The sequence below is a fragment of the Mesorhizobium sp. WSM4820 genome, from assembly GCF_055811075.1.
Window position 1 is genome coordinate 57,672 of record NZ_JBVVQN010000022.1, and the last position, 57,057, is coordinate 114,728.

At 58.3% G+C, this 57,057-nt stretch carries 55 protein-coding genes and 3 pseudogenes (2 of these 58 running past the window's edge); 33 read left to right on the forward strand and 25 right to left on the reverse strand.

Annotated elements, in window-relative coordinates:
- The 6 genes and pseudogenes from AC0L2R_RS28010 to AC0L2R_RS28035 all read left to right on the forward strand — a co-directional run.
- On the forward strand, positions 1 to 1,739 hold the 3' portion of the coding sequence (locus AC0L2R_RS28010) for a GmrSD restriction endonuclease domain-containing protein (protein ID WP_473512763.1). It extends 58 nt beyond the left edge of the window; only the last 1,739 of its 1,797 coding nucleotides appear in the window; its start codon lies beyond the left edge, outside the window; it ends in the stop codon at positions 1,737 to 1,739.
- Positions 1,740 to 1,780: 41 nt separating this feature from the next.
- Positions 1,781 to 2,800 carry a phosphoribosyltransferase-like protein gene (locus AC0L2R_RS28015; protein WP_473512765.1) on the forward strand — a complete coding sequence of 340 codons (1,020 nt, stop codon included), beginning with the start codon at positions 1,781 to 1,783 and terminating at the stop codon, positions 2,798 to 2,800.
- A complete protein-coding gene (locus tag AC0L2R_RS28020; protein WP_473512766.1) occupies positions 2,800 to 4,887 on the forward strand; it encodes an NADAR domain-containing protein in 2,088 nt (695 codons plus the stop codon). The genes AC0L2R_RS28015 and AC0L2R_RS28020 overlap by 1 nt, the downstream gene beginning before the upstream one ends.
- Positions 4,874 to 5,065 (forward strand): annotated as a pseudogene (locus AC0L2R_RS28025) (HNH endonuclease); the annotation flags it as partial. The gene AC0L2R_RS28020 and the pseudogene AC0L2R_RS28025, both read left to right, overlap by 14 nt.
- A gap of 384 nt (positions 5,066 to 5,449) precedes the next feature.
- Positions 5,450 to 8,404, forward strand: coding sequence for a type I restriction endonuclease subunit R (locus AC0L2R_RS28030; RefSeq protein WP_473512831.1), 2,955 nt, complete (start codon positions 5,450 to 5,452; stop codon positions 8,402 to 8,404).
- Entirely contained in the window at positions 8,401 to 8,601 is a 201-nt protein-coding gene (locus AC0L2R_RS28035) for a hypothetical protein (protein ID WP_473512768.1), read from the forward strand. The genes AC0L2R_RS28030 and AC0L2R_RS28035 overlap by 4 nt, the downstream gene beginning before the upstream one ends.
- Positions 8,602 to 8,669: 68 nt before the next feature.
- On the opposite strand, the gene AC0L2R_RS28040 is transcribed toward AC0L2R_RS28035, so the two are convergent.
- The 7 genes from AC0L2R_RS28040 to AC0L2R_RS28070 all read right to left on the reverse strand — a co-directional run bounded on the left by AC0L2R_RS28040 (position 8,670) and on the right by AC0L2R_RS28070 (position 14,913).
- Positions 8,670 to 8,786, reverse strand: coding sequence for a helix-turn-helix domain-containing protein (locus tag AC0L2R_RS28040; RefSeq protein ID WP_473512769.1), 117 nt, complete (start codon positions 8,784 to 8,786; stop codon positions 8,670 to 8,672).
- A gap of 242 nt (positions 8,787 to 9,028) precedes the next feature.
- Complete coding sequence (locus tag AC0L2R_RS28045) at positions 9,029 to 9,322, reverse strand: NHLP leader peptide family RiPP precursor (protein WP_473512770.1); 294 nt, start codon at positions 9,320 to 9,322, stop codon at positions 9,029 to 9,031.
- 19 nt (positions 9,323 to 9,341) lie between these two features.
- Positions 9,342 to 10,436, reverse strand: coding sequence for a WD40 repeat domain-containing protein (locus AC0L2R_RS28050; RefSeq protein WP_473512772.1), 1,095 nt, complete (start codon positions 10,434 to 10,436; stop codon positions 9,342 to 9,344).
- Positions 10,437 to 10,921: 485 nt separating this feature from the next.
- Entirely contained in the window at positions 10,922 to 11,857 is a 936-nt protein-coding gene (locus AC0L2R_RS28055; RefSeq protein WP_473512774.1) for an aldo/keto reductase, read from the reverse strand.
- Complete coding sequence (locus AC0L2R_RS28060) at positions 11,854 to 12,585, reverse strand: 7-cyano-7-deazaguanine synthase (RefSeq protein ID WP_473512775.1); 732 nt, start codon at positions 12,583 to 12,585, stop codon at positions 11,854 to 11,856. The genes AC0L2R_RS28055 and AC0L2R_RS28060 overlap by 4 nt, the downstream gene beginning before the upstream one ends.
- 41 nt (positions 12,586 to 12,626) lie before the next feature.
- A complete protein-coding gene (locus tag AC0L2R_RS28065; RefSeq protein WP_473512776.1) occupies positions 12,627 to 13,448 on the reverse strand; it encodes a sulfotransferase family protein in 822 nt (273 codons plus the stop codon).
- Positions 13,449 to 13,785: 337 nt separating this feature from the next.
- Positions 13,786 to 14,913 carry an RHE_PE00001 family protein gene (locus tag AC0L2R_RS28070; RefSeq protein ID WP_473512778.1) on the reverse strand — a complete coding sequence of 376 codons (1,128 nt, stop codon included), beginning with the start codon at positions 14,911 to 14,913 and terminating at the stop codon, positions 13,786 to 13,788.
- Positions 14,914 to 15,187: 274 nt separating this feature from the next.
- On the opposite strand from AC0L2R_RS28070, the gene AC0L2R_RS28075 reads away from it, so the two are divergent.
- Positions 15,188 to 16,120: a recombinase family protein gene (locus AC0L2R_RS28075; protein ID WP_473512779.1), complete on the forward strand. Its 933-nt coding sequence runs from the start codon at positions 15,188 to 15,190 to the stop codon at positions 16,118 to 16,120.
- A 39-nt stretch (positions 16,121 to 16,159) separates the two neighbouring features.
- Here AC0L2R_RS28075 and AC0L2R_RS28080 read toward each other — a convergent pair whose 3' ends face one another.
- The 7 genes from AC0L2R_RS28080 to AC0L2R_RS28110 form a co-directional block, all read right to left on the reverse strand.
- A complete protein-coding gene (locus AC0L2R_RS28080; RefSeq protein ID WP_473512780.1) occupies positions 16,160 to 16,345 on the reverse strand; it encodes a hypothetical protein in 186 nt (61 codons plus the stop codon).
- 90 nt (positions 16,346 to 16,435) lie between these two features.
- A complete protein-coding gene (repC, locus tag AC0L2R_RS28085; protein ID WP_473512781.1) occupies positions 16,436 to 17,785 on the reverse strand; it encodes a plasmid replication protein RepC in 1,350 nt (449 codons plus the stop codon).
- A gap of 157 nt (positions 17,786 to 17,942) precedes the next feature.
- Positions 17,943 to 18,941, reverse strand: a complete 999-nt coding sequence (gene repB, locus AC0L2R_RS28090) for a plasmid partitioning protein RepB (RefSeq protein ID WP_473512782.1) — start codon at positions 18,939 to 18,941, stop codon at positions 17,943 to 17,945.
- A 79-nt stretch (positions 18,942 to 19,020) separates the two neighbouring features.
- Positions 19,021 to 20,199: a plasmid partitioning protein RepA gene (repA, locus tag AC0L2R_RS28095; protein ID WP_473512784.1), complete on the reverse strand. Its 1,179-nt coding sequence runs from the start codon at positions 20,197 to 20,199 to the stop codon at positions 19,021 to 19,023.
- A 382-nt stretch (positions 20,200 to 20,581) separates the two neighbouring features.
- Positions 20,582 to 21,049, reverse strand: a complete 468-nt coding sequence (locus AC0L2R_RS28100; RefSeq protein ID WP_473512785.1) for a hypothetical protein — start codon at positions 21,047 to 21,049, stop codon at positions 20,582 to 20,584.
- 231 nt (positions 21,050 to 21,280) lie between these two features.
- A complete protein-coding gene (locus tag AC0L2R_RS28105) occupies positions 21,281 to 21,610 on the reverse strand; it encodes a single-stranded DNA-binding protein (protein WP_473512786.1) in 330 nt (109 codons plus the stop codon).
- 85 nt (positions 21,611 to 21,695) lie between these two features.
- Entirely contained in the window at positions 21,696 to 22,202 is a 507-nt protein-coding gene (locus AC0L2R_RS28110; protein ID WP_473512787.1) for a hypothetical protein, read from the reverse strand.
- Positions 22,203 to 22,316: 114 nt separating this feature from the next.
- Here AC0L2R_RS28110 and AC0L2R_RS28115 point away from each other — a divergent pair, with 114 nt between their 5' ends.
- Complete coding sequence (locus tag AC0L2R_RS28115; RefSeq protein ID WP_133254834.1) at positions 22,317 to 22,820, forward strand: helix-turn-helix domain-containing protein; 504 nt, start codon at positions 22,317 to 22,319, stop codon at positions 22,818 to 22,820.
- 86 nt (positions 22,821 to 22,906) lie between these two features.
- Here AC0L2R_RS28115 and AC0L2R_RS28120 read toward each other — a convergent pair whose 3' ends face one another.
- Entirely contained in the window at positions 22,907 to 23,380 is a 474-nt protein-coding gene (locus tag AC0L2R_RS28120) for a hypothetical protein (RefSeq protein WP_473512789.1), read from the reverse strand.
- Between the two features lie 228 nt (positions 23,381 to 23,608).
- Here AC0L2R_RS28120 and AC0L2R_RS28125 point away from each other — a divergent pair, with 228 nt between their 5' ends.
- The 3 genes from AC0L2R_RS28125 (at position 23,609) to AC0L2R_RS28135 (ending at position 25,152) form a co-directional block, all read left to right on the forward strand.
- Positions 23,609 to 23,812, forward strand: coding sequence for a hypothetical protein (locus AC0L2R_RS28125; protein ID WP_473512790.1), 204 nt, complete (start codon positions 23,609 to 23,611; stop codon positions 23,810 to 23,812).
- A 657-nt stretch (positions 23,813 to 24,469) separates the two neighbouring features.
- Complete coding sequence (locus AC0L2R_RS28130) at positions 24,470 to 24,673, forward strand: hypothetical protein (protein ID WP_473512791.1); 204 nt, start codon at positions 24,470 to 24,472, stop codon at positions 24,671 to 24,673.
- Positions 24,670 to 25,152 (forward strand): hypothetical protein, encoded by a 483-nt coding sequence (locus AC0L2R_RS28135; RefSeq protein WP_473512792.1) that lies wholly within the window; start codon positions 24,670 to 24,672, stop codon positions 25,150 to 25,152. Before AC0L2R_RS28130 ends, AC0L2R_RS28135 begins: the two co-directional genes overlap by 4 nt.
- 326 nt (positions 25,153 to 25,478) lie before the next feature.
- On the opposite strand, the pseudogene AC0L2R_RS28140 reads toward AC0L2R_RS28135, so the two are convergent.
- Positions 25,479 to 25,601 (reverse strand): annotated as a pseudogene (locus AC0L2R_RS28140) (dienelactone hydrolase-related enzyme); the annotation flags it as partial.
- Positions 25,601 to 26,356: pseudogene (locus AC0L2R_RS28145) on the reverse strand (RcgA family putative transporter); the annotation flags it as partial. The pseudogenes AC0L2R_RS28145 and AC0L2R_RS28140, both read right to left, overlap by 1 nt.
- Before the next feature lie 267 nt (positions 26,357 to 26,623).
- Between AC0L2R_RS28145 and AC0L2R_RS28150 the strand changes: the two are divergent.
- From AC0L2R_RS28150 to AC0L2R_RS28175, 6 genes are all read left to right on the forward strand, one after another.
- Complete coding sequence (locus tag AC0L2R_RS28150) at positions 26,624 to 26,764, forward strand: hypothetical protein (protein ID WP_473512793.1); 141 nt, start codon at positions 26,624 to 26,626, stop codon at positions 26,762 to 26,764.
- Positions 26,765 to 26,834: 70 nt separating this feature from the next.
- On the forward strand, positions 26,835 to 27,149 hold the full coding sequence (locus tag AC0L2R_RS28155) for a tyrosine-type recombinase/integrase (protein ID WP_473512795.1): 315 nt from the start codon (positions 26,835 to 26,837) through the stop codon (positions 27,147 to 27,149).
- Between the two features lie 349 nt (positions 27,150 to 27,498).
- Positions 27,499 to 31,284, forward strand: coding sequence for a PAS domain-containing protein (locus AC0L2R_RS28160; protein WP_473512796.1), 3,786 nt, complete (start codon positions 27,499 to 27,501; stop codon positions 31,282 to 31,284).
- Positions 31,285 to 31,672: 388 nt separating this feature from the next.
- The gene (locus AC0L2R_RS28165; RefSeq protein ID WP_473512797.1) at positions 31,673 to 32,314 is read left to right on the forward strand and encodes a response regulator transcription factor; all 642 of its coding nucleotides are present in this window, start codon (positions 31,673 to 31,675) and stop codon (positions 32,312 to 32,314) included.
- A gap of 2 nt (positions 32,315 to 32,316) precedes the next feature.
- Positions 32,317 to 32,700, forward strand: a complete 384-nt coding sequence (locus tag AC0L2R_RS28170) for a response regulator (RefSeq protein ID WP_473512799.1) — start codon at positions 32,317 to 32,319, stop codon at positions 32,698 to 32,700.
- Positions 32,697 to 33,425, forward strand: coding sequence for a response regulator transcription factor (locus AC0L2R_RS28175; protein WP_473512832.1), 729 nt, complete (start codon positions 32,697 to 32,699; stop codon positions 33,423 to 33,425). Before AC0L2R_RS28170 ends, AC0L2R_RS28175 begins: the two co-directional genes overlap by 4 nt.
- Before the next feature lie 237 nt (positions 33,426 to 33,662).
- Here the strand turns inward: AC0L2R_RS28175 and AC0L2R_RS28180 are convergent, their stop codons facing one another.
- Entirely contained in the window at positions 33,663 to 34,628 is a 966-nt protein-coding gene (locus AC0L2R_RS28180; RefSeq protein WP_473512800.1) for an alpha/beta fold hydrolase, read from the reverse strand.
- A 564-nt stretch (positions 34,629 to 35,192) separates the two neighbouring features.
- Between AC0L2R_RS28180 and AC0L2R_RS28185 the strand changes: the two genes are divergently transcribed.
- Entirely contained in the window at positions 35,193 to 36,170 is a 978-nt protein-coding gene (locus AC0L2R_RS28185) for an alpha/beta fold hydrolase (RefSeq protein ID WP_473512802.1), read from the forward strand.
- A gap of 178 nt (positions 36,171 to 36,348) precedes the next feature.
- The gene (locus AC0L2R_RS28190; protein WP_473512803.1) at positions 36,349 to 37,098 is read left to right on the forward strand and encodes a glucose 1-dehydrogenase; all 750 of its coding nucleotides are present in this window, start codon (positions 36,349 to 36,351) and stop codon (positions 37,096 to 37,098) included.
- Positions 37,099 to 37,290: 192 nt separating this feature from the next.
- On the opposite strand, the gene AC0L2R_RS28195 is transcribed toward AC0L2R_RS28190, so the two are convergent.
- Positions 37,291 to 37,518: a DUF680 domain-containing protein gene (locus AC0L2R_RS28195; protein WP_473512804.1), complete on the reverse strand. Its 228-nt coding sequence runs from the start codon at positions 37,516 to 37,518 to the stop codon at positions 37,291 to 37,293.
- Positions 37,519 to 37,919: 401 nt separating this feature from the next.
- Between AC0L2R_RS28195 and AC0L2R_RS28200 the strand changes: the two genes are divergently transcribed.
- From AC0L2R_RS28200 to AC0L2R_RS28240, 9 genes are all read left to right on the forward strand, one after another.
- Complete coding sequence (locus AC0L2R_RS28200; protein ID WP_473512805.1) at positions 37,920 to 38,708, forward strand: alpha/beta fold hydrolase; 789 nt, start codon at positions 37,920 to 37,922, stop codon at positions 38,706 to 38,708.
- A 64-nt stretch (positions 38,709 to 38,772) separates the two neighbouring features.
- The gene (locus tag AC0L2R_RS28205; RefSeq protein ID WP_473512806.1) at positions 38,773 to 39,531 is read left to right on the forward strand and encodes an SDR family oxidoreductase; all 759 of its coding nucleotides are present in this window, start codon (positions 38,773 to 38,775) and stop codon (positions 39,529 to 39,531) included.
- Between the two features lie 74 nt (positions 39,532 to 39,605).
- Positions 39,606 to 40,007, forward strand: coding sequence for a cupin domain-containing protein (locus AC0L2R_RS28210; protein WP_473512808.1), 402 nt, complete (start codon positions 39,606 to 39,608; stop codon positions 40,005 to 40,007).
- A 51-nt stretch (positions 40,008 to 40,058) separates the two neighbouring features.
- Positions 40,059 to 40,706 carry an HD domain-containing protein gene (locus tag AC0L2R_RS28215; RefSeq protein WP_473512809.1) on the forward strand — a complete coding sequence of 216 codons (648 nt, stop codon included), beginning with the start codon at positions 40,059 to 40,061 and terminating at the stop codon, positions 40,704 to 40,706.
- Positions 40,707 to 40,981: 275 nt separating this feature from the next.
- On the forward strand, positions 40,982 to 41,509 hold the full coding sequence (locus AC0L2R_RS28220) for a carboxymuconolactone decarboxylase family protein (protein WP_473512811.1): 528 nt from the start codon (positions 40,982 to 40,984) through the stop codon (positions 41,507 to 41,509).
- Positions 41,510 to 41,613: 104 nt separating this feature from the next.
- On the forward strand, positions 41,614 to 42,051 hold the full coding sequence (locus tag AC0L2R_RS28225; protein WP_473512812.1) for a CBS domain-containing protein: 438 nt from the start codon (positions 41,614 to 41,616) through the stop codon (positions 42,049 to 42,051).
- Positions 42,052 to 42,242: 191 nt separating this feature from the next.
- Positions 42,243 to 42,977, forward strand: coding sequence for a sensor histidine kinase (locus AC0L2R_RS28230; RefSeq protein ID WP_473512813.1), 735 nt, complete (start codon positions 42,243 to 42,245; stop codon positions 42,975 to 42,977).
- Between the two features lie 50 nt (positions 42,978 to 43,027).
- Positions 43,028 to 43,309 (forward strand): GNAT family N-acetyltransferase, encoded by a 282-nt coding sequence (locus AC0L2R_RS28235; protein ID WP_473512814.1) that lies wholly within the window; start codon positions 43,028 to 43,030, stop codon positions 43,307 to 43,309.
- A gap of 40 nt (positions 43,310 to 43,349) precedes the next feature.
- Complete coding sequence (locus tag AC0L2R_RS28240) at positions 43,350 to 43,781, forward strand: DUF1810 domain-containing protein (RefSeq protein ID WP_473512816.1); 432 nt, start codon at positions 43,350 to 43,352, stop codon at positions 43,779 to 43,781.
- Between the two features lie 43 nt (positions 43,782 to 43,824).
- On the opposite strand, the gene AC0L2R_RS28245 is transcribed toward AC0L2R_RS28240, so the two are convergent.
- Genes AC0L2R_RS28245 through petA form a run of 4 tightly spaced genes read right to left on the reverse strand, consistent with a single transcriptional unit; the run spans position 43,825 to position 48,164 of the window.
- Positions 43,825 to 44,736 (reverse strand): pirin family protein, encoded by a 912-nt coding sequence (locus tag AC0L2R_RS28245; RefSeq protein ID WP_473512817.1) that lies wholly within the window; start codon positions 44,734 to 44,736, stop codon positions 43,825 to 43,827.
- The gene (locus AC0L2R_RS28250) at positions 44,733 to 46,301 is read right to left on the reverse strand and encodes a mechanosensitive ion channel family protein (protein WP_473512818.1); all 1,569 of its coding nucleotides are present in this window, start codon (positions 46,299 to 46,301) and stop codon (positions 44,733 to 44,735) included. Before AC0L2R_RS28250 ends, AC0L2R_RS28245 begins: the two co-directional genes overlap by 4 nt.
- Before the next feature lie 56 nt (positions 46,302 to 46,357).
- Positions 46,358 to 47,668 (reverse strand): cytochrome b, encoded by a 1,311-nt coding sequence (locus AC0L2R_RS28255; protein WP_473512820.1) that lies wholly within the window; start codon positions 47,666 to 47,668, stop codon positions 46,358 to 46,360.
- Positions 47,669 to 47,687: 19 nt separating this feature from the next.
- Complete coding sequence (petA, locus tag AC0L2R_RS28260) at positions 47,688 to 48,164, reverse strand: ubiquinol-cytochrome c reductase iron-sulfur subunit (RefSeq protein WP_473512821.1); 477 nt, start codon at positions 48,162 to 48,164, stop codon at positions 47,688 to 47,690.
- 444 nt (positions 48,165 to 48,608) lie between these two features.
- On the opposite strand from petA, the gene AC0L2R_RS28265 reads away from it, so the two are divergent.
- From AC0L2R_RS28265 to AC0L2R_RS28285, 5 genes are all read left to right on the forward strand, one after another.
- Positions 48,609 to 49,193: a glutathione binding-like protein gene (locus AC0L2R_RS28265; RefSeq protein ID WP_473512822.1), complete on the forward strand. Its 585-nt coding sequence runs from the start codon at positions 48,609 to 48,611 to the stop codon at positions 49,191 to 49,193.
- A 59-nt stretch (positions 49,194 to 49,252) separates the two neighbouring features.
- The gene (locus AC0L2R_RS28270) at positions 49,253 to 49,489 is read left to right on the forward strand and encodes a hypothetical protein (protein WP_473512823.1); all 237 of its coding nucleotides are present in this window, start codon (positions 49,253 to 49,255) and stop codon (positions 49,487 to 49,489) included.
- 68 nt (positions 49,490 to 49,557) lie between these two features.
- Positions 49,558 to 50,616, forward strand: coding sequence for an alpha/beta fold hydrolase (locus tag AC0L2R_RS28275; RefSeq protein ID WP_473512833.1), 1,059 nt, complete (start codon positions 49,558 to 49,560; stop codon positions 50,614 to 50,616).
- 133 nt (positions 50,617 to 50,749) lie between these two features.
- Positions 50,750 to 51,751, forward strand: a complete 1,002-nt coding sequence (locus AC0L2R_RS28280) for a Dyp-type peroxidase (RefSeq protein WP_473512834.1) — start codon at positions 50,750 to 50,752, stop codon at positions 51,749 to 51,751.
- A gap of 277 nt (positions 51,752 to 52,028) precedes the next feature.
- Positions 52,029 to 54,329 (forward strand): mechanosensitive ion channel family protein, encoded by a 2,301-nt coding sequence (locus AC0L2R_RS28285; protein ID WP_473512824.1) that lies wholly within the window; start codon positions 52,029 to 52,031, stop codon positions 54,327 to 54,329.
- A gap of 889 nt (positions 54,330 to 55,218) precedes the next feature.
- Here AC0L2R_RS28285 and AC0L2R_RS28290 read toward each other — a convergent pair.
- Positions 55,219 to 56,226, reverse strand: a complete 1,008-nt coding sequence (locus AC0L2R_RS28290) for an RcgR family putative quorum lactone hydrolase (protein WP_473512826.1) — start codon at positions 56,224 to 56,226, stop codon at positions 55,219 to 55,221.
- On the reverse strand, positions 56,216 to 57,057 hold the 3' portion of the coding sequence (locus tag AC0L2R_RS28295; protein WP_473512827.1) for an RcgA family putative transporter. 772 nt of this gene lie beyond the right edge of the window; 842 of the gene's 1,614 nt are visible here — the last part of the coding sequence; its start codon lies beyond the right edge, outside the window; the stop codon is at positions 56,216 to 56,218. The genes AC0L2R_RS28290 and AC0L2R_RS28295 overlap by 11 nt, the downstream gene beginning before the upstream one ends.

Below are 57,057 nucleotides of genomic sequence, written 5' to 3' on the forward strand. Positions count from 1 at the left end.
TAAAGTCGGGCGAAATCGCCATTCCTGAAATCCAGCGACCCTTCGTGTGGGATGCGACCAAGGTTCGCAATCTGCTCGACTCGCTCTACCAAGGTTATCCGGTTGGCTATCTGATTGCGTGGCGCAATCCTTCAGTGCGCCTAAAGGATGGCTCTACCTCTTCGGGCAAGCGTATCCTGATCGACGGCCAGCAGCGTGTCACCGCCCTGATGGCGGCGCTGCTCGGACGGGAAGTCCTGACCAAGGACTATAACACTGTCCGTATCCGCATCGCCTTTCATCCCGTGGACGAGAAGTTCGAGGTCTCGAATCCTGCAATCCAGAAGGATGTCGCATGGATTCCCGATCTTGCCGAGGTATTCGCGCCGGACGCCAGTCTAACAAAACTGACGCGCGATTATGCGGCCCGAAACCCGGATGTGGATCAGGACGAGGTGTCGCTCGTCCTCGAACGGGTGCGGAAGATCATCAACAACCACGTAGGCTTTATCGAACTGGCTGAGGATCTCGACATCGAGACGGTGACGGAGATCTTCATCCGTGTGAACTCAGCTGGCGCGTCGCTCAGTCAGGCCGATTTTGCCATGTCGAAGATTGCGGCGAACGAATCCTACGGCGGAAACATCCTGCGCAAGGCCATCGACTACTTCTGCCACCTCGCCGTTGCCCCCGAGTTCCTGTCGCGCATTGAAAAAGGCGACAGGGCTTTCGCCGCCTCCGAATTCCTGCCGAAGATGCGCTGGCTGAAAGATGTCAACGACGATCTATACGACCCGTCTTACACCGACATGCTGCGGGTGGCCTTCACCTCGGAGTTTCGCCGCGGCAAACTCCAGGACCTAGTTGCGCTGCTGTCAGGCCGAAATTTCGAAACCAAGCAGTATGAGGAATCGGTCGCCGAGGAATCCTTTGCGCGACTGAAGTCGGGCGTCCTGAACTTCATCAATAAGACGCACTTCGACCGGCTGACGATGATCCTGCGCTCGGCAGGCTTCGTGACCTCCGGCCTTATTCGTAGCCAGAACGCCATCAACTTCGCGTACATTCTCTATTTGCGCGGTCGCGCGGAAGGCATGCCTGCCGCCGAAATCGAGCGTCTCGTGCGGCGCTGGTATGTCATGTCCCTGTTGCGTGGGCGATATTCGGGCAGTCCGGAAACCGCCTTCGACTTCGATATCCGCCAGATAGAGTCCCGTGGCCTTGCCGTTTACACCGACGCCGTGATCGAAGCCGAACTGCCGGATAGCTTCTGGACTACATTGTTGCCCCAGGAAATGGATACGTCGTCCGCTTCGAGCCCGTATTTCCTCACCTACCAGGCAGCGCAAGTAAAGCTTGGCGATCTCGGGTTCCTGTCGCGCGACATCACGGTTCGTGACCTGCTGCTGAACCGGAGCGACGTTCATCACGTCTATCCGCGCAATCTCCTGAAGGGGCAGGGCTTGGCGCGCGGCCGCTACAACCAGATCGCCAACTTCGTACTGGCGCAGAGCGAGATCAATATCGGGATCGGCGACCGCGATCCGAACGTCTATTTCTCCGAACTGTCCGAACAATGCAACGGCGGGCCGAGGAAGTACGGCGGCATCACTTCGATCGAGGAGATGCGTTCGAACCTGCGAATGAGCTGCCTGCCCGAATACTTGCTTGAGGGCGAAATCCCGACCTTCGATGACTTCCTAGAACGGCGCCGCAAGCTAATGGCGGAGAAGATCAAGATCTATTTCGGGGGGCTTTGAAATGCAGTTGGGGACGCGAAAGGGAAGCTGAGGGGTGATAAATGGCTGAACGGGATGACCTGCTGGCCGCGATAGCGGCGACAACGGCCGACTATAGGAATGGTGAGTTGGATCCTCCGACTACCGATCACGTGAACAGGTGGATCAGCCAGTTTGAACAAGGAGTACAATTACCCATTTTGCGGGAAATGACGCATGTGGCTGACACAAGTTATTTTAAGAAATCCGAAGTCCAAACATTCTTGAAAGCTTTAGTTAGAAACCAAAAGATTGTCGGCGGTGACCCAAAGGAATTCTGGAATTCAGTAAACTTCCTAGACATACAAAAGGGGGGATCTAGTCAACATGACATGATACTCGCCTTTAATCAGATAATATATGATGAAATAGGCTGTAAAGTAAATGAGCGCGGAGACTCTTCGACATTTATATATTTGGATGACATTATTTTTACGGGAGGGCGCATAAAAAGCGATCTGGTTGAGTGGATAAAATCGGATGCGCCTGCGAAGGCGAAATTACATGTTATTGTCATAGCAATGCATGAGGGGTTCTATTACAACAGGGATATAATTACAAAGACGCGCAAGGATTTGAAGAAAGAAATAGAAATAACCTGGTGGAATGCTGGGGTATTTGAGAATAGGAAGTATTATAGAAATACCTCAGACGTTCTTTGGCCAGTGGAAATTCCTGAAGACGCCCCAACCAAGGCATATGTTGAGAGCTTAAGGTACCCCCCGACCCTACGGACGGCTGGAAGCGTGGGATCGTTGAAAATTTTCTCCAGTGACGCTGGTCGGCAGCTACTCGAAAATGAGTTCCTTAAGGCGGGAGTCCGAATTCGAGAGATTTGCCGAAATCTACCGTCTGTGGAGCGTCCACTAGGTCATTCGACTTTGGAAACGATCGGCTTTGGATCCACGGTTGTCACTTACAGAAACTGCCCGAACAACGCGCCGCTAGTGTTCTGGGTCGGCCATCCTTGGTATCCTCTTTTTCCCCGGAAAACGAACTCGGATAGCCGAGTCGAGCGGCTATTTCGCAACGTAAGATTCTAATGTCCCAAGCCAGCCAGGTTCGCACGTATGACCCCACCGTCAGTGTCGTCTTCCTGAAGACGAACGAGCGGTTCGGCGGTCTGTCGAACATGGCGCCGGGCTTCCCGCTGCGGGTGAACGGGGTTCGCATACGCACGTCAGAGGCTCTCTATCAGGCGTGCCGCTTCCCTCACCTGCCGGACGTGCAGCGTAAGATCATCGACGAGCACAGCCCGATGACGGCAAAGATGCGCAGCAAGCCGTTCCGCAAGGACTCACGGCCGGACTGGGACGCGGTGCGCGTAAAGATCATGCGCTGGTGCTTGCGGGTGAAGCTGGCGCAGAACTGGCGTGAGTTCGGCAGTCTGCTGCTTGCAACAGGGGTCCGCCCCATTGTCGAGCAATCCCGCAAGGATGATTTCTGGGGCGCGAAAGTTGCCGAGGACGGGTCGCTCGTCGGCATGAACGTGCTGGGCCGCTTGCTGATGGAGCTTCGCGAGCAGCTGAAAAGCGATGAGGCAGAAAGCCTTCGGTCCATTGAGCCGCTTGCGATCCCCGATTTCCTTCTGTTCCAGGGGCCGATCGAGATGATTTGCGCCGCGCACTCCACCTCGCGGCCAGCCGAGGCGGAGCCGCGCCAATCATGGCCCGTCGCCCCGCCACCGCCGCGCGACCTGCCGCAACCCTCGTTTTTCGACGAGCCGATGATCGCCAAGGGGGAAATGGATACTCAGCAGAACCACCGCCCAGCCGAGGCGGACAGTAAGAGGATTCCAATACCCTATTCCGGGTACCGCGACAGCGGGCATGAGTGGCTTGGAGCCAAGCCGGAACATTGGAAGGTCGTACGGAGCAAGTATCTGTTCCGCGAAGTCGATGACCGCACGGATACGGGCACCGAAACTCTGCTTTCGATGCGACAAGCGCATGGGCTGATCCCCCACGCCAAGGTCTCGACCAAGCCGGTAAAGCCTGAGGATTTGAAGGGTTACAAGCGAGTTCAGGCTGGGCAGATGGTGCTTAACCGAATGCAGGCCTCGAATGGCATGTTCGCTATCGCTCGCGAGCACGGTCTCGTAAGCCCCGATTATGCCGTCTTTCGCCTATTGCAGCCCATCGAGCCGGATTACTTCGTCGACCTGTTCAAGACAAACATCTATCGGGCGAAGTTTCGCCAGGAATCCAAAGGGCTCGGCACCGGCATGTCCGGCTTTCTGAGGCTCTATACGGATCGCTTTGGCACGATTCCAGTGCCCCAACCGCCAGCGGATGAGCAACGCAAAATCGTCGATTTCATCCGCAGCTACGATATGCGTGTCCGCCGCCTGATCGGCAACAAGCGGCGGCTGATTGGACTGCTAAACGAGCAGAAGCAGGCGATCATCAATCAGGCGGTCACGCGCGGCCTTAACCCCAATGCGCCGATGAAGCCGACCGGCATCGACTGGATGCCCAAGATTCCCGCACATTGGGACGTTGTTTCACTAAAGCGCGTCTGCGTCCTTCACAGAGGCTATGATCTACCAGACGATAAACGGATCGAGGGCCCTTACCCCGTAGTATCTTCGGCCGGAGTAATTGGGAGCCATGATAAATTCATGGCTAGGGGACCGGGTGTAGCCACTGGCAGGTACGGATCAACAGGAAAGCTATTTTACATCGAGGAAGATTTTTGGCCGCACAACACGGCTCTATTCGTCTCGAGTTTTCAAGGAAATCTTCCGCGATACGTTTTTTACCTTCTCCAGACTCTCAGGTATGAAGAGCATTCGGACAAATCTGCAGTGCCCGGAATAGATCGAAAAGACCTGCACGACATCCGCGTTGCAAGAGCGCCGCAGGCGGAACAGCAGGCGCTGGCCGACAAGATTGATGAGGACTTGGCGGAGCGAGACCAAGCGATTGAGAAGATCATTTCGGAAATTCGCCTGATCCGAGAGTTCAGAGATCGCCTGATTGCCGATGTCGTTACCGGCAAGCTGGACGTGCGCCATATCGAGAATTCTGTCCCAGCCGACGAACTCGTGCTCGACGATGCAGAAGAGCTCGAAGAAGAGCTGGAGACCGACAATGCCGACGTGACGGAGGGGGCCGATGCCGACGAGTAGGCCGGCAATCCCCATCGATATCAAGCGTGACGTCCTCTTTGAGGCCCGTCACCATTGCGCAGTCTGCTGCACAGCGCTGCCGCTCGAATACGCGCACGTTATCCCTTGGAGCAAATCGCAGGATCATTCGCTCGAGAACTTGATCGCCCTTTGCGCGAACTGCCATGAGCGCGCGGACAACGAGAAATGGGGTGCAAGTTACCTTCAACGCTACAAGAAATCGCCTTGCATAATTGCCCGAGCTGTACCGCCGCCGATGACCGTGGAACAGAAGGCGCTGGTTGATCTGATCGTCGCGCGCGATCCGGATTCAATGAACGACAAAGAGCGGCAACGCCTCGTCTCGATGGTGGCGGCCTATGTGGGGGCCCCATTCGGGGAGATATCGGTCGTATCAGTGGCCCAGGCCAACAGCTCTCGTGTCCGACTGGAGATGCCGCCGGAAGCAGCGAGACGCATAGTTGAAGGATTCGAAACGCACGACCCGATGCTGCGAGCATTCCTGGACGATGTAGGACTTGTCCGGGTCGAGCGCGGCCCCTCGGTCCAAGGAGGCAGCCGAATGCGGCAGTACACCGACACCAGCGAGAAGGGGCTCGAATCCCTCATCGTCCGGTCCCTGATCGACGAGGCGGGCTATGCCGCGGGCGACCCCAAGGATTTCGATCGCGACCACGCCATCGACCTGGCCAAGCTGTTCGCCTTCTTGAATGCCACCCAGCCCGACGCGGTCGAGGCATTGGGGATCAACTACGACGGACCGAAGCGGTTGCAATTTCTCCATCGCCTGCAGGGCGAGATCGCAAAGCGGGGGATCATCGACGTACTGCGCAACGGCGTGAAGCATGGCCCCGGCTCGGTGGAGGTGTTCTTCGGCACCCCGACACCCGGCAACATCAAGGCCGAGGAACTGTTCGCGGCGAATATCTTCAGTGTCACGCGCCAGCTACATTATTCAAAGGACGCGACCAAGCTATCGCTTGATGCGGCCCTGTTCATCAACGGCCTGCCGATCGCCACGTTCGAGCTGAAGAACAGCCTGACCAAGCAGACCGTCGAGGACGCGATCGAGCAGTACAAGCGCGACCGCGATCCGAAGGAGTTGATGTTCCAGTTCGGCCGCTGCGTCGTCCACTTCGCGGTGGACGATCACGAGGTGCGGATGTGCACACACCTGAAAGGCAAAGCGTCCTGGTTCCTGCCGTTCAACAAGGGCTGGAACGATGGCGCGGGCAATCCGCCGAACCCCTATGGCCTGAAGACCGACTATCTGTGGAAGGAGGTTCTGACGAAACGGAACCTCACCGATATCCTCGAAAACTATGCGCAGGTGGTCGAAGAGACGGACGAGCGGGGCAAGAAGAAGCCGCCGAAGCAGGTCTTCCCGCGCTTCCATCAGCTCGATGTGGTGCGCAAGTTGCTGGCCGACGCAGAGGCTTCCGGCGCCGGGCGGCGGTACCTGATCCAGCACTCGGCGGGTTCGGGCAAGAGCAACTCGATTGCCTGGCTCGGCCACCAGCTTGTCGGGCTGGAGACTGGCGGCAAGCCGACCTTCGATACAGCTATCGTAGTCACCGACCGGCGCGTGCTCGACAAGCAGATTCGCGACACCATCAAGCAATTCGCGCAGGTGTCCTCAATCGTCGGCGCAGTTACCGAAGGGTCGCAGCAGCTGCGATCCTTTCTGCAGCAGGGCAAGAAAATCATCATCACCACGGTGCAAAAATTTCCGTTCATTCTGGATGAGATAGGGGATGGGCATCGCGGGCGTACCTTCGCCATCATCATCGACGAGGCGCATTCCAGCCAGGGCGGCCGCACGTCGGCGAAGATGAACATCGCGCTCGCCGCCAATGGGGCGGAGGAAGACGAGGAAACGGTCGAGGACACCATCAACCGTCTGATGGAAGCCCGCAAGGTTCTGCCAAACGCGAGCTACTTCGCCTTCACCGCTACGCCGAAGAACAAGACGCTTGAGATTTTCGGCACGGCGGTTCCGGAGGGGAACAAGGTCAAGCACGTCCCCTTTCATAACTACTCAATGAAGCAGGCCATCGAGGAGGGGTTCATCCTCGACGTTCTGAAGTACTACACTCCAGTCGAGAGCTATTACCGCCTAATGAAGACTGTGGAAGACGATCCGCAGTTTGACACCAAGCGGGCGCAGAAGAAACTCCGGCGCTACGTCGAATCCCATGACCACGCCATCCGCAAGAAGGCGGAGATCATGGTCGACCATTTCCACGATCAGGTGATTGGCCACAGTAAAATCGGCAGTGCCGCGCGCTCCATGGTGGTGACCAGTGGGATTCATCGCGCCATCCAGTACTTTCATGCCTTTGGCGCATATCTGAAGGAACGCAAAAGTCCCTACCAGGCTGTCGTCGCCTTCTCGGGCGAGCATGAATATGGCGACCACAAGGTGACTGAGGCGTCGCTCAACGGCTTCCCTAGCAACAGGATCGAGGAGACGATCCAGAAGGATCCGTACCGCTTCCTGATCGTCGCCGACAAATTCCAGACCGGCTACGACGAGCCGCTGCTGCACACGATGTACGTGGATAAGACGCTGTCCGGCATCAAGGCCGTGCAGACGCTGTCGCGTCTCAACCGAGCGCATCCGCAGAAGCACGATACCTTCGTGCTGGACTTCATGAACGATGTGGATGGCATTAAGGCCTCGTTCGAAGACTATTATCGCACGACGATCCTCAGCGAGGAGACCGACCCGAACAAGCTGCACGACCTGAAAGCAACACTCGACGGCTATCAGGTCTATTCGTGGGAGCAGGTCGAAGTCCTCGTAGCGCTGTATCTTGGCGGCGCCGATCGGGACAAGCTCGATCCCATCCTCGACGCGTGTGTCGCCGCCTACACAGCTGACCTCGATGAGGACGGCCAGGTGGATTTCAAGGGCAAGGCAAAGGCGTTCGCGCGAACCTATGGCTTCCTCGCGGCGATCCTGCCTTACTCGAGCGCCGAATGGGAAAAACTCTCGATCTTTCTGAACTTCCTGACGCCGAAATTGCCCGCGCCAGAGGAACAGGACCTCTCGAAGGGAATCCTTGAAGCCATCGACATGGATAGCTACCGGGTCGAGGCGCAGGCCACGATGTCGATAGCGCTGCCCGACGCAGATGCAGAGATCGGCCCTGTGCCTCTTGGGGGTAGCGGCGGCAAGCCGGAGCCAGAACTCGATTTGCTGAGCAACATCCTAAAGACGTTCAACGAGATGTTCGGCAATATCGACTGGAAGGATGCTGACAAGATCGGGAAGGTGATCGCCGAAGAGCTTCCGGCAAAGGTTTCCGCCGACAAGGCATACCAGAATGCCATGAAGAACTCGGATAAGCAGAACGCCCGCATCGAGCACGATAAAGCGCTTCAACGGGCCGTGATCGAGCTGCTGTCGGATCACACAGAGTTATTCAAGCAGTTCAGCGACAACCCATCGTTCAAGAAGTGGCTTTCGGAGACGATCTTCGCTGCGACCTATGAGCAAGGAGGAGCGGCGTGACCGTTCATGCCCAACCGTCTCGCTCGCCCGTGACACTCAGTTATCAGGCCGCCCTCTGCGGAAACATCGAGCAGGCGCTGAAGGCGCTCCAAGGTTACGGGATCACGGCGGTGGAGCTTATCCAGAATGCCGATGACGCACATGCCGCGACTCTGACATTGGATGTCCGCAAGAACGGCCTCTTGGTAAGATGCTAGTCCGCACGGCGACGTGACTCAGGAAGAACTCTCGGGAATCCTTGAGTTGGCTCTTGTTCCGACGCCGCTTACGCTAAACTACCCCACGCTTGGAACCGCTTTCTTCCGGTCATCTCGCGCAGGCCGAGTTCGCCGACGAGGTTGAGCGCGCCCTGCTTCGTCAGCTTGAGCTCGGCCTGGATCATCGCCGTTGACGCCAGCGGCCGCGCCACACGCCAGCACCAGCTCGACAAGTTTTGGCAGTTTTGAGTTCGTCCGCCGCGACCGCAAAAGGCAGACCTTCGCGGTCAATATCAGGTCATCTTGAACAGGCGCCATAGCGTGACCCCACCGCCACTGAGATTGCAATATGGCTGATCATGCCAATCGGCGCGGAAACCACGCCGATTGACAATATGCCCGTCTTGATAGTGGCGGATTTTGAGGGTTAGCAGCAGTTCACGTCGTATAGAACATGCACCAATACTTTATAATCACTGGCCTCTGACTTCGCTCGGACCTCATCAACCGATAGTTGCGCGTCCGGCGACGGAGGCAGTACAAAATACCGTTGCTTTGGGCCGCTCTCAATGATTTCAACGTCGCAGTCAGTCGGCGTTGAGATCCCCCATTCAGTCAGTACCTTGGCCGGATTAGCTTTCAAGAGCGATTTAAAATCAGGATCGCTCCAAGCTTTTTCGATTACCTTGCGGAACTTCTGATCATCTTTTAATTCAGCCATTATTTCCTCCATGTTGTGACTAATTGACTTTAAACAGGCGCAACGAATAGGTCGCCGCTGCAATGAGGTCACCGTTCGGTGAAAGGTCCAAGACCGATCCACCTTCAGGCGAAGACTTTGTAACGCCCGTTATGATGAGCTGGCCGTCTTCGATCCGCCCCATCCAAACAACGCCTTCCTCGGTGCTGCTAAAGAAGACGACCCCGTCAGCGCCCTTAGCAAGGTCGGCGTCGAAGTTGAACACCTGGGCGCGTGCTGTGTCGACGACCAAATTCTCGGCATCGCTCAGGACCGGCGTTCTCCCTGATAGGTCGTAGAGCCAAATATTCTTGTCGCTCGATCCTACCGCGCAATTGACCACCACTAGCCACTTGCCGAGAACGGAGATATTGTTGATGCCGCGTTGGGCGGTCGAATTGTAACGAATCCGGAACAATTCACGCCCGTCAGGAACGGTTAATCCGACCAGGTCACCGTCTTCCGACCCCGTGATGATGTCCGTCCCGTGCCACAAGGCAAGGCCGCGTATATTGTGCAAGCCCCACGGATTCGCCGGAGATTTTGGGGATTGAGCAGCAACGGTTTTAACTAACTCGAATTGCCCATCTGGCTTTGCGGCCCAGATTAATACCGACCCATCCTCATGGCCTGTCACCAAGTAGTGTTGCGGCCCGTCCACGATCGCCAGGCCGCTATTGGCGGGTCCATGTGCGGTGTCGTAGCTAAGGCTCTCAGCGAGCACAAATCCTTGGCCTGGATCGCCCGAGGTCCCTGAGGACCGCCTCCATACGGCCAACGCGGCTCGGCCGTCCGAGCTCACGATCGTCCCAGAGTCATAACCGGTGATCATTTCTACGCCGGCGCCTGAAGGCACCGCCATTGCCTGGGTGATGATAGGGCCATACTCACCCGGTTTAGGCGCGCGGAACAAGGAAATGGTGCCGTCCCAGCGACCTACCGCAAAGTGCGTCTCGTCAAACCAATCCAAGGTCTGGGCGAATAACACTGTTGTCCCGGCAGGTTGGATAGTTTGGGCTGGCTTATCTGCTGCCATGGCGACCGATGATGACAGGCAGGAAACCGCAAGCATGAAGCAAGCAATCCGACGTCCCATGGCATTCCCCCTCCTTGGTCGCTAACTTATTAGCATATCGAATAAGATAGTTCGATGGAGTATTCTCAATACATGTTGAGATCAAATGGAGGATAAAACCAACTTTCTGCGAAGGCAGCCGACGCATCCATTGAGAGGTGATCACTGACTTGGTCCGATGAGGGCTGATCACAGGCGAGGCGCCCGCCTCGAAACTCCTTTCGTCTATTCATCCGCCAATCGAAACCTTTAATCTAATCTCGTCCGGCGCCCTACCAGCCAAGCGACGGGTTTGGCCATCACAAAGTTTTCGAGGACACTATGCCTGCCGTGGAATTCTCTTACCATCGACTTCCCCGTGCTCAATGAGAGCGCTGATGTAGATCAGACGGAACAAACCTCTCACGAGAGCAAGCTCGCGTGGCTTCTGTGAACACAGTGATTTCCCCACGAAGTGGCGGCCACGTGCCCTCCAAACAATGGACAGCCTCTCTCGTGCACCCACATTAGCGAAACATCTCTTCTACTTCACCAAGAACGCCGCCACCAGGAGACATGCCGGATGCAGTGCTTGCTTCGCGCAATTGATCGATTGTCGTTGCACCGACGATGGCCGAGCAGACGTCCGGCCGGGCCAGAATCCAGGCCAGAGCGAGTTGAACTGGGGTTGCCCCATTGTCGCGCGCATACGCGGCAAAGTTCTCGACTTTCCTCATCGACTGCAACGTCCGGAAGTTTCGGGGAATGAAGCCACTCGTAAAGCGATCAGCACCGCGGCTGCCGGATGGGGGCCGGGCACTGGGCCGGTATTTACCGGACAACAGGCCTTGCGCCAGAGGGGACCATACGGCCTGTGATATTCCGTACTGTCTGCAGACCTCAAACACGCTGCTTTCAGGCGATCGCCACAGCAGCGAATACTGGGGAGAGCTGCAGTCAAACCTGGTTGACAGTCCTTGAGCGTGCGCCTGCCTGATTTGATCAGGTGTCCACTCGCTGAATCCGGCTGCCCTTGCCTTACCGGACTTGATAACCTCTTCTAACGCCGACATCGTTTCAGCCAGTGGAGTCTTGGGGTCATACCGATGGCACATAAGAATATCGACATACTCGATCCCGAGACGCTTCAGCGAAAGGTCGATCTGCCGCAAAATCGAACGCCTTGACAGACCGCCTGGCTCGGAGCCGTAAGGAAAGTACATCTTCGTGTTTATGACGTAACGGTCGCGGCCTATGCCCGCGAGGCTTTCGCCCAGAATGTGTTCGGCTAAACCATCGCCGTAGGAGCCGGCTGTATCGAAAAAGTTTATCCCAAGGTCGAGCGCTGACCGGATGCGGCATTCAAGGGCACTCCGATCAGCTTCATTCTCGAACGTAAGCCAGGTCCCGAGCGCGATCTCCGATACGAGGATGCCGCTTCGACCTACTTGCCTATATTTCACTGCACGGCTGAGCTCTTATCAGAAGCATTGGGCGACCGCTCAAAAGCATGCTCCGAAACATCGTTTCTCGGCGGCACGGCATAAGATGTGCCATCTTTGATGCCGTTTTTCAGCAACGCATGATGGCGGGCGAGACAGGCCCCGCACGTCCCACAGTGAAGAGCCTTGCCTTCTATGCAGCTCCAGGTGCTGGAGAAATCGACGCCTAGTGATGCACCAAGAGCAAAAACCTCTGGCTTTGTCATGTCTGCGAACGGCATCTCAATGTCGGGTGCGAATGCATCGACACTGCGAGTTAGTGCCCGGAGGCCGTCTATATAGTCCTTGCTATACTCGTAGTTGTTTTGCGAATCGTCTTTGTGGAGGCCTACCGCAAGCGATTGGTAGTGGTTTGCTGCTGCAAAACTCAGTGTGATACTCAAGATCATCGTGTTCCCGAATGTCGCTATCTGGGCGCCGGCATGCATCGTCGGTCTGGACCCGCCGAGGCGCTTGACAACATCGGATATATCCACGATCTCAAATTTGCCGCCGATCTGCTCGATCAGCTTCTTAGCTGACTCCATTTCCTTCTTGTCAGACGGAAACCCGCTGCGCAAATAGAGCGCGTTGATAACACCACCTCCGGCGGCTGCCCTCTTGTTCTCAATGACCTTCAGAAGAGTCGCAGAATCCGGACCGCCAGAAAGTAGTACGATCGTGGCGGGCCCTGAAGCCTGTTTAGCCATTTCCACCTCCCATTTTAACGACAATGAACAATAGACACGAATTACTGTTCCGCCAAGCTGCCTTCTGGGCGTGGTTGCTCGTATAAGTCACCATAGAGATAGCAGAGTGCCCTGTTCACTGCTTCGACGATAGGAGCTGCCTGCGAAGCATCATCGACAGTCCAGTTGGTCACGTCAAAACTCGGAATTGATTGAAATACTACTGCCCCGCCCTTACCCTTGACGCCAACCGTGCGGCGCTCACCAGAACGGGGTGAGACAGCATGACTCGTGTTTAAGATCGAATAATCCGGCCAGCCTAGTGCGATCCGCAGTTTTCGGAGTCCGCCAAAAAAGTTCTTTAGGGTGACCTCAGGTGCCCTGCACAGCGCATCGTAGCTTACAGTCACCGTTCTTTCCGGCGGGAGGTGGGCGGCATGAGCGTAATGACTCGCCCACACGACAGCTCGCTCCCCCACTGACGCGCCCGCCCATTCGTAGCCTCCTTCGAAAGAGCGTCTTAGACTCTGGATAACGCCAGTGAAGTGGCGCAGAACGAGAACAAACACGGCATCAGGATATGATGCTGCCAAGGATTGCGCTGCAAGGATGTTCGAAGGCGTTGAATCACAGAAACAGGTTGCGCCTTCCGCCAATGCGGTGTGAACCGCGAATTCGAAGGTGCAAGCTTGAAGCGATTGTAAGTAGGCCGTGCGATATTTGGATGGCATTCGACGCAGGAAGCTTTCTTCGACCAGCAGATGGGAGAGATAGAAGCCGCCATACTCTTCCAGGTCGCAGACTTTTTCACATGACCCTATAAGCCTGCCAATGAGAGTCGTCCCGGACCGCGGCGATCCCAAAACAAAAAGAGGCGTCACCACTGGTTGTGTTCCCCGCTAGCTAGGACTCTATGTACGACGACAGCGTGCCATTCGCTTCATGTAATACTTTCAAGGCCCGCTCACTAACGGCCTGCGGCCGCCGGTAAACGGAAGACCATCAGATGGTGGACGACGTCAGGTGCTTTCGCATGACGTCGATTGCCTATTATTTGCCCTCCCAGCTTTGAAGCGACCCACTTGCTCGGGCCGTTTTCGCATCGTCGCGGTCGGCCGCAACCAACGTCCCGTGCCGGCCTACGCGGTGCATGTATCGATCGAGGAAGCGACCAACGGATGCACAACGACATCTACCAAGCTCCGCACGTTGGCTATGCTCTCAAATCACCCCCCATGCCCGAAACCTCCCCCTCCCCGTCATCTCGCGAAGGCCGAGCTCGCCGATAAGATTGAGCGCGCCCTGCTTCGAGACTTTTAGCACCTCTTGGATCATGCCGGTCGAGACGATCGGCCGCGAGAGTACGAATTCGACCAGGTCGGACAGTTTCGAGCTGGTGCGCCGTTGTTTGAGCCGCCGTTCCATCTGGCTTTTCGCCATCACCAGCCGATCGTGTTCCTTCAGGCCAGCCAGCGCCGCCTCATGGATTCCATCGAGAGAGGCCAGCAGCCGATCGCCGCGATTGCGCGCTCGCCGCCGCTCGCGCGGAATGTTTTTGGCGCCGAGTTGAAGGCAGGCGAGATGGTTGCCGGCAAGACCCTCCTGCCGGAGCAGCGCGGCAACGAGCTGCGGCCCTAGCCAGGCGGCATGCTGCAGTACTTCGATGTCCGACCAGGCGTCGAGCAGGATTGCCGCGCGCAACACCGCCGGCAACGTGCGCGTTTCCGCGAGGACGGCCTGCCATTCGGCCAGCCGTTCTTCTTCATTCCAGTCGAGATCGTAGATCAAGTCCGGCCGCTCGTCCGAACGCGGCGTCCTCGCCGGCACGTCGGCACCGCTGAGGATCTTTGATGAGCGTGCCAAGACAGCATCGATCTCGGCAAACTCCTCAGCCAGAAGATCGTCCTCAACATCGTCCCGAACATCGGCTTCAACTACGCTGGTTCCAGCCTCCTGCCCTTCCCAGTTTTTTTGTTCCGCCGCCGGCATGGCGCCACCCCGGCCGGTCAGGGCCAAAAACCCTTCCCGGCCGAGCGCCCAGTCCGGCCCTTGCGACAAAATTCGACGGCGGGTTCGCAGCACCGCATGCGCACGGGTGAGTTCGTGGGTTGGGGTGCGAATGTCCATGTGGGCGTCGTGTAGGACGAGGTCTTCGAGGTGGACGAGCTCGCCCTCGAGCCACAGCGCGGCGGCTGCGTCGGCGAAGTGCTGGCGCTCGACAAAACCGTCGCGGACGGGGGAACGAGCCAGCCGCTCGTCAAGCCGCGCCAAGGCTTCGGTCGTGCGGGCAACCGGCCCGATCAGGGTTTTCAGGGACAAATCGCCGATGTCGTAAGCCATTGTTTTCATGATGGCTGATTCGCGTTAGTCAAGCTATCCGGCAGTTAAGTTGACTTGCAGGGGATATTCTCTGGTGTCTTTCTCACTATCGATAATCACCCCATATCGGGACTGTACAGCACCACGCCCTAAGGCCCTCTGGAGCCTGAAAAACGGTGCTTTTCAGGCTCACCGAGGCCGTAGGGCCGATGCAAAGGGTGCCTAAAGACGTTTACAACCGATCGTTTGTTGATATCTTCGGTGTTTGTACAAGCCCCCTTTTCGAGACTGAGAGACGCCGTAAATGGCCCGTGAAGCGCAAGATCGACGCTCCGGTCGACCACAGGGCCGGCAAATCGGCTACGCGCGCGTGTCGACGGACGAACAAGCGACGGAAGCGCAGGAAATCGAGCTGCGGTCGGCCGGCTGCGACGTCGTCGTTCAGGAACATGGATCCGGTGCGTCGAGAGCCCGCCCTGCCCTATCGCGGTTGATCAACGATATCGGCGCCGGCGATGTACTGGTCGTTGTGCGTCTCGATCGCCTCGCGCGCTCGGTCAGCCATCTTCTTCAGGTGATCGAGGATCTGACTGAGAAGGGCGCGCATTTCCGATCTCTCCGAGATCCGATCGACACCTCGACGCCACAGGGCATGTTTTCGCTGCAGGTCCTCGGCGCCGTTGCCCAGCTCGAGCGTGCGCTGATTTCGGAACGGACCAAGGCCGGCATCATCGCTGCAAGATCGAAGGGGCGGCTGCCAGGCAATCCTGGGATCCGGGAGCGCAAGCCCGAAGCCCTGGCGAAGATGACCGCGGTGCAAAAGGCAGCCTACGGCCGACGGATACAATCAACGATGAACCAGTGGCTTCCGACGGTCCGCCGGATGCGACCAGACCACAACTGGGACGATATCGCTCGGGTCCTGAAGCAGCGCGGCCTCGACTGGACGCCTGAACGACTGCGGCGGGCCGTGAAGTGGCTCGTCACCGAGCACCTGGCCGAATCCACACTGCTAAAGCGGGCGTCTCCTCTGCCTCCCGAAGATCGCCTGATCACTCTTGTGGCAGGGATTTCGCAGTCTAACCCAGACCTGTCGCTCCGCGACATCGCTGGCCAGCTCGAGCGCCTGTATGAGCGAACCCCGCGAGGAAGCGCAAAATGGTCTGCCTCCTCAGTCAAGAACCTGCTCGATCGAGCCCGCCGGCTTGGACTCGTCGCCGAACTACCCCGGAGCTAACCAAGGTACAAGGACCGTCATTCCGCTGCAAAACAGTCCTCAGTTTACGGTCCGTGGCTGACGCTCAACATCCCCGAGCCGCTTGTACGCGGCCCAGGCATCAGCTGGAATAGCGCTATCAGCCCGCGCCAGCCAAGCCGCACGATCGGATTCGGCAAGTGAGTTCCACCACACCATTCCGGCGGTTTCATCGGGCGTCGGTTCCCGGTCGTGTTCGTTTTTCATGCCCTCGATGCTCTCATAAGACGCTCTTCCCGACAAGCGCTGCAGCCACCGTCCATGTTCCATAGTTCAGATCGAAACCCGCCCGGCTGATCATGATCCGCGCCCCGGCTTGTCGAGGCTGCGGCGCAACGCGTCGCTGATTTCCAGCCGGGATTCGGTGCGCACAACCTTGCCCGCCGTCTCCAAATCGACGGCAGGGGCTTCAGTTCCGGACCCGGTTCCGGTCGTCTTGGATGCGTCAAGCTTTGCCCGCAACAAAGCCATCACCATCGGCCAGACCGAGAACTTTCCGGCCTTTGCTCGCTCCGTCAGGCTGCGCAAATAGCCGCCGGCGCTGTTGATCTGGTCCTGCCGCTGGTAGATCGCGGCAATGGTGATTGCCGCCTGCTGCTCACCCATTGCCGTTCGCGCTTCCTCCCAAGCGCTCGGGCTGACGCCCATGGCCGGCCGGGCAACCTCGGCCGCGGCCAGAAATTCGCGCCAGTTGCGGATTCCGCCGCCGCCCTTCACCAGCCAAAGCATGTTCGGGCAGGCGTCCAGCACAATCCCTAAGGGCAATTCGCGCTTCGGCAGGCTCCGTACGTTGTCGGTGTCCGCAACGTTGGCGCCCGCTTCATGTTTATTTCCCAAGCCGCTTTCAGATTCAAATTTAGAGTCTGGTTTTGAATTCTGTATGTGGCATCCATTTCGGGACTCATTGGCGTCCACTTTCTGTGTTTTTACAAATGATTCCAATGCCTCACGCACTTCAGCCCAAAGGCCTTCAAGCTCCTCGGCAATCGCCTCGAGGGTTTGTCTGGGTGCGGTGCGTGGTATTTGGCCGACAATCGCCTGGTAGGCCTGCTGGACCCTGCCCCAATTCGCCGGCACGCCTTCCTCAATCCCGGCGTCGATCATCTTGACGATGTCACGGCGGCATATGGTTAGCCGCTCCTTAACGAGACGAAAGGCCTTCTTCTCAGATCTGACCGCTTCCGCAAGATCCTTGAACTCCTCAGCGCGCGCGACGATCGGCGAGATGTCGAAGCCATAGGCTTGCTCGATCTCGCCCCCCCGCCCTTTGCGGGCGAAGCGCTTGCCGTTTGGGCTGTCCCGACGGATAATCAATCCGCACTCGACCAAGACGGCCAGGTGCCGCCGTAAAGTCGTTGGCGGCATTCCGTTGGCGCGGCGGATCAGCTGCTCGTTTGATGGCCAGACGATCAGCTCGCTGTCGCCATAAAGCGCCGTGTCCGGATGGAACGACAACAGCGCGTCGAGAATGGCCAAAGCGCGATCCGTGGCGCCCAGAGCGAGCCTGGCGTCCTTGATATCTTGGAAGACATGCCATTTGTGGACGGTCACGTCCTTCGGCACCGCCCTTGCGGTGACTTGGCTTGAAATCATGCCAAGCGTCATCGGACGCCGCCCAAAGGGCGTCGTTGAGATATGCGTGTCCATTTCTTCCTTCGCCTTCAATTAGGCAAAAGAAATCCGTCCGCCGAATCGACGCTTAAAACTCTTGACACTGATTCGCGGAAATGGGATTCTCGATCTGCTACGAAACGAGAAGGGCTTCCGCGACGGTGACGTTCGGGGGCCTTTTTCTTTTGCGGTTTCAGTCTCCTGTTTGCTTCGTTTCCAAATCCCTGAAGGCGCGATAGAGCTGCTCCAGGTTCTCGGAAAGGTACGCACCGAAACGGGAGGCGTCCTTGGCCTTCACAGCCAAGGTGAATGCCTTCCCGGTGTCCTTCGTGGTCACGCTGACCAATTTGCCTGCCATAGCCCAGGATTTGGCATTGGGGGACGCACCTGCCCCCTTCTTGGGTTTTCTGGGTGTCTTTAAAGAATTGAAGAGGAGGTTAAAGCGGTCATCGGTTGCCGCCGACTTGAACTCCTCAGTCTCAACGAATTCCTGTGCCTTCACCAGATTTGACGGCTTCTCGATCAGCAGCGTCAGGTCAAGCCAGCGGTCGCGGCCGATACCTTTTGCGGCTCCGATCGCATGGATGATGGCAGTTGGAATGCGTTTTGTGACCGAAAGCATTCTCGTAAGCATTGGAGCGTCGATCGCCAAAGCTGACTGAATGGTTTCCCTGTCATGGCCGAGATCCGCCAGATTGTGTGCGAACACCGCCCGCTCGATGAAAGACAGATTGGCCCGTGCTGAGTTTTCCTGTCCCTGCGCAACCACATGATCCTTGTCATGAAGCTCCTTGACGACGGCGCGGACGGGTTTCCCAAGTTGTTTTGCCACGCGAGCACGACGGTGACCGAATACGATCTGATAGCGCCCGTTCTTCGCGGGGTGAGGCCGAACCAGAATCGGACTGTCCTGCCCCCTCTCCCTAATTGCGGCCACCAATTCAGCGAACGCCTCGTCGTCGTCTTCCATGCGATCGGAAACGAACGAGCCATCGATGAGACTGGGATCGAGGTCGACCACTGTCTCGCCTTCAAGCAGCAGTTCGGCCTTTGCCGCCTGGGCTGCAAGCTCACCGATGGATGACAGCATCGATCGTGAGGCCCCACGCGTCGCGTAACCAGCGGTCGCCTGGCGATCCGGCTTAGTCGTCTCCGCTTGCGTAATGCCTAGTAGCACGTCTCGCCTTGCCATCTTCAGCTTCTCCGAAAATGAAACATGTCATTGTCATCGTTGACTAAAACCCGCGATTGTACGGCTGACAACAGAACGGTCATTGCCTACGTCCCCATGCTTGGTGGACGAGAGCGGCAATCTCTCCGTTCACGGCAGTTAAGGATTCCATTGCGCGGTCGTATGTCGATCGAGTGAACTGCGACCGTTCGACTTCGTACAGTGTCTGTTTGGTCAGCCCTGCGTCCGAGATCGCGGTCGACTTCAGCATGTGGTTCTTCAGCATCTGCTTCGCGAACATGGACTGCATGAATCCAACCATCTGGGTCTGCGGTATGTCGGTAGGTTCGAACCGGGTGACGAGATAGCGGAACCAGTTCAGGGAAACCTTCACACCGGCCCCCTCGATCGACTTAAGGATTTCGCCGAGCATAAGCAGGAACTGGCTCATGCTCATGATATCGAGCATCTGCGGATGAACAGTGATCAGAACGGAGGTCGCCGCAGTCAGTGCCGTCAACGTCAGGTATCCGAGTTGCGGCGGGCAATCGACAACAACAACATCGTAACGGTCATCAACCTCGGCCAATGCGTCCCCGATGCGGGTATAGAACATCTTCCCCGCACTGGACCCCTTGTCCTGCATCGCCAGAGGTGTGTCGTATTCGTACTCCTGAAGTTCGAGGTTCGCGGGCACGATGTCGAGGTTCGGAAAATTCGTAGGTCGAATGACCTCGACGATCGACTTCTTCTGTTCGTCGTACCGCAGCGATTCATACAACGAGGGATTTTGATCCAGTTCAGGTTGAATGCCGTGAAGGGCAGTGAGAGAAGCTTGCGGATCGAGGTCAATCGCCAACACGCGATGTCCGGTGAGCGCGAGATACTGCGCTAGATGCGCTGCAGTCGTTGTCTTGCCTGAGCCGCCCTTGAAATTGACGACAGCCAGGACCTGCAGTTTGTCGCCTGCTCGGCGACGTGGTTCACGGTCGAGAAACCTCCTGAGTTCGTTCATCTGCTCCGCGGTGTACGAGCGGCGCCCCGTTGGCGATGTGATCGGCTGCACGCCTTTGCCTTCCAAATGCAGCTTCTTCAGGTAGCTCTGGGACACCCCAATGTAATCTGCTACCTCCGCAAGAGAAAATTGCCGAAGCGTCTTCTGGGCATTTGGCGGAAACTTTTCGATACGGAGCATGTCCAGCTTGCGTGAAATCTCGCTGCCTTGGTCGAGAATGGTGTCTGCAAAGCCGATTTCTTCAACTTGAGCGGCTATGTTCATTGCCCGCTGGCCTTTCAGGAACGATATTTTCGGGTTTCCCCCTAAAGTATCGTTACTATCGCCCGATTCTATGCGGCCCGGCAAGAAATATTGAGTTAACAAAAGGTTAACGTAAGCGATCGGGGATCCCGTCCCACAACTTGCGAGCCGGAATTGAACTTACCCTATTGTTATCATTGACCGAAAAGCGGAAAAGTACGGCTGACAATTGGAATTCTCCACGAAGCCCCATCAGCCACTTGCATCAGCTCCCATCTTGGTCCGCAAACCAACGGTCAAGGCAACCGTGTCGCGGCGGCAAAGCCGGCGTTGGCCCTCGGTCTGCGTTGCTGGCGGCGTGCGTATGCAAAAGAACAGACCCGAGAACCGCAGAACTGCGCGGCTACCTTTTCGGGCGACCGGCTGTATGCTGATGCGCCGTGCATGCGAGCATTGTATTGCGCGACTGCCAGAGCCGCTGGGTCGATGTCTGCTGCGTGGATAACAAGATCCCGTCTCTCGCAGGCTGAAGTGACCCCGCAGCGCGAAACGGAGCGCCGGCCGTGGTCGGGGAGGGGAACGCGAGGGGAGGGGCGTAGGGCGCCCCTCGCTCCGGTCCTGTCCCGCTCGATGCGGGTAAGGACCGGAGGCATGCCAAGAAAATCAGTCCGGCTATTTGCGAACGATTGCCGCGCAATCGACGCTGCGCCGCCGTCTCTTTAATCACGCCGGCAATCTTGCGGACAAATGCGGGACTGAACGCGCCGATCGGCGTCGTCGTCACCAGATCATAGGCTTCATCGACCTGGACCCGGTTATATTCGTCCAGGATCAGCCATGACGAGGCCGCCGCGGCGGCATTCGATTTCACTGCACACGTTCCCCGTGGTCGCGGCCGTGATCACATCAAGTAGGCCGTCTTCCATGACTATCATCCTTGTTTGGCGGATGGCTTGCCAGGGCGCCACTCGGCCAAAGGGGAGGGTGTGCAAACTTGGCGGCCATTGCCGTTCTTTGCCGAATTGCGGCGCCGCGGTGACCAACCCGCTGACACCGCTCCCGGAAGGAGGACCGAAGGTGCTGAGCCGCCGGACGGGTTCTGTCAATCGTTCGCATTGGCATTGGTGGCCTGAAAGGCGTTGAACGTCGTTGCGACCAGATCGGTCGTGTAGACCGTCTCGCCGTCCTTTTCGTAGGATGAGTTGTTTATGCGGCCTTCGGCTATGACCGGCTGGCCTTTGGAAACGTTGTCCTTGATCCAGGCGGCCTGATCATCGAACACGGTGACGGTGACCCAATCCGTCCTGGTTTCCTTTTTCCCGGCGTCGTTGGTCCAATGGCGGTCGGCAGCGATGCTGACCTTGACCGCCTTATTGAAGCTGGTGACGCTGCCTACGTTCCCGGCAACGGTGAAACGGTTGATGCTGCGCATATTGGGATCCCTTCTGTAATTAGGTGGCTCGATTTCCGTTCGCACGTCAATTAGAGTGTCATAATAGAATCGACGGAAGCAGCAGTCAGATGTTGAGATTGAACCAGGCCCGGTGTCTAAAACCCTTGGCGTCAGTGTACTCAACGTACCAAGGCTTTGACCGCACCGGCCGCGGCATGCTGATGGTCTTCTGGCAACTGTCGCCGTCACGCCGGTTGGTGACTGGCTTGAAGATTGGCCTGCCGTTGCGATGGTTGAAGCACAGATTCTCGCGCTTCTCGCACATGTTTGGTTTCGAGCGGTTGCCGTTGTGCCCGACGTCGCTGTAGCCGACGCTCCAACCTTCGGGGCAGTCGGCATAGACGTCTTTCCGCGCCGCGGAGGAACTCGCGGCGGGACATTTCGGCCACGAGAAACCAGGACGCTTCATGGCGGCGAGGAGCCGGTACATTGGCGGGTGGCAGCTTGGGGTGGCTTGCCAGTTCCCGGAAACGCACAGCAGTACCTGACAGCCCCATTCGGATGCCGGCGCGCTGCTGGCGTAGAGGGAGCCAGCCGCAATGGCGGCGGCATAGAGCAGAGATTTGGTCAAAAGGAGCTCCTTTCACGGATGTCGCAGTTTATACTTTAACTTATTTCTTGCGGCCACGAAAGGAGGTTTGTATGGGGTTGGACGGCGGTGGAAAAATACGATCCGAGAAACGTTTTGGACAACCCAGAGCGCGATGCCATGCAGGCGCAAATAGCGGCAAAACTCGAAGAAGAACGACAGCGGCGGAATCTGGCGAATCGAGATTTCGTGGCGCTGATCAAGAACTTTGCCAGCGAAAAGGAGTTCTCCTACCGCACCTACTATTTGACGATGCGCCAGGAGCAGAACCTGACACTCGCGACGGTCGCGTTATTTGCACGGGCCCTTGAAATCAGCGTCGCTGAATTGCTGCTGCCGCCGGCAATCCTGGAGCCATCCATGAAGCGGCTCGACGTCCAGCAGATCAAGGACAATATCGCGCGCGCGATAAATGGCTTCCGCAGCCGCAAGGACATGATGAAGAAGGATGTTGCCGACCTGATCGGCATCTCGGTCGTCACGTATTACAAGATCGAGCAAGGGCAACAGAACCTGACGCTGGCGATAATCGGCATGATCGCCAAAGGGCTTGGCGTGCCGACGGCCGCTCTGCTCCTGGGCCGCGTCCCCAAGCGCTGAATTTTGCCTTGCTCAGCGCAAGCGGCTCCGGCAGGCTTGTTCAAAAGCCCCTTTGCGACGGTTCGACTGGGTGCGGACTGATCGGGTTAGGCGTCCGAGCCGTCAGCCGGACGGTGGTTTGGTCTAGCAAACCGCTGAAAGCGGCCCGAAGGGCCATCCGCCCGGCTGTAAGAAGGCTGTCCGCCTTTCTGTTTATTGCCGAAGGTTCCTGAGGACGCCGCTTTTTTGAACCCAGTCGGACAAAATTTAAGGCCGAGGTTCGGCCGAAATTTTTTGAGCCATGCGAGCCAGCGCCGGCACTGGATTTTTACCAGGTTCGGCAGATGTCTGGCGCGCCATTGCGGGCGGTCTGTGATGTCGAGCAGGCCAAGATGGCGGGCCCGGCGCAGCGCGTTGCGGACGGTGGTGGCGCCGACGCCGGCGCGGTCGCCGATCTCTTTGACGCTCGATCCGCAAGAGCCGTGCTGACGGCAATCCGAGGCGACGATGTAAAGCACAGCCCGCTCGCCCTCCGTGAAGCGATCCCGCACATTTGGGGGCAGGGCGGCCATATCGCCCAAGCGCCGTTTCCTCGCCCATCGGACGGGGCAGCGCGACCCGCTCGCCGCTTGGTGGCGCGACTGCTTGGATTTCGGACGCTGCGGAAAGTAGGTGCGCGCCGGCGGCAGCCGGGCTTCGCGCGCCACTTGCAGCAGGGAGCGCCGCGAACAGGCGGCCTCGCTTAGTTCTTGCGCCTCCTGGTCCCTCAAGGCGCCCTCGGCTAGCCCTCGCCAGACCAGCGCAAGATAGTGGTCGATCTGCTTGACCGTCGTGATGTCGGCAAGCCACTGGGCCATTTCGGTGTGTATGGTCACCACGTCTTTCCCTTGTTTTCAGGCAAAGAAAATCCGTGGCGCGAAAGCGCATTTTCCTGTTGCGACTGTCAGGGGAAGCAGCTAGATTTTGCCATCTTGTTTTGGTGGCAATTCGACGGAATTGGCGTTCCGTTCTAGCTACGACCTCTTGGAAATCCGGCCTTCGCGCCGGGTTTTCTTTTTGCCTATCAGTTCTCCACGATTCGATGATTTGCCACGGTAAGCGGCACGACGCATAAATTAAAGTAAAAACATGATTGCCGACAACCTCGGAATACGCGGTGCCGCCGAGGCGGTTCGGCTTTGCGCCGTCGGCGCATCCGTTCCCGGCCGATCGCCTTCGCTGCACAGGGGAGGGCGGCTTTCGCCGCCCGTGTCGTTAACTATTCGTCGCTGTCGTCAGTGTTTTCATTCGCTTCGGAGCGAGGATGGACGCGAGTGAATATCGTCGCGATAACATCGGTCGTGTAGACCGTCTTGCCGTCCTTTTCGTTGGACGAGTTTCCCAACCCGGCCTGCCACGTAAAAGCTGTCGCCAACGTTCACGTTGTTCTTGATCCAGTCGGCGCGCGTGCCGCTCAGGATCGTGACTGTAAGGCGAAAACCGGCAGGGGGACCACTCACCCGAAGGGCCGGCGCAAGATTCTCGCATGCGGATCCGCAGCCGGTCCTGCACGGAGTCGGCGAAGCCGCGGACGAAGAATGGGGGGATGCCGTTTTCGCCTTTTTGGGGAGAGGGGCCGAGCCCGCCTTTCCCCTCTAGCGACAAAGGAGTTGATACTTTAACATCGCTGTATGAGCGACCCCCAACAGATCGCGGACATGTATTTTGAGGAACTGCGCGAACGCGCAGAGCGCGAGGGGATTGACGCTGCGTTGCATGTGGCAGCGATGACGCTGGCGTTCTATCAGAACAGCGCCAGCACTGGATTTCATCGGCGACAAGGGCCGTTGCTGGTCAAGCCGACGACTGAGGTAAACGGGCCGGAAGAACCATGAACAATGACAGCGTGTCCCTCTTTCGAATGCGTGCGATCGCCCCCGCAGCGATCATCACTCTGCTGGTGCCCGGATTCACGTTTGCGCAGGCAGGCAATCCGATGTGGCAGTCAGGGTATAATTGGACGTGCGAAGCGACGGCCCGCACGATCTGTGAGCGAGACGGGACTTGCAAAATCGGCGATGCAGCCGGTGTGAAGTTCGAGATCGAATATGAAAACAGCCGTGCGCTGTTTCCCGACGGGACGGTGAAGATCAAGCGACACTACCGGCAGACGGTCAATGACAGTCCCCTGCAGGCGGAGGTGAAAGTCGAGCTGGCGGACAACCGCGTCCTGTGGTTGACGGCGGTCGATGCGAGCCGCACTTACTCGCAAGCCTGGACGGGAGCCATTGTCGAACCGAAAGGAGGGGTCGTCCTTTCGATCACGCAAGGCGTTTTTTGCCTTCCAGAATCTGCGGGAATGCCAAAGGGATGACCCCTGACAGTTTGACCCGAAGGCAGCGTCGGGAACTCCAATGGTGGGCCGCTGAACTTGGCAAGGATCAGCAAGGCAGCGTACCTTGCGTATCGTGCCACGGCGTTGGGCTGCAGGCGCTCGAAAGCGATCGCGACGCCGCCGTGATCAAGAACGGTGTGGGGTACGCAGCTGAGCCTTGCCGCCGTTGCGCCACTAGGGGAACTGTTCCCGTCCAATCGATACCAGCAATCGCCGCGTCCGGATCGGCAAAAACAGCCAAATTGTTCACCTAGGCGACGTTGTCGCTCCCACAGCTTCCCCGGATTTCATGTGACAGAAACCGCTCAACGGCCGCGCCTTAATAACCGCTTCAAGCTCAAACCGGCCAACAAAATGTAACGCGGCATGACGAGCGAATAGTGGCCACAGTTTAATTCCAAAATATTTGGCCTAGCCCCGGCGTTTCGGGGACAGATATGACCTCAGGACGCACAAGAGCTATTTTTCCCCAATCCACGGCATAGTTGCCACCGCCTTTCATCAACGGGATCAAGGACACGCCGATCCATTGAAAAAGACCCGCGAACAGCAAGCAAATCAAAAAAACCGACCAATATGTGTACGAGGAAGCGTCAACGTTGCGCAACCAGGCGTCGTCGCTTTCCACCTGATCGCCCTGCGCTGCGAGCTTTCTGCGCCCCTCACTTTTCCAGAAGACCAGCAACTCTATAACGAAGAAGAAAAACAGCGGTAAGAACACCATAAAGTCGAGTGTCCAATTTGCGGCCCAAAGGAATCCAACCTGCTTAACGAGCCCGTCCGCTCGCTCGTAGGTGACGTTGTGGATACCAATGATGTACGACAAAAAGCCGAGGGCGGTCATGCCGGCAAACACCGACGCCGGTAAATTCAGGGGAGATCCGTGACTAAAAAACGCCTCCGATTTCCTCGCCAAACTAAAACGCCGCCTCGGCCCCTTGGCGTCAGTATCCCGTTTTAGCTCTGCCGGAGACGCTGTGTCGTCATCGAGGGTCGCAGCCAGTGCTGTATCTGGAATCTCCTGTGCAACGCTGCTTCCGGCTCTCTTCCATTCTCGTCTCTTGGCCGATAACCGCGATTGCGCCGCACTAAGCTCCACTTGCCATTCGCTGGTTGCCACCGGATCATCGCACCCAAAAACCCTCGCCAGCCAACGAATATTGGCAGTGTTGAAACCAAATTCAAAGGCCTTGAGCAGGTTGAGAACACGATCCGACCATGGAGTTCCTCTCAACAAGAAGAACTTGCCATGCTACCTTATCGACCGACGCTCCGATCACGCCGCTTCACCAGCGCATGCAGCAGACATGCTGATGCGGGGTCTGGAACCACATACACAGCAGGATTACATTCGTCATGTCCGGCGCTTCGCCGCGTTCCCTGGCCGTGCGCCAACACCGCGGCGTGCGAGGACATCCGGCGCTTCCAGCTGTATCAGCACGAGAACGGCGTGGGCACTGCGACGATCAACGGTGCGGTTTCGGCGCTGCGCTTCCTGTTCACTGTGACGCTCAAGCGACGCGATCTGGCGAGCGCGCTGGTGGTCACCCGGTATCCCCGCAAGCTGCCCGATGTACTGAGCTTCGAATAAGCGGCGCGACTGCTCGAGGGCGCCAGGCATCAAGTACAAGTCCGCGCTCGCCTATGGCGCGGGTCTGCGCGTGTCCGAGGTCGCGCATCTGAAGGTCGACGACATCGACTCGACACGCATGCTGATCCGCGTCGAGCAGTGCAAGGGACGCAGGGACCGCAGCGCCATGCTGTCGCGGCAACTTCTGGAGCTGCTGCGGCTATGGTGGCGCGAAGGCAAGCGGCGCGGAGTGATGCTCCCGGATGCTGGCTGTTCCTCGGTCGCCAAGTCGCTCCGCGGAACGAAACCGCGCGTAGAGATCCTACACCGTGGAACAGATGTTTTTATCGGTATAGCTGCCAGGTCAAATCTTGCGAGCCGTGTCAACCGGACGAGACAGGGATGATGAACGCAGGGGTTTTTCCGGTTTCACTCTGCAGCCGACGAAAAGGCAAACGAGCGTCTTACCTGTCCGGCTCGCACCTTTGCGCGGCAAGCGGCGTTACACTCCTTGACGCGCCCATTCGCGCCGCTTCTGCACGAGGCGATCATTGTGCGCGCACACGGGGCCTTCGACCCGGTCATGACGATCGCCGCGTCCACGTCTCGCTGCGGCTCATGGATTTCCATGAGGTGCGGCTGGGGCGCGGCGCGCTTATGGTGAGGTGTTGGTTCATCAGCCCAGATTTCAGCTGCTGAGAGCAAGTGCTATACGGGGAGCCGACCAGGCCTTGTTTGTCCGTCAGGAGCAGCCGATGACGACAGCATCCACCTCGCTTAGCGATGCCGACACCGAAGCAACACGACCGCTTAAGCAAGGGGCGGACGAATCCGGACTTGCATCGCAGCGAAGCGGCCGACCTCTCGCGGCGCATGAACCGGATCCGTCTCCCGGCAATGTTGTCAGTGATCTCGAAGGAAGCCGTGCGTCAAGGGTTTGGGCGCACCGCCCTCAGTCCTTACATCTAGGGCTTTTTATTGCGGCCTATGTCCTGGGCTGCGGATTCGCCCAGTCGCTCGCAATCGTACCTGGTACGGGTATTTCCATTTGGCCTCCCAGCGGACTTTTCATCGCCACGCTTGTCCTTACGTCAAGGTATAGCTGGCCGTGGTGGATGTTGGGCGCGTGTCTGGCTGAACTGTTCAGCAATTTCTTGTGGTTCCACACCGCATTGCCTGCGGCCTTCTTGATCTACACCGGCAACGCTCTGGAAGCAGCGATCGGCGCATGGCTCGTGGACCGGGCTTGCAGGCGCCCGCTCGGGCTGGAAACCTTGCAAGAAGTTCTAGCATTCGTCGTCCTGGCAGCTGGAATTGCGCCGGTTGCAAGCGCGACCGTGGGAAGTGCGACACTTGCGTGGTTTGGCGTGCAGTCACAAACCTTCCTAGCGGCTTGGCCGCTGTGGTGGATTGGAGATGCGACCGGGGTCCTAATCGTGGCGCCGCTGGCACTGGTCGTGCTCCAGAACTGGCGCGGCAAGGCCCGGCTCTCGGCCGCGCGATGGATGGAAGCTTGCGTCCTGGGACTGGTCTTGCTTGGTGTTGCCGCACTTTCCTTTAGCGGCTACCTGCCCTTCGCGTACATCATCATGCCGCCTCTCCTTTGGGCTGCGGTACGCTTTGAGTTCAGAGGTGCCGCCGTCGCCTTGATCTTGCTTGCCCTGATCACGGCGGTATTCACGATATCCGGCGCCAGTCAATTTGCCGGCGATCCCGAGTTCCAGAAACACAACCAAATCATGCTGCAGCTTTTTCTGGCCACGTCGGCATTTTCGGCTTTGATCGTGGCCGCCATATCTCGCCAACATCAGCAGGCGGTGCTCACATTGAGCGAAAGCCTCGAAGCCTTGAGACGCAGCGAGTTGCAACTCCAGCAGATGATCGACGCCGTGCCGGTCCGCATCTGGAGCGCAACGTCCACGGGCGGGCCAGTCTACTTCAACAAGCGTTATCAGGATCATTTCCGCTCCGTCATCCCGAACTTCGAAGCTCTTGAGCAGCCACCCATCGAGGAATTGCTGCAAGAACTGGTTCATCCAGACGATGCTGCCGACGTGCAGCGTACGTTGCTGAGGTGTTTCGAAACTGGCGACGGCTCCGTAATGCGGTTCCGCTGGCGCGAGAACGATGGCTATCGCTGGGCTGAGTGCAGGGTGGAGCCTCGGCGTGATGATGACGGGACGGTCGTACAGTGGTACGGGGTGTCTCTCGACATCGACGATGAGGTTCGCGCGCAAGAAGCATCGCGCGCAAGCGAGCGACGCCTTCAGCAACTTATCGACACCGTGCCGGCTTTGATCTGGAGCACCACAGGTGAAGGGACACCATCCTACGTCAACAAGCGCTTCACGGACGTAACCGGGGCAACTCTGGGTGACATCACCGCTCCAGACGGCTCGCCTTCGCTGAGCGTGATCCATCCGGATGATCTCGACACGGCACGGCAAGCGATCCGCCATTCATTCGCGACGGGCGTGCCCTACGCGCAGAGATATCGCCAACGGCGGGCCGACGGCCGCTACCGCTGGACCGAGACCCGCGCGGAGCCGCTGCGCGGCGAAGATGGTGGCATCCTCCAATGGTACGGTGTGAGCGTCGACATCCATGACCTGGTGACCACGCAGGCTGCCTTGCACGATCGGGAGCAGGAGCTTTCACAACTCGTTAACCTGGTCCCGAGCTACCTATGGCGGCTGTCTCCGAACGGCGAGCCGACCTTCTTCAACAAGCGCCTGATAGACTTTCTCGGCCTGGGCATAGCAGATGCGGACATGCGGGACACCAGCCGCCTGGCGGCCTTCATAGAGACAGTTGTCCATCCCCACGATGCTGCCGGCCTGAGAGAAGCACTCAACCGCTCCTTCGCCACGGGTGAGCGGTTCCTGATGAAGTATCGCTTACGTCGTGCGGACGGCGTCCATCGCTGGATGGAGGGTCGCGCGGAGCCGCTGCGGGATCAGGCCGGACGCATCGTCCAATGGTACGGCCTCTCGCATGACATTGACGATCAGATGTTCACGGAGGAGGCCTTGCGGCGAAGCGAACTGCAGCTTCGGCAGCTCATTGACACCGTGCCTGTGCAGATCTGGTGCGTCTCGCCCGCGGGCGAGCCGGCCTACATCAACAAAACCATGATGGACTATATTGGTTTGAGGCTGGAAGATTTCGACGCTGAGGGAGGGTTGTCCAGCGCAATTCAGACCATCGTCCATCCCGAAGACAGGGCCGCTTTGCTGCAGGCCCTGACCCATTCCTTCAGCACGGGCGAACCATTCGAGTTGAAATTTCGAAACCGTCGAGGGGATGGTTCATACCGTTGGACGGAAGGGCGTGCGGATCCGCTCTGCGACGAGGGTGGTCGCATCATCCGCTGGTATGGCGCCAACGTTGACATCCACGATTTCGTGAGTTCTCAGGAAGACTTGCGCGAGAGAGAGCGAGCGCTCTGGCAGCTCGTTGAAACGTTGCCGGCATTGATCGATTGCGCTGCGCCGAATGGCGAGCCGATATATCGGAGCCAGCAGCTTCGCGAATTCCTCGGATACAACCTTGAAGAACTAGACGAAGCGGGAAAGTCCCGGCTGGCCGGGACGCTCGACGCCGGTGTCCATCCCGACGATCTGGCGGGCGTCAAGGAAAGATATGCCCATTCGTTGTCTACTGGCGAGCCGTATGCGCGAAGGCACCGTCTGAGGCGCTTCGATGGCGAATATCGCTGGGTCGAGACAAGAGCCGCGCCGATGCGCAACGCTGAAGGCGCCATCGTGCAGTGGAACGTCATCTGCCTTGACATCGAAAATGAGGTGCGGGCGCAAGAGGAGCTGCGTCTGGCGCAAGAGAGACTTGCGCGTGCGAGCCAGGCGGCAAGCCTCGCCGAACTCTCCGCATCCATCGCCCACGAGGTAAACCAACCGCTGGCCGCGATCGTCGCCAACTCCAATGCATGTCACCGTTGGCTGTCCGCCGAGCCGCCGAACCTCGACCGCGCCAAGATCACGGCCGAGCGCATCATCCGGGACGCCAACTCGGCGGCAGATGTGGTCGGCCGCATCCGTGCCCTGTTCAGGCCATCCCTTGAAATGAGAACCAGCACGCCCATGCCCAGTGTCATTGCCGAGGCCCGCGACCTCATGGCCGAGGAAGCCATGCGGCATCGCGTTCGAATGGACGTGGACATCGAACAAAACCTTCCGCTGGTTGCCTTCGATCGCATCCAGATCCAGCAGGTGCTGGTCAATCTCATGCGCAACGGCATCGAGGCGATGGACGCCATTGGCGGCGACAAGGTTCTTGGGACGCGTGTGCGCCGGACAGCGGACACAATCCAGATTGAGGTCAGCGATTGCGGTGCGGGGCTCGAACATCCCGACAAAATATTCGAGCCGTTCTTCACGACGAAAGGGCAAGGGATGGGCATGGGACTCGCGATCTCCCGCTCGATCGTCGAGTCTCACGGCGGACGCTTGTGGGCGGAGAGCCGCACGCCGCACGGGACAACGTTCATCTTCACGCTTCCGGTTGAGGCTAAAGCTGCACCATGACGCCGCAAAAGCGTCTTCGTCGCTGACGCCAGCGCATCGGGGAAGCGACCGCCGCTTTCAAGTCGTTGTTGCAAAGGCCGCTTCTCTACGCCTGTACGAAACGATCATTCGCGCAAGAGCTTGGTCAAACGGACTCCCCCAAAAGGACGCGGCCAATGACACATGGATTTCCATGAGATGCGGTCGGTGAGGGTCGGGACTAAGATGACAGCATGAATTCACCAGCCCAGATCCAGCAACTGAGGGCAAATGCCACGCGAAGACGCCAACAATCGGGTGGGCGTGTTTGTTCTTCAGCAGCGGCCGATGACGATGGCGCTGCTTCAGCAACAGCGATTCGTCCTTTCGGCCGCGGTATTCTCGCGCCCGCCGAAGCGAAAGCTGCGCTATGACGACAGGTGATCATATTGTCTTCATCGTGGATGACGACGATCGCATCCGGGAGGCGCTCAACGAGCTGCTGGCCTCACACGGCATACGCGCGATGGCGTTTGGATCGGCCGGCGACTATATCAGCGCTGACAAGCCGGACGTCCCTGCTTGCCTCATCCTCGATGTCGAGTTGCCAGACATCAACGGCCTCGATCTGCAGAGGCAGATCGCGCATGGCGATCATCCGCCGATCGTTTTCATAACAGGACATGGCGACATCCCATCGTCGGTGCGTGCGATCAAGCACGGTGCTGTGGACTTCCTGACCAAGCCTTTCAGCGACGAGGACCTGATGGCGGCAGTCGACGCTGCGATAGCCCAGGATCGGGAACAGCGATCGGAGCGCGCCGAACTGGGCGCGTTGAAGCAACGTTATCTTGAGCTGACGCCCCGCGAACGCGAGGTGCTGCCGCTTGTGGTGAGCGGGCTGCTCAACAAGCAGGCTGCCGCTCAACTAGGGATCAGCGAAGTCACCTTGGAAATTCACAGAAGGAACGTCATGCAGAAGATGGCAGCGGCGTCTCTTGCCGACCTCGTGCGCATTGCCGAGCGATTGGGAATACCGATCACGCACTCGCGCCGGGCAGGGGGGAACTGAGTGTGAGCAAGCGGAGGCTAGTCGTGGCGATTGTCGATGACGATCCAAGATTGCTCGAGTCGCTGGAGGATCTTTTGGAATCCGCGGGCTATGCTGCCCGCAGCTTCTCGTCGGCGGGATCACTGCTCGTCAGCGGGCTGTCGGACTTGGACGTGCTTATCACCGACATTGGTATGCCTGGCATGGACGGCTTTGAACTTCGTGACCTGATCAAGAAGGCGCGTCCGGAGCTGCCGGTATTTCTGATTACCGGCCGCCACGAGATTGCCGATCAGGTCCGAGCCCAGGGTGTTGGCCGATGCTTCCGCAAGCCCTTCGATGGCCAGGCGCTGCTTGCGGCGGTGGGCGACGCTTTACGCAACCAAGAAACCGAGGGAAGAACATGAGAGTTGACCAACCGCTCTTACGGAGATCGACGCCAGTGTCACAGCAGCGGAAAGCTGAGCCGCAGCAGCCGCTCGTCATCATTGTCGATGATGATGCGTCTGTTCGGGAGGCGCTGGCGGAGTTGATCCTGTCGATGGGCTTTGAGCCGGTCTGCTTTGGTTCGACCCGCGAATTGCTCGACGCTGACGTCTTGGACAGCCCCGGTTGTTTGATCCTCGACGTGCGCATGCCAGGAGCGAGCGGTCTCGATCTACAGTACCATCTTGCGAAAAACGGCAATCCCAAGCCCATCATTTTCCTGACCGGGCATGGCGACATCCCGATGACTGTGCAGGCGATGAAGGCTGGCGCTGTGGACTTTCTCACCAAGCCGGTGCGCGACCAAACGCTCCTTGACGCCGTGATCGCGGGCATCGCGGTGGATGCCAAGCGGCGGGCGGATGCGGTGGTCGTCAAGCGCAACATCGAGCGTGTCGAGACGCTGACCCCGCGCGAGCGTGAGGTTCTGCATGAAGTGGCGCGCGGGCGCCTCAACAAGCAGATCGCTTTCGATCTCGGCATCAGTGAAGTGACCGTCAAGCTTCACCGCGGCAATGTCATGCGCAAGATGGAAGCTGCTTCCATCGGTGAGCTGATCCGGGCCTGGGAATCGCTGCCCCCGTCGATGCGCGAGGCCGGCGCTGCAAGGACTCTCGAAGGGGTGAACCATGCCTCCGTCCGATAGGATCGCCCGGCGGCGGGCGCGTCTTCGTTAAGAGTAGCCCGCCCAGGAGATCCGGACTCAGACAAAACTTTACAAAGCTTAGAGCGATAACCGCCGCGTGTAACCGGTGTTGAGGCTGCGCTGCCAAGCTCTTCAGCGCATCGCCAGCTAACCGCGGCGCATTGGGAAACCTTTGGAGCGGCGTATCTCCATCACGGCGACTATCGCTAATGTTGTGGCTTCAGCCACCAGCGAAGCTTAGTATGCTGGTGGCAGGAACTCGAACAGGGCCTTGATGACGGCGGCTGGCTGCTCCTCCGGAACCCAGTGGCCTGAGCCTTCGACTACTATGGAGCGTACGTTTTCGGCGACATGGCGGAGATGGTCTTCGTACATCGATCCCAAGCCACCAGAGCCGCTTATACCGAGTACCGGCATGGTCAGCTTGTGTTTTGCAAAGGCTTTGTTCTGTTCTTCGTCACGGGGGAAAGCCCGGTAGTACTCGAAGCCTGCGCGCAATGCGCCAGGCTGGGCATAGGAACGGCCGTAGACTTCGTCGGCTTCGTTGTCGAACACGCGAGTATTCACCCCCTCTGCATTGTGAAACCACTTTAAATACTCAAGCTCGCGACCGGCGATGAGCATTTCCGGTACGTCGCGCACGGAATGGAAGCGAAAATGCCAAGTGCGAGGGCCTTGGATCAATTCGTTCCATGGTTCGATGCCTGGCAGTGGGACGTCAAGGATGGCTAGTGTGGTGACTTCCTCCGGGTGCTGCGCCGCATAGGAATAAACGACCATGCCACCCATATCGTGGCCGACAAGATTGACGACCGGACCAAGGTTCAACTGATTGACGAGTGCGTGAATATCCTCGGCAATCGACGCCTTTTCGTAGCCGGCCGCAGGCTTGGCGGTGTCCCCCAAACCGCGCAAATCGGGCGCAAGTACAGTGTAGCCGCGCGCCACCAGTTGTGGCATTACAAAGCGCCACATGTATGAGGTCGTGCCCCAACCGTGCAGCAACACAAGAGTTTTCGGGCCACCTACCGCCAGCAGATAGTGATAGACCACCCCATTAACTTCGGCCTTGCCGTCGACGATACGTGCCGACAGGTCGGTCGATTGTCCGAGCGGCACGCCTGGGTGCGGAGCGTTGGCAGCAGCCGATGGCCCGGCAGCAAGGGCCGCAATGAGAAAACCAGAAAAAAAGCTAAGTCGCATAAAAGCACTCCGGGATGTGAGGTCCAAGGGGCTCCAAGAGCGGCAAATGCCCCTTAATGTCTATAAAACGAAAGCTAGCGGATCTTTGCCCTGATGCTAAGACGCAGTATACGTAAGTATAGACGTCTCTTACCGGCGGTGGATTGATTCCTTAATATAAGGTCCACATTTGCGAATCTTGTCGCGCTCCGTTCGGACGGTGACTTGCTTGTGATCAACCGCTTTCTCGTTTGAGAAGCGATCCTCATGCGTATTGGTAGGTTCGGTTTGTAACGGCCGCCGCAAGCAGCGTCGCGCTACGACATTAACGTCATGGCAATTAGCCCCCTCGGCGACAGCCCCATTCCTCGGCGTACCTACCCTGCACCTTGGCATCATATGTCAGATGCTTGCGTAGAATAGGTTCGCGGATCGGATCGGCGCATCTTCTTCCATGCAAGCCATCACGATCATCGAGCATCGCCGCTCCTTCGCCCGCTCCTCCCCCGAAAGCGACCGTGCAGGTCGATCAGGTGATCGTGATGGTGAGCCGCCCCTAGAAGCCGCGCACCAAGGATGGACACGATGAGTATGGATGGACTTTTCACCCTCGGCGCATCCCGCCGTGACGTCTTGTTGGCCGGCCTTTCAGCGGCGGTCATAGCTGGGCTGCCAGTCGCTTCGTCATCTGGCGCCCGGCAAAGCCCACGTGTTCCCACCCCTCAATCAGGAATCAAGACCATGAGCACCATCACGACCAAGGACGGCACCGAAATCTACTACAAGGACTGGGGCAAGGGCCCGGCTATAACCTTCTCGCACGGTTGGCCGCTGAATTCCGACGCCTGGGACAGCCAGATGCTTTTTCTTGCCCACAACGGCTTTCGCGTGGTTGCGCATGACCGGCGCGGCCATGGCCGCTCCAGTCAGGCGACGTCCGGCAACGACATGAATGGCTATGCGGACGATCTCGCAGCGGTGATCGATGCCCTTGATCTGCGGGACGTCACGCTGGTTGGACATTCCACCGGAGGAGGCGAGGTCGCTCGCTATATCGGCCGGCACGGAACGAAGCGGGTGGCTAAGGCTGTCCTTATCGCCGCGGTTCCGCCGATCATGGTGAAGACCCCGGCCAATCCGGAAGGTCTCCCGATCGAAGTATTCGACGGCATAAGGGCTGGCCTCCTCAAGGATCGCTCGCAGCACTACCTGGATCTCGCACCGTCGTTTTATGGGGCAAACAGGCCAGGCGCCACGGTCTCCCAGGGGATTCTGGATCAGTTCTGGCTCTGGAGCATGCAGGTCGGTCTCGTGAATGCCTACGAAAGCGTCAAGGCGTTCTCTGAGACCAATTTCACCGAGGACCTCAAGAAATTCGACATACCGACGCTGATCCTGCATGGCGAGGACGACCAGATCGTCCCGGTCAGGGATTCGTCAGTCAAGTCGGCGCGGCTGATCAAGGGTGCAAAGGCCATATATTACCCCGGGGCGCCCCACGGGATCACGTCCACGCACCAGGACCAGGTCAACGCCGATCTGCTCGCCTTCATCAAAGGCTAGTGCTCTCAAGCAGCGATCATGGCTGGCCGCACCATCCCGGTGCGGCCAGCTTGGTTCTGAAAACTCAATATCGATAGCTGCTGGCGGGTGCATTCTGGTCTGAGCTGTCCGAGTTCACGCTGAGAACTTCGGTTGGCAGTTGCAGCGGCATTCGTGAATATCATCAGAGGCAATGCAAATGGGTACACTTTCAGGAAAGACCGCTTTGATCACGGGCGGGAACAGTGGGATCGGGCTATCCGCCGCGAGAGCTTTCGCGGCGGAGGGGGCGCAAGTCGTGATTACCGGCCGGAGGCAGCGTGCCGTCGAGGAGGCAGTCTCCGAGATCGGAGCTGGCGCACTGGGCATTCAGGGTGATGTAGCCGACGTGGCGCACCACGAGGATGTTGCGCGACAGATCCATCAAAGGTTCGGGGCGTTCGACATCTATATGGCGAACGCCGGCGTGAACACCATCACGCATTCGGCGGCAGTTTCCGAAGGCGAGTACGATGCGCAGTTCTCCATTAATGCGCGAGGCGTCTTCTTTGGTGTGCAGAAATTGATCCCGCTGATGCGCGATGGCGGCGCAGTCATACTGACCGGGTCAATAGCCAGCGAGAAAGTCTTGGAGGGCCATGCCGTTTATGCAGGCTCCAAGGCAGCAATCGGCGCCTTTGCGCGCAGTTGGGCGATAGAACTGAAATCGCGTCGCATACGCGTCAACGTGCTCAGCCCGGGCCCGGTCGATACGGCTATTCTCGACAAATTGGGCATAGCGGCCGAAATGCGTGGATCCTTCGAGAAGACCATGGCGGAAGCAATTCCCCTTGGTCGAATGGGCCAGCCGGAAGAACTGGCAAAAGCCGCTCTGTTCTTGGCATCGGACGCAAGCAGTTTTGTCACCGGTGTCAATCTGCGGGTCGACGGCGGAATGGCATTGCTCTGAGCGGGGGTAGCCAAATAGCTGCAGCGGTCTGATTATGGAGCGTCGACCGCCATCCCAAAGGGCGTTTTACAAATTCCCCGGCTTTCAGATCGCTGTGGTAGGCGGCTCGACGCGACGTTCAAGGTCAGTTGCAAAGCGTGAAGGGGACCGAGGCGGCGCCCCGGTCCTTCCAGGTTCTACAATTTTCGGGTGCTAGTGACCCCAGATGCCCTGGCCCGGTTCCTTGCTGGGAGCAATCGGTTTGCGCACGGTTTTCGGCACGCCGGCATCGTTGCCCGTCTTCCTGATCGAGGAGGTGTGCGTGCTTTCGGAAGAAGTGGCGGGTTGCTGGACCCAGTTCGATCCATAGTGATCGCTTCCGGCGAAAGCGCTTCCTGCTGCAACAAGAAGGGTTATGGCAGCAAGAGATGTCTTTTTCATTTCCGGTAACTCCATCATTATTTTGGATTGTATTCACCCATCAAAATATAAATGCTACGCCACTGCGAATCGATCAGACGATGTGGCTGTTTGATCCATACGAAAGCATGGGGCTGGGAAGGCCTAAGGGCAGGGGCAATGTCGTTCACGGTGGGAGTCTAGGCACTACGCCGAGGGCGGCAGTGGTGTTTGGAGGCAGCGGCTCCATGACTTCTATCGGTCACGAACTGCAGCGTTGCCGCGATCCGCGCCCGGCATACCCAGGTCACCTCATCGCAGCGATGACCCACCCTGCACCTTGGCATCGTATGACTGACCATTCCGCATAATAGGTCGGCGCCACGGATCGGCGCATCCTTCTCCACCTTGGTCAAATGCAAGGCCGACAAAGGAGAAAGCAAATGCGAAATGTCACTGGAATCCTGGCGCTGACCGCCGCGCTTGCGGTCTTGGGCGGCGCGACGGCGCAGGCCACTGAAGCGAAGAACAAGCCAACGATCGTGCTGGTGCACGGGGCCTTCGCCGAGTCGTCGAGTTGGGACGCGGTCATAAGCAAACTCGGCAGGGACGGCTATGTAGCGAAGGCGGCAGCCAACCCTCTCCGCAGCGTCGCCAGCGATGCCGCGGCAGTCTCGGCCATCATCCGGTCGGTTCCCGGACCGATCGTGCTGGTGGGGCATTCCTACGGCGGACCCGTGATCACCGAAGCCGCCAACGGCAATCCCAATGTGAAGGCCTTGGTATACGTGGCCGGATTCGCGCCGGATACCGGCGAATCGAGCGTCGCGTTGTCCAGCATGTTTCCCGGCAGCACTTTGGCAAGCGCGCTTGCTCCAGTCGCGTCGCCGGACGGCGGACAGGAACTCTTCATCCAGCCGGATAAATTCCGCGCCCAGTTCGCGGCCGACGTTCCCGAAGAGCAGTCGTCGCTGATGGCGGCCACCCAACGCCCGATCGCGCAGGCAGCTCTAGCCGAGGCCTCGGGCGTCGCTTCATGGAAAACGCTGCCGTCCTACATGATCTACGGCACCGATGACCGAAATATCCCGGCAGCCGTCATGAGCTTCATGGCCAAGCGCGCGAACGCCGTGAAGACGGTCGTCATCGAGGGTGCTTCCCACGCGCTCATGGTCTCCCATCCCGACGAGGTCACCTCACTTATCGAGGACGCCGCATCGGCCAGCGAATAGCTGGCCGGAAAGCCGACATCCGACCAACACCCGCAAATCAACACCCTCAACAAGGAGATTGGAAATGAAGATCGTCGTCATCGGCGGAACCGGGCTGATCGGTTCAAAGACTGTGGAAAGACTGCGCAAGAACGGACACGACGTGCTTGCGGCCTCACCGAATTCGGGAGTGAACACCGTCACCGGAGAAGGGCTGGCCGTCGCACTTGCCGGGGCGCAGGTCGTCGTCGATCTCGCGAACTCGCCGTCGTTCGAGGAAAAGCCCGCCTTGGAGTTCTTCGCAGCCTCCGGACGCAATCTTCTTGCAGCCGAAGCCGCCGCCGGCGTCCGTCATCACGTCGCCCTGTCCGTCGTCGGCACCGACCGGTTGCAAAGCATGGGGTATTTCCGCGGCAAGTTGCTTCAGGAAAACCTGATCATGGAGTCCGGAATCCCATATACTATCGTGCACGCCACACAATTCTTCGAATTCACCGCTGCCATCGCAAACACCGGCGCCGTGGGGGATACCATCCATATGTCGCCGGCGTACTTCCAACCCATGGCGGCCGACGATGTTGCCGATGCAATGGCGGATGTCGCGCTTGCCACTCCGTTGAACGGCACGACAGAAATTGCCGGCCCGGAGCGCGTTCGCATGAACGAACTCGTCGGTCGCTTTCTGAAGGCCACCAACGATCCCCGCAAGGTCGTGGCGGATCCTAGTGCTCTCTACTACGGCCAAGTGGCAATCGACGATCGAACGCTTGTTCCTGGTGAGAACGCGCGCATCGGCGCCGTGCATTTCGACGACTGGCTCGGCCAGTACACAACGCCGAAGTGATCAAACAAGCAGACGCCGATTGTCATCCATCAGATCGCCACTCTTAAACCGCTCATATTCCAAGGAGACCAGACATGATCAAGATCCTTCTCTGCGCAGCGCTCACCGCCGCGCCCCTCACCGCGGCAATGGCCAATGACGTGGACAGCGTGAAGCTTGTCTACGACCAGGCTCTTCCAAACGTGCCCGGCAAGAGCATGAAAGCCGTGCTCGTCGAGTATGCGCCAGGGGGTACTTCGCCGGCGCATACCCATCCCAAATCCGCGTTCATCTATGCCACGGTCCTCGAAGGAGCGATCCGAAGCCAGGTCAACGATGGGCCGGTGAAGACCTATCGTGCCGGCGAGAGCTTCTCGGAATTCCCGGGCGACCGTCATGCCGTCAGCGAAAACGCCAGCAAGACCGAAGGCGCTCGTCTGCTTGCTATTTTCGTCGTCGATACCAGCGAGACGGAACTGACGACGAACGCGAAATGAAATCGTGGCCCCCCGGACCATCGGGGCGTATGCGAAGGGACTGTCAGTGACATGAATTCGATCGCCATCCGCACACTTGCGGGGATTTCGGTCCCCGACACTCCGCTTGTTGGCCGAGCGATCGAACATGCCCGCCAGCGATGTGAGCCCTACTTGTTCAACCACGTGGTCCGATCCTGGCTTTTCGCGGCCCGGATCGGACAGATTCAGAACATCCAGCACGACGGGGAGGTCGTTGCCGTTGCAACCCTGTTGCATGACGTCACGCTAAATGCGGACTTCGCCGGGCCGCGCCGTTTCGAAGTGGAAGGCGCCGATCTCGCCCGCACCTTCGTTCGGGAAGGCGGCTTCGACGAGCGGCGCGCCCAATTGATCTGGGACAGCGTCGCCCTCAACTCGACGCCGTCGATCGGCCTCTACAAGGAGGCCGAGGTGGCGCTTTGCACAGCCGGCATCTGCCTCGATGTCGTCGGCTTGCAATATAGCCTCATTTCTTCCATCGAGGTTGCAAACATCGTCGGCGAATTTCCACGCCTCCAAATGAAGCGACGGATGACCCGATGCTTTTGCCATATCGCCCAGGTCAGGCCGGAAACGACATACGACAACTTTGCTCGCGATTTCGGCGAGCGGTTTGTCTCCGGCTACAAGGCGCCTTCGGCAGTTGACTTCGTAATGGACGCGCCATTCGAAGAGTGAACGCAGTTCGGCTTTCGCTTTCGACACCCTCGCGGCCTCGAGCATTTCATTGACCTACAATGCTATCGCAATTGCCGCGTGCCACGGCCGCGGCGAAGGCCGGCGCCCGGGCTCAGGTGGCTCGTCTAACCAATGCCCGTCGCTTCCTATACTTCGGTTTAGTCATTCCAGACCATCGAATGGCAATACATATCGTCGGCACAATAGCGACAGTTCCGCTCTCCGGCCATCCTTGACGTGCAATGGATTTGTAAAACACACCAAGGAGATACGTAATGAATATTGCAGCCTCAAAAGTCGCAAGCGCACCGGAACTGAAGGCGGTCGCCAAGCGCGTGAATTACGCAGAACAATCGCCAGAACTCCTCAAGAAATTCATGGAATTTCTTGCCGCGACGCGAGAGGGTTCGATCGAAGGGCGTATCCGCGACCTTGTTGCAGTTCGAGCCGCGCAAATGAACGGGTGCACCTTCTGCTTGGATATGCACGTCAAGCAGGCCAAAATTCATGGCGAACGCGAACTGCGCCTGTACCACCTTGCGGCCTGGCGAGATTCGATATTGTTCGTTCCTCGTGAGCGTGCGGCCCTGGCATGGACGGAAATTCTGACCAAGCTTCCCGAGCAGGGTATCGCCGACGAGATTTACGATCGGGTCAGGACAGAGCTGTCCGAGAAGGAAATTTCCGACCTGACCTTCGTGATCATGGCGGTCAATTCTTGGAATCGTGTGAATATCGGGTTCAGAACTATCCCGGGCTCGGGCGATGTCCAGTTCGGCCTGGCAAAAGCAGACCTCAGCTAATCTGGTTGGAACGGGTCAGAGTGGCGCGCCACACTGACCGACTGGCTAAGGCGCCTAATTCGGCGACCGCCGTTCGGCCGCGGCCGCATTCCCAGGAGAGCATCATGCGAATTGACAGTCTACATCCAGTTACATCGGCGCGCCTTGCGGCGATCGAGGTCGACACTCCGCTGCGGACAGCTGCGCTATGGCTGTCCAAGCCTGCGATAGGCCTGGTTGTCGTGTGCCATGGCAGTGGAGAGGCGGCAGGCGTGCTGAGCAAGTCCGACCTTGTCCGGCATCTGGCGAATTCGGAGCCGGCAGAAGCGCCTGTATCGACACTGATGAGCCGGTCCATCGTGTCCTGTGGGCCCGATGACGACCTGCATTCGGTCTGGCAGACTATGACAACACAACGCCTCCAGAACGTGCCGGTGCTCGGCGCCGGCTCGAAACCGATAGGCATCCTTGATATCCGCGACGCGATGAAGGCGCTCTTCGAACAGGAAGAGCTCCAGGAGCGGCTACTCGCCAACTATATCGGGGGAATCGGCTACCAATAGAGGAGAACCTCGCGGCGATGTGATTAACGCGAAAGAGGGGGAGATCCGCAGATGTTTCTTCCAGCACTAGTCATTGTTCAGATCGCAGGACATATACTGCAGTATGGTTCCGCTTCTTACTCGATCTAATCGACCGCACATGTACCATTTTCAAGCAACTGAATGTCGCCTGAGCAAACATGGGGAATATAATGTCTCGTCCAGAAGTGAAAGTGGGTGTCTTCGATAGCTCGCTCGAGAACCCCCGAGTTGGCCCGCCCGTACAGATATCGACCGCCGGCATCGTTCACGACCTGGGCAATCTCATTCAGGTCGCCTCCTCGGCGTTGAACCACCTTGCCCGCGACCCGAGCGTCTCGGCGGCTCCAGCGCTTAGGCTTGCAGTTTCCGGCGCCCAAACGGCCTTGGAGCGAGCTGGCGCCCTTGTCCGCCAGACTATCAGTTCCGCCCGAGAGAGCCGCACAGAAATCGAATATGCGGACGTGAGCGCCTGCCTGGCTGAAATCGAGACCCTTATCCGAAGCGCGCGGGATCCCAACCTTCGTCTCGAGGTTCGAGCTAGGCCGGACTTGCCTACGGTAAGGTGCAATCGCCTTGATTTGCAGAACGCGATTCTGAACCTGGTATTCAACGCGCGCGATGCATCACCCGACGGCGGCTTTATATCGATAGATGCCGCGGTGGTTTTTGACGGCTCGTCAGCCACGCAAGTAGATATCACCACCGCCGACAACGGTATTGGAATGACCGCCGAGACGGTTGCCTTAGCATTCGATCCCTTCTTTACCACAAAAAGCGAGGGACTCGGCGGCGTCGGCCTGCCGATGGTGAAGCGCTTTGCCGAAGAGTCAGGCGGAAGCATCGATATTCAAAGCGCGCCCGGGGCAGGCACAACTGTCACGCTACGTTTGCCCGTGATGCGATAGCGATCGGGCAAGCCAATCCAGCATCACGCAACGCACATTGAGAGATCGAGATGGACGCAAAGGTCACGGAAAACATTCAGCAGCATCGGTTCGAGCTGCCGATCACCGGTCAAACGTTTGCCGCGGCCTATTATCGGCTTGAGGACGGCAAGATTGCGCTGATACATACCGAAGTGCCGCCGGAATTTTCCGGACAGGGGATCGCGTCGCGGCTGGCGCAAGGCACGTTTGAGTTGCTCCGCAAGACCGGCCGTAAAGCGGTCTTGAAATGCCCCTTCATGAGCCGCTTTTTCGCCAAGCATCCGGAATATGCCGACGTCGTTGCAGGGTGATCACACGAATACAGCTGTTTGCAAAAAGGGTCTGAGTCGAATGGACGACCAATATGATTTGCAGAGGTTCGTCAGCGCCCAGGATCCGGTCTACGGCGACGCACTGACTATTCTGCGTCGAGGCATGATGTGTACTCCCTACATGGAGTTCATCTTCCCGAGATTGGCTACCGGACGAAGCGACACCGCCCCTGAGCCGTACGCTATCGTATCGCTCGACGAAGGAAGCGCCTATCTCTCATCTCCGATACTGGGAGGCCGTTACCGCGAATGCGTTGGCACCCTGCAACGGCTGTCCGACTTAAGCGCTCGCGCTGTCTTCGGTGATGAGGATGCGAAGAAATTGCACGCGTCCCTGACGCTGTTTTCCGAAGCAAGTAACGACGAGTTCCTGCTCGAGACTATCTTCGACGTCTGGTTCGACGGTTTGCTCGACGAGGACACGATGCGCAAACTCTACTCGATGTCATAACGCCACCGGTGAGCGGCGGATGTGGCCGCCGCGGACGAAGCCGTCACCGCCTTATTTCCTCCTGCGGCAGAGGCATGAATCCGTTTTCCCCTGGCACGCCGGGGAAGCGGCCTTCGCGCCATTCCGCCTTTGCCTGCTCAATCCGTTCGGCTGACGAGGAGACGAAGTTCCAATAGACATAACGTGGATCGGAGAGAGGCTCGCCGCCCATCAGCATCAACCTCGCGGCATGGAAGGCAGGCGCCTGGAGCACGATCTCAGCGCCCGGCGCCAGCACGATCAATTCGCCTTCACCGAACGTGCCAAGTTGGCCCATGACTTCGATCTCGCCGGCGACAATATAGATCGCACGCTCAAGATATCCGGGTTTCACCTGATATCGCGCACTGCCCGTGAGCACAATTTCGGCGTAGAACATGTCGGAGAACGTCCTTACCGGAGAGACCAGCCCGTCGGACATCCCGGCGATCAAAGTGAACTCAACCCCGTCGGCGCAGACCCGGGGGATTTCGGGAGCGCCATAATGCGCTAAACCGGCGGCAATTTCTTCGTACCGGGAGGGGAGAGCTACCCACGCCTGAGCGCCGAAAAGATTGCTCCCCGACACTCGGGCTTCTGGCGACGTGCGTTCGGAATGGACGATGCCCGACCCGGCCGTCATCCAGTTGACCTCGCCGGGACGGATGGTCTGCACGTCACCGAGATTGTCGCGATGCACGAGCTCCCCGTCGAACAGGTAGGTCACGGCCGCGACCCCGATATGCGGGTGCGGCGCCATGTCGAAACCGCGACCTGCGTCGAATACCGCGGGGCCGAAATGGTCGAAAAGGATGAAGGGCCCAATCATCAGGCGATTCGAGGAGGGCAATACACGCCGCACCTTCAACCCGTCCGCAAAATCACCCGGCTGGCTGAGTGGATCGATGCCGACGATGTCGATTTGGCGGATGGTCATGGAGCACTATCCTTTCGAATGCTCCGCCGACCACGTGCTCGAACATGTTTGAACGGGGCGGCGTGGAAGGCAGCCTGAATGGCTTTCAGGAGTGCGAATTTGGAGCTCGCGTGCTGCTGGCCGGGGATGCCGCTTTCGCCATAGGCCGACGCTCCCATCGAAAGAATTGAGGCAAGCTCTTCGGCCATCTCGGGCCTGTCGAGCAGCAGCGGCGCGAAGCCCTCCTGGTCTATCTCGTAAACCACGACGTGGGTCATTGCCCGCAACGTCGCCGTCTCGCCAATGCCGGCGAGCAAGCCGGTCTCGCCGAAGAAGTCGCCGGGTGCAAGCCGGCCAACCTCCTGCATGTGAGCATTGTCCTGGCCATGTTGCCGGACGATAACGCCCTGCTGGACGATCATGAGGGACGGCAGCATCTCTCCCTGTCGTGCAATGACGTCGCCCTTGCGATAGCTGCGAACCGAGATCGTTGCGGCAAGTGCCTCCTGCTCGGTATCCGTTAGCGCCGAGAAGATCGGTATGGCCCTGATAAAGTCGATCGGGGCGAAGCCTTGGGAGGTTGCCGTCCCGTCGCTCGGCGGGGTGGTCATGGCAATCGAAGCCGAAAGTGGCGCTGCCAGCAGCATGCCGGTTGACCTTGAATGGCGATAGATGAGATCGAAAACTTCGTTCCGGGCAGTAATTCGCTGGTCAAGACTTGCGACGCGAAACGTGAGCTCGATTTCGATCGCCGCCGCATCCAGGCTTCTAATGACAACCGAAGGCGAAGGGTCCTGAAGGATCGAATTGCAACTCAGCAGGACCATGCGCATCGTGTCTACGATGATCGCTGGCGTCTTCGTCAGCGACATCTTGACCGTCACGGCAAGTCCATGGCTCTCATCTGGACCGCTTAGATTCGTTACCCCGATCTTGGCGAGAAGGCTGTTCGGAAGCGCGATGACGTTGTGGGCCGGGGTGAGGAGTTGCGTCGAGCGCCAATTGGTCTCGACGACGCGGCCCTCGGTTCCGTCGCTCAGAATGATCCAGTTCCCAAGCACATAAGGGCGGCCGAGGTTAAGCGCTATTCCCGAAAATACATCACCAAGCGTATTCTGGAGCGCCAGACCCAGCATGACGGCAAAGACGCCCGACGTGGCGATGAGCGTTCCGACCGGCACGCCAAAGACGAACGCCAGTATCGAAAGGAGCATTCCCGTGTAGACGATGCCGACCACGACATCCTGCAGGAGACGTGCCTCGCGCGGCTTTCGTTCGAACACGAGATAGATACGGACAAACCCGATCAGCGCCCAGGCAAGATGAACCCACCAGAGCAGCTTGACCGATCCGATGAGGATCGCTCCGCTGGTCGTTTCATCGCCTCCCGCCAGCTCGTACGGTACGACATGCAGTTCGAGAACCATGACCGACATTGCAAGGAAAAAGCCAAGCTGGATGATCAGCCTCGCATTGGCAAAGCGTCCCGGAATCAGAATCCAAACGAAGATCCCGGCGAGGCCGAGCAACACGATGTAGATCAGAGGAGAGTTCCACCAGTTCATGACCGGACCCAGATCGACCATGGTCGCAATCCCTGTTTTTCAGCCTTCGGGAGCACCTTGCCTGGGCGAGGGCACGATCAGTACCGAGCACCTCTGATCGAGGTTGGTCTTCGGCCCGGCGATCGCGCCTGCGCTGCCGGATTGTTCTTCTCGAGAACTGCTTCGGTGATCGAATTCGGCAGCCTTCGCGGCTTTTCGATCAACCCGAGCACCGGCATGGCAACGAGGAAGAACGCAAAATAGTAAAGCGTGGCTAGCTGGGACATGACGACGTACGCCCCTTCCGCCGGCCGCGAACCGAGCCAGCCGAGAAACAGGCCATTGGCGACGAAGAGCCAAAAGAACATTCTGTACCAGGGTCTATAAACGGCCGAGCGAACCTTGGAAGTGTCGAGCCACGGCACGACGAACAGCACCGCGATCGAGCCGAACATCGCGAGCACGCCGCCGAGTTTGGAATCGATCGGTCCGACATTGAAGGTGATGGCGCGCAGGATCGCATAGAAGGGCAGGAAGTACCATTCCGGCACGATGTGGGCCGGTGTCTTCAACGGATTTGCGATCGTGTTGTTGTCGGGATGGCCGAGATAGTTCGGCAGGTAAAAGACGAAATAGGCGAAGAAGAACAGGAACACGATCATGCCAACCGCGTCCTTCACGGTGGCATACGGCGTGAAGTCCACGACATCGGTTGTCGATTTCACCTCAATGCCGGTCGGATTGTTCTGGCCGACGACGTGAAGCGCCCAGATATGCAAGGTCACCACGCCTACCAGCACGAATGGCAACAGGTAATGCAGCGCAAAGAAGCGATTGAGGGTGGGATTGCCGACCGCGAAACCGCCGAGCAAAAGCTGTTGGAGCCAGTCGCCGATCACCGGTATCGCTGTGAAGAAGTTGGTGATGACGGTAGCGCCCCAGAACGACATCTGTCCCCAAGGCAGCACGTAGCCCATGAAGGCGATCGCCATCATCAAGAGCAAGTTTGTGCAGCCGAGAACCCATAGAAGCTCGCGCGGGGCTTTGTAGGAGCCGTAATAGAGTCCGCGGCTGATATGGATATAGACCGCGATGAAAAAAAACGAGGCGCCGTTGGCATGCAGGGAGCGGAGCAGCCAGCCCGAATTCACGTCGCGCATGATCTTCTCGACTGAATTGAAGGCCAGCCCCGTGTCAGGAGCGTAATGCATCGCCAGCACGATACCTGTCAGTATCTGTGAAACCAGCATGATCGTGAGAATGCCGCCGAACGTGTAGGCGTAGTTCAGGTTGCGCGGCACCGGATAGACGATGAAGCTGTCGTGCACCAGCCGCGGCAGCGGCAGGCGGGCATCGAACCAGCGTTCGATGCCGGTTTTCGGCGTATAGGTCGATTGTTTGTCACTCATCGAAATGTGCCTCAGTGCCTCAGCCGATACGGATCTTGCTGTCGGAAATGAACTGGAACACGGGTACCGCCATGTTCTCGGGCGCTGGGCCTTTGCGAATGCGACCGGCAGCATCGTATTGCGAACCGTGGCACGGGCAGAGCCAGCCCCCGAATTCGCCTTGCTGACCAGCCGGTATGCAGCCGCTATGCGTGCAGACCTGAATTATCACGATCCAGGCTTCCTTGCCTGGCACAGTGCGGTTGGCGTCGGTCGCCGGTGCGTCGGCCGGCAGATTGGCGTTGCGGGCGATCGGATCCTTGAGCTCGGCCAAACTGACAGCTTTGCCGTCCTTAATTTCCTTCTCGGTGCGATTGCGCACGACGACAGGTTTGCCGCGCCATTGCACGACCAGCGACATGCCTGGCATCAGCGAGGAGACGTCGACTTCGACCGTGGCCAGTGCCTCGGCGCGCAATGCGGCAGTGCCGGTTTCGGTTTGGGAAAGCTCGGCCATGATGATGACTCCTCTGATGGGAAAGCTGCTTCAATGCGCGACGTGCAGTCGCGGAAACCCGGCCGCGGCCTTTCGCCTTTGCTCATTTCGGGTTGAACTATGCCGGCCGTGGCGGGATGTGGGCCATCGTGCCAAGGGCACGTGCGTCCAATACTTTCGTTTATGATTCCTGAGCGAAGGACTGCCGGACTGTCGAGGACGCCAGGCGTGGTGGTTCTGAATCCTTGCTGTTGTCGTTCCCCACTTGAGCGGGATTCCCGCGTTGCACGCGGCAATCGCAGAACGATTGCTTAGCTTGATCATACCTCGGCATAGCTACGCCTACCCATCGGTGTCGTAGCCTTCCTCCCCGGCAGGTGAAAGTTTCAAAGCATTGCGGTGCGCGGAGCTAGGCGGGCTTCCGCCCGACGAATTTGCGAACTGCGTCCGACGAGGGAAAAAACCGTGAAACTCTATTATAGCCCGCTCGCCTGCAGCCTGGCCGACCACATCGCACTGGAGGAGGCGGGTGCCGCCTTCGAGCGCGAAACGGTCAATCTCAAAACCAAACGAACGGGCTCCGGCGATGATTTCACCACGGTCACGCGCAAGGGGTATGTTCCTGCCCTCGTGCTGGATAGCGGCGAAATTCTGACAGAAAATATCGCCGTCCTCGATTGGATTGCGGCGCAATACCCGGCACTGGGAGTGGAAGGGCCGATGGGCCGTACCCGCGTTCTCGAAGCGCTGACCTATGTCTCAACCGAAATACACCGAAGCTTCAAACCTATGTGGCACCAAGGCAGCGATGCTGAAAAGGCCAAGGCGCGCACCACGATTGCGGCGCAACTCGATCTGTTCGCGAACGGACTCAACACTGATTATCTGTTCGGCGAGAAACCGAGTGTCGCGGATTTCTACCTTTTCGTGATGCTGCTTTGGGCAGCCCGCTTCCAGGTTCCTGTTCCCGCTCCTTTGCAAGCGCTCCGCGCCAGAATTGCGGCCCGTCCGGCCGTTCGCATCGCAATGAACCGCGAGGGCCTTGTCTAAGTGCGAGACCGGGAGTCGTGTCACCCTTGAGCCACGACACATTATGAAGGAGTTTGTCCATGCTTCCGTTGCTGCAGAACCTCCACCTAATCGCTGCCAAGCGCGGCGACGGGTTACGCCCCGAATTTCTAAGGATGGAAGGCGAGGCGGCACTCAGCTTGATCTTCCCGCGGGTTCAAACGCAACTTTCTACGCTGCACGGTAATCGCGTCATTCCAGCTCGATATATTTCTAAACTTCAGTCGGTGGAGACCACCGACGCCTTGACCGTCCAAGAGGGTTGCCAAGGCACGTAGGCTGGAACGCCAGCCGATGAATGAAGGTGATGCCAGTGCTGCGCCATGCCGTGGGAGAGGTTGCAAGAATGGAAAATACAAGACCGCCGGGAGAAATTGATCGTTATCGCAGGGCCTTATTCGGCGTTGCTGCAATGGGGCTAGCTGCTACTCAATTCACGGCAGTTCGCTCAGCTAAAGCACAAAGCGTTTCAGGGCTGGACGGGACAATGACGGAACGACCGACGGCTGCCTCGTTCGCGCTCAGGCAAATCGACGCCGGCCTACTGAACGTCGGCTACGCTGAAGCTGGTCCATCCCACGGCCCCGTCGTTATCCTCCTTCACGGCTGGCCCTACGACATCCACAGCTTTGTCGATGTCGCTCCCTTGTTGGCGATGGCGGGCTATCGCGTGATCATTCCGTATCTGCGCGGCCATTGCACGACGCGCTTTCTTTCCAGTCGGACGGTCCGCAACGGCCAGCAGTCTGTGCTGGCTGTCGATGTCATCGCATTGATGGATGCGCTGAAGATCGGCGATGCGATCGTCGCCGGCTATGACTGGGGCGCGCGCACGGCCTGCATCATCGCGGCGCTCTGGCCGCAGCGTTGCAAAGCTCTCGTTTCAGTCAGCGGTTATCTGATCGGCAGTCTCGCGGCAAACAGAATGCCGCTGCCGCCGAAGGCCGAGCTCCAATGGTGGTATCAGTACTATTTTGCGACGGAACGTGGCCGGGCCGGCTACGAACAATACCGGCGCGATTTCGCAAACCTTATCTGGCGGATCGCCTCGCCGAAGTGGGACTTTGATGACGCTACTTTCGATCGCAGCGCAGCGAGCCTCGACAACCCGGATCACGTCAGCATCGTCATCCACAACTACCGCTGGAGGCTCGGCCTGGCTCAAGGCGAGCCGGAATATGACGGCCTGGAAAAACGGCTGGCCGAAAGCCCCCTGATCACGGTGCCCACCATCACCCTCGAGGGCGATGCCAATGGCGCACCCCACCCCGACAGCAGTTCCTACGCCAAGAAATTTTCAGGCAAATACGCGCATCGGATCATCACGGGCGGGATTGGCCACAACTTGCCGCAGGAAGCCCCGCAGGCTTTCGCCCAGGCCGTCATCGACGTCGGCGAATACTGATCGGGCAAATCGTGACCAGCTGATGCGGAGATGATCCTAGGGCTATCTCGCATTGGGTAAATCGCAACTCCGCCCCTCCGGCCCCAAGCCGGTCGACCAGTGGCGTTACGAACAAGATAAAAAGGGATTCATTGTGGATTCGACGTTGCCATCTGCTGTTGCTCAACCGGTCCTCGCGCAACTGACGCGGGCCGCGATATTTCTCGTTGTGACGGTCAAACCCGGACCAGAACACGAAGCGACCGTGCGCGCCTTATGTGGCGATCTTTCCGCGCTTCTGCGGGCAGTCGGGTCCCGTGACCTTGAGGGTCGGCTCTCGTGTGTCATGGCGTTTGGCTCCGATGCATGGGATCGTTTGTTTGGAGCCTCCAGACCGAAGGACCTGCATCCATTCCGCGAAATCCGCGGTCAGCATCACGCCATCTCGACACCGGGCGACATCCTCTTTCACATCCGTGCCCCGCGTATGGATCTCTGCTTCGAACTGGCGACACGGATCATGTCGCACCTCGATGGCGCAGTCTCCACGGCGGATGAGGTGCACGGCTTCAACTATTTCGGTGACCGCGACCTGATCGGCTTCGTCGATGGCACTGAAAACCCGGTGGATGAGCGCGCCGTCAAGGCCGCGATCATCGGCGAGGAGGACCCCACATTTGCCGGAGGCAGCTATGTGATCGTGCAGAAGTACCTGCATGATCTGAAAGCATGGAACGCGCTCCCCATCGAGAAGCAGGAGGGAATTGTCGGCAGGAAAAAACTCTCCGATATCGAGCTGGACGATGCCGTTAAGCCGACCTCCGCCCACAATGCGCTGACCACGATCATCGAGGACGGAGAGCAGTTGGAGATTGTACGCGACAACATGCCGTTCGGCGAAGTCGGAACGGGCGAATTCGGTACCTATTTCATCGGCTACGCCCGTTCGCCGCGCAGGATCGAGCAAATGCTGGAGAACATGTTCATTGGCCGACCGCCAGGCAACTACGACCGGCTTCTGGACTTCAGCCGCGCAGTCACCGGGACTTTGTTCTTCGTGCCGTCGGCGACATTCCTGGAGAACGTTGCGACGGGACAAGCGCTCATCTCGATTACTGGCCCGGCTCCCTCGGGCGGACCTATTCGTCGTCAGTAGGTTCGCCATCGAATACGAGAAACGTTGTTGAGCGTTACTTAGTGCCGGGCGTTCTACGCCCAGCATCAAGGATGCCCAGTTTCATAGAACGGCTGGAGGCACTGGCCGAGTCGGAAAGCCCTGCCCCGGCGACTCAATGAACACCGCCAAGTACCAGGCGCAACGGTCTGGCTCGGAACGATGACGTCTTGCGGGGCAACATCGGTTTCTTCAAGGTAGGGCAACAACGGACATAGATATCGTTGCTCGCCGATTTGACCGGAAGGTTAACAGCACGATGCCACTCATCATTCGACAATTGGGAGCCAGGAAACTGGCGCGCCCGGCACGACGTCTCGCAGATCTGACGGCAATGTTTGTCTTTGTCGCCAGGCCGCTCGTCTTTGGGATCGCCCTCCTGTTGGCCGGTCCGGCACAGGCGCAGGCGCAGGCGACCGTCCCGCCTGAAAGGGTCAAACAGCTATTCGAGCTTCTCGACGATCCGTCAGTGAAGGCCTGGGTAGCCGAACAACGAAATCAGGACGCCGGATCAACGGGAGCGCCTGCCGAGGCAGGAGCTTCGCTGAGCGAGGCATCCTCCGGCGCCGTGGCCGCACCAGGCCAGATGAATACGATGGCATCCTCGACGCTCGATCGGGTCAGGCATCATATCGAACGAATCGTACAAACTTTGCCCCTGCTGCCAGGCCAGTTCGCGCGCGTTCGGGCGGAGACCATGCAGGATATGTCCAGCAAGGGGCCCGTCAGCGTACTTATTCTGATTGCGATGTTCATCGCTGCCGGCCTGGCGCTCACTTGGGCAACGTACAAAGTCACCCGTCCATTTCGTCTTTGGATTATCGCGCAACCAAAGGATACGCCAATCGGGCGAGCCAAGAAGATTGGTGGTCGCGCCCTCTATTCCAGCATGCTGATCGTCTCGTTCGCACTGGGCAGCGCCGGCGCTTTCATGTTGTTCGATTGGCCAATGCTTATCCGCGAGATTGTGCTGACATTTCTGATGGCGGCAGTCGTTACATGGGGTGTGCGCCTTTACGTCATGGCCACGCTCGTCCCTTCCATCATGAACGTCGAGAACGCCGTCGAGGTCCGTGCTTTGCCGATTACCAACGAGACGGCCGACCATTGGGCCTATTGGCTACCCCGGATCGTCGGCGTCTTCGCCTTCTTCGGCGCCGCGTTTATCCTCTTGCCGGGTCTCGGCGTAGACCAGGACGGAATGATGGTCCTGTCGCTGGGCGCCGATTTCGTGCTGCTGGTGCTCTTGCTGCTTGCCATCTGGCGTCGACCAAGAACGCAGCGAGACGGTGCGCGCCATAGCGGTCACACGGAAGCGACATGGCTATTGACTGCTTATTTCGTCGTCCTGTTCCTGCAGCGTATCGCCGGCCTTTATACCTACTTCTGGTTTACCTTCGCGGCATTCTTCCTGCCTTTGGCAATCGTGCTGACGCAGCGCGGGGTTAATTTCGTCCTGCGGCCGGGTTCGGAAGATGTCGGCCGGCCCACGATCCCGGCGGTGACGATCGCTGTCATCGATCGCGGAATCCGAATGATTTTTATCCTGGCGGCGGCTTACTTTCTCGCACGTGTCTGGGGTCTGGACATGCAATCCATGCGGGACAGAGATACGACGACGACGTTCATTTTGCGCGGCTTGATCAATGTCATAGTCATTGCCCTCGCAGCCGATTTCGGCTGGTCGATCATCAAGGCGTTGATCGAACGAAAGCTGGGCATCGAAACACCGCACCCTGTGATCAGCGACGAGGACGTCCCGGTCGTCGATCCGCAGCAGGCGCGACTGCACACGCTCTTGCCGATCCTCCAGAACATTCTGCTCGCATCGATCATCGTGATGGCGGTACTTATGATGCTCGCCTCGCTCGGCATCCAGATCGGCCCATTGATCGCCGGCGCTGGGGTCGTCGGCGTCGCCGTGGGCTTTGGCGCACAAACCATCGTCAAGGACGTCATTTCAGGCGTGTTTTTTCTGCTCGATGATGCGTTTCGTGTCGGCGAATATATTTCCTCGGGCAATTACAAGGGTACAGTGGAAAGCTTTTCGCTGCGCTCGGTGAAACTGCGCCACCATCGTGGTCCGCTGTTCACGATACCTTTCGGTGAACTCGGGGCAGTCCAGAACCAAAGCCGTGACTGGGTTATCGACAAATTCAACATCACCGTCGGCTATGACACCGATATCGATTTCGCCCGCAAGCTGATCAAGCGGATCGGCCTCGAACTGGCGGAAGATCCCGAGTTCAAACACTGGGTGCTCGACCCAATCAAGATGCAGGGCGTACAGGAGTTCGGCGAGTACGGCATCGTATTGAGGGTCAAGGCCACAACCCGGCCGGGAGGCGCCTTCGGTATGAAACGCAAATTCTATGTGCGCCTCCGCCAAGTCTTCAAGGAGCAGGGCATCGAACTGCCATTTCCGACCGTCCATGTTCAGGGGCTAGAGAACCCACATGGGGCAGAGAATGCGCCGTTGGAGATCACACCCGAGCTGAAAATGGCCGTCGCGCAGTCGCACACCAATCGGCGCAGAAGAAAAGCTAGCACTACGGAGTAGGAAAGCTGTGCCACCTGCCGGTCATAGCGCGGCTTTTTGCAGGCAAAAAGATCTGTGACTTGGGTAGTCGATAATTTCAGTGATGCAGGGACGACAGTGAACGAGATGAATCGCAAATGCGAAAAGCTACGCCGAAGCACCCCACACTACGCTAACCTACTCCCGCTCGATTGTTTTCAGCCATGGTAACGTGCTGGTTTAGGGTAAGCACCTGGTGAGGACCGCCTTGTTTGGGAGGAGGTGAACCGCTGTTGTCGTGGTTGATTTCATGACCACGATGCAAGCAGCGAGGATAGCCACGTGTCCATTCATCGGATGTTTGTGAGTGGGACGGGTCGGCGTCGAAGTTGGTCAACGGCGCTGAAGGAGCAGCTTGTCTCAGAAACGCTGGAGCCCGGGCGCGCCGCCATCATTTCGATCGATCGAACTTGTCCGCTTGTGGGAGCAATTAGATGCCTTGTTTTGGCGTCAATGCAGTCTGGCGCCGACGAGGCTGAAACCTACTTCAGGCGGTCGCTCGAAATGACCCAGGGTTGGGCGCGTGGGGGGGAGCCGCGCCGCGATCGACCTGGCTACCTTTCTGATCGATCGCAGATAACATGAAACCGCCACGGCGCATCTCGAGCAGCGGTTCGAGCGCTTCGTTGAGGGTTTGGAATACTGCTGATATGAAGTCAGCTGCACGCCTACTCGCGACGCAGAATTAGTCTGCTCCGCCACCTGAGGGACCCACCTTGTCGATGCCTTCGTCCCCTGCCGGGCTCCAGCGTGCTCAGGCGGTCCACCGGGTGAACACCGACCTTGGACTTGAGAATTTGCTGATGAACCCACCGGCCAGCGCCAAACTCATGCTCGCCGGGCCGACTGGTCAGCAGACGACGGAAACCGCTCAACGGGCGCGCCTTAGTAACCGCTTCAAGCTCAAACCGGCCAACAAAATGTAAGGCGGCATGGCGAGCGAATAGTGACCACAGTTTAATTCCAAAATATCTGGCCTAGCCCCGGCGTCCTTCAGCCTCTGCATGAACCTCTCCGATAGCTCTGGCAACACCACTTTGTCTCTCTTAGCCAACACAACCTGAAGATCGAGATTATGCCGTGCCAAACTATGCGCGTAATTCTCCAAGTTAAGTGGACCCCAGGCTCTTCTGAGATCGGTCAGCTCAATCTCAGGCTCAAGGCTATCGCGTATCGATCGTGTCGCGCGGCCCGTCCAAACCATATCCGCTAGACTCCCCGCCGTCAGAAACAACGAGGCTTTTGACACAGCCAAGTCGTGCGCCGCGACTATGGCCGCAACCCAGGAACCTAAGCTCATTCCGAGAACCGAAATCTCTCGATAGCCTTCGCTTTTCAACCAACGTATGAGTTTTCGCCCATCCAACACTGCCTGCCTTACAGATTGGATCGTTCGACCGAGATTAGGGCTAAGCATATAGTCGGCGTGCACCGAGCCGGGACGGCTGCGTTCGAAGTGATAAGGCATAGCAATCTCGACAACCGTGATGCCACGCTGCGATAAAAAGTTGGCAATCTGACGATTCCGGGCGCTTGCATTCCAATGGTGAAAAATCACCATCGCCTGATCGAACGAACCGCTTTCTGTGATTTTCGCCCAGACTACATTGTTCTCTTCGATGTCAGTAGAAATGTCCGATGGAAATTTGAGCCACCCGCCTTGCCTTTCAAAACCCTGATCGCTCCCGCTCGGCTCATCGAAAAAGGCTGGATCAGCCACGGCTTGGTCCGCAAGGGCACAGAATTCCTCGATACTTGTTATCTTCTTCGCACCTGGAAAGGCGCGTTCCGCGTCAAGGACGAAATCCGTTGGTTTCTTCCCTTCCTCTCCGCGAAGGGCCCGGCGTTCGTCCCAACGATCGAGCCAACTATGAAACACTCTGATTGTTTCCTAACTCGCTCGCTCGCCAGTGGCCTAATCCTGGATCGAACAGGCCGTATAGTGCGACTAGCACTGAAATGGCCAGAAGGGTGGAAAAGCCGGCAAACGCGTCGATCAACAAGTAGCTGACAACAAGTAACGCCACGACCGCCGACATCTTCCACAAAGGCGCATGAAATCGACCTCCGACACCTAAACGGATGGAGCCATACAGAAATACAAAACAGGTCGAAATAACGATAAGAAGGCTGCTGTAATGCGTCGGCATACGGTAGCGGAACCCGGTGCTCACATCATCGCGACCTTGGAACATCGAAGACATATCGCCGACCAACCACGCCACAATATTCTCACCACTGGATGCCAGATAAGAGCTTTGGACCTTCATCCATATGGCGACCAGAACCCCCAAAACAGTACACCGAAAAACCCCACGCATCACTGTGAGGCCGGCTTCATTGAGCTCTTGCTGATGATCAACATGCGGCAGCTTCTTCAATCCGTCTCCAATTCTCCAAAGATCATGAACAACCGTATAGAGCAAAATGAGACCTGCGAAGAAAAGATAAAACACCAGGCACATGTATAAGTAAGCGAGCCCCGTAAAAATGACTGTTTCGGGGACAGATATGACCTCAGGACGCACAAGAGCTATTTTTCCCCAATCCACGGCATAGTTGCCACCGCCTTTCATCAACGGGATCAAGGACACGCCGATCCATTGAAAAAGACCCGCGAACAGCAAGCAAATCAAAAAAACCGACCAATATGTGTACGAGGAAGCGTCAACGTTGCGCAACCAGGCGTCGTCGCTTTCCACCTGATCGC

Coding starts and splice junctions, on each gene's coding strand:
- AC0L2R_RS28275 (WP_473512833.1), top strand. CDS start 49,558: ATGGAAAATACAAGACCGCCGGGAGAAATTGATCGTTATCGCAGGGCC.
- AC0L2R_RS28270 (WP_473512823.1), top strand. CDS start 49,253: ATGCTTCCGTTGCTGCAGAACCTCCACCTAATCGCTGCCAAGCGCGGC.
- AC0L2R_RS28070 (WP_473512778.1), bottom strand. CDS start 14,913: ATGAAAACAATGGCTTACGACATCGGCGATTTGTCCCTGAAAACCCTG.
- AC0L2R_RS28190 (WP_473512803.1), top strand. CDS start 36,349: ATGGGTACACTTTCAGGAAAGACCGCTTTGATCACGGGCGGGAACAGT.
- AC0L2R_RS28160 (WP_473512796.1), top strand. CDS start 27,499: ATGACGACAGCATCCACCTCGCTTAGCGATGCCGACACCGAAGCAACA.
- AC0L2R_RS28195 (WP_473512804.1), bottom strand. CDS start 37,518: ATGAAAAAGACATCTCTTGCTGCCATAACCCTTCTTGTTGCAGCAGGA.
- AC0L2R_RS28105 (WP_473512786.1), bottom strand. CDS start 21,610: ATGCGCAGCATCAACCGTTTCACCGTTGCCGGGAACGTAGGCAGCGTC.
- AC0L2R_RS28050 (WP_473512772.1), bottom strand. CDS start 10,436: ATGGGACGTCGGATTGCTTGCTTCATGCTTGCGGTTTCCTGCCTGTCA.
- AC0L2R_RS28220 (WP_473512811.1), top strand. CDS start 40,982: ATGAATATTGCAGCCTCAAAAGTCGCAAGCGCACCGGAACTGAAGGCG.
- AC0L2R_RS28215 (WP_473512809.1), top strand. CDS start 40,059: ATGAATTCGATCGCCATCCGCACACTTGCGGGGATTTCGGTCCCCGAC.
- AC0L2R_RS28045 (WP_473512770.1), bottom strand. CDS start 9,322: ATGGCTGAATTAAAAGATGATCAGAAGTTCCGCAAGGTAATCGAAAAA.
- AC0L2R_RS28060 (WP_473512775.1), bottom strand. CDS start 12,585: ATGGCTAAACAGGCTTCAGGGCCCGCCACGATCGTACTACTTTCTGGC.
- repB (WP_473512782.1), bottom strand. CDS start 18,941: ATGGCAAGGCGAGACGTGCTACTAGGCATTACGCAAGCGGAGACGACT.
- AC0L2R_RS28075 (WP_473512779.1), top strand. CDS start 15,188: ATGGCCCGTGAAGCGCAAGATCGACGCTCCGGTCGACCACAGGGCCGG.
- AC0L2R_RS28200 (WP_473512805.1), top strand. CDS start 37,920: ATGCGAAATGTCACTGGAATCCTGGCGCTGACCGCCGCGCTTGCGGTC.
- AC0L2R_RS28225 (WP_473512812.1), top strand. CDS start 41,614: ATGCGAATTGACAGTCTACATCCAGTTACATCGGCGCGCCTTGCGGCG.
- AC0L2R_RS28135 (WP_473512792.1), top strand. CDS start 24,670: ATGAACAATGACAGCGTGTCCCTCTTTCGAATGCGTGCGATCGCCCCC.
- AC0L2R_RS28235 (WP_473512814.1), top strand. CDS start 43,028: ATGGACGCAAAGGTCACGGAAAACATTCAGCAGCATCGGTTCGAGCTG.
- repC (WP_473512781.1), bottom strand. CDS start 17,785: ATGGACACGCATATCTCAACGACGCCCTTTGGGCGGCGTCCGATGACG.
- AC0L2R_RS28240 (WP_473512816.1), top strand. CDS start 43,350: ATGGACGACCAATATGATTTGCAGAGGTTCGTCAGCGCCCAGGATCCG.
- AC0L2R_RS28210 (WP_473512808.1), top strand. CDS start 39,606: ATGATCAAGATCCTTCTCTGCGCAGCGCTCACCGCCGCGCCCCTCACC.
- AC0L2R_RS28030 (WP_473512831.1), top strand. CDS start 5,450: ATGCGGCAGTACACCGACACCAGCGAGAAGGGGCTCGAATCCCTCATC.
- AC0L2R_RS28285 (WP_473512824.1), top strand. CDS start 52,029: ATGCCACTCATCATTCGACAATTGGGAGCCAGGAAACTGGCGCGCCCG.
- AC0L2R_RS28040 (WP_473512769.1), bottom strand. CDS start 8,786: ATGATCCAGGCCGAGCTCAAGCTGACGAAGCAGGGCGCGCTCAACCTC.
- AC0L2R_RS28230 (WP_473512813.1), top strand. CDS start 42,243: ATGTCTCGTCCAGAAGTGAAAGTGGGTGTCTTCGATAGCTCGCTCGAG.
- AC0L2R_RS28180 (WP_473512800.1), bottom strand. CDS start 34,628: ATGCGACTTAGCTTTTTTTCTGGTTTTCTCATTGCGGCCCTTGCTGCC.
- AC0L2R_RS28130 (WP_473512791.1), top strand. CDS start 24,470: ATGAGCGACCCCCAACAGATCGCGGACATGTATTTTGAGGAACTGCGC.
- AC0L2R_RS28205 (WP_473512806.1), top strand. CDS start 38,773: ATGAAGATCGTCGTCATCGGCGGAACCGGGCTGATCGGTTCAAAGACT.
- AC0L2R_RS28165 (WP_473512797.1), top strand. CDS start 31,673: ATGACGACAGGTGATCATATTGTCTTCATCGTGGATGACGACGATCGC.
- AC0L2R_RS28255 (WP_473512820.1), bottom strand. CDS start 47,668: ATGAGTGACAAACAATCGACCTATACGCCGAAAACCGGCATCGAACGC.
- AC0L2R_RS28250 (WP_473512818.1), bottom strand. CDS start 46,301: ATGGTCGATCTGGGTCCGGTCATGAACTGGTGGAACTCTCCTCTGATC.
- petA (WP_473512821.1), bottom strand. CDS start 48,164: ATGGCCGAGCTTTCCCAAACCGAAACCGGCACTGCCGCATTGCGCGCC.
- AC0L2R_RS28245 (WP_473512817.1), bottom strand. CDS start 44,736: ATGACCATCCGCCAAATCGACATCGTCGGCATCGATCCACTCAGCCAG.
- repA (WP_473512784.1), bottom strand. CDS start 20,199: ATGAACATAGCCGCTCAAGTTGAAGAAATCGGCTTTGCAGACACCATT.
- AC0L2R_RS28015 (WP_473512765.1), top strand. CDS start 1,781: ATGGCTGAACGGGATGACCTGCTGGCCGCGATAGCGGCGACAACGGCC.
- AC0L2R_RS28080 (WP_473512780.1), bottom strand. CDS start 16,345: ATGAAAAACGAACACGACCGGGAACCGACGCCCGATGAAACCGCCGGA.
- AC0L2R_RS28175 (WP_473512832.1), top strand. CDS start 32,697: ATGAGAGTTGACCAACCGCTCTTACGGAGATCGACGCCAGTGTCACAG.
- AC0L2R_RS28020 (WP_473512766.1), top strand. CDS start 2,800: ATGTCCCAAGCCAGCCAGGTTCGCACGTATGACCCCACCGTCAGTGTC.
- AC0L2R_RS28185 (WP_473512802.1), top strand. CDS start 35,193: ATGAGTATGGATGGACTTTTCACCCTCGGCGCATCCCGCCGTGACGTC.